Annotated in this window: 40 protein-coding genes and 1 tRNA gene (1 of these 41 cut by a window edge); 21 read left to right on the forward strand and 20 right to left on the reverse strand. The window is 73.1% G+C overall.

Translation table 11 applies throughout. The features are described from left to right. The 5 genes from ACIP9D_RS14780 to argS all read right to left on the reverse strand — a co-directional run. A protein-coding gene (locus ACIP9D_RS14780; protein WP_350871776.1) for an efflux RND transporter permease subunit crosses the window boundary here: on the reverse strand, positions 1–67 show its 5' portion. It extends 3,230 nt beyond the left edge of the window; only the first 67 of its 3,297 coding nucleotides appear in the window; its start codon is at positions 65–67; its stop codon lies off the left edge, out of view. Positions 68–200: 133 nt separating this feature from the next. Further along, a complete protein-coding gene (thrC, locus tag ACIP9D_RS14785; protein ID WP_350871774.1) occupies positions 201–1,250 on the reverse strand; it encodes a threonine synthase in 1,050 nt (349 codons plus the stop codon). Between the two features lie 161 nt (positions 1,251–1,411). Further along, complete coding sequence (locus ACIP9D_RS14790; protein ID WP_350872148.1) at positions 1,412–2,728, reverse strand: homoserine dehydrogenase; 1,317 nt, start codon at positions 2,726–2,728, stop codon at positions 1,412–1,414. 8 nt (positions 2,729–2,736) lie between these two features. After that, positions 2,737–4,122, reverse strand: coding sequence for a diaminopimelate decarboxylase (gene lysA / locus ACIP9D_RS14795; protein WP_350871772.1), 1,386 nt, complete (start codon positions 4,120–4,122; stop codon positions 2,737–2,739). A gap of 4 nt (positions 4,123–4,126) precedes the next feature. Beyond that, on the reverse strand, positions 4,127–5,791 hold the full coding sequence (argS, locus tag ACIP9D_RS14800) for an arginine--tRNA ligase (RefSeq protein WP_350871771.1): 1,665 nt from the start codon (positions 5,789–5,791) through the stop codon (positions 4,127–4,129). Between the two features lie 98 nt (positions 5,792–5,889). Between argS and ACIP9D_RS14805 the strand changes: the two genes are divergently transcribed. The 4 genes from ACIP9D_RS14805 (at position 5,890) to ACIP9D_RS14820 (ending at position 8,509) form a co-directional block, all read left to right on the forward strand. Continuing rightward, positions 5,890–6,687: a DUF3105 domain-containing protein gene (locus ACIP9D_RS14805; protein WP_350871769.1), complete on the forward strand. Its 798-nt coding sequence runs from the start codon at positions 5,890–5,892 to the stop codon at positions 6,685–6,687. 8 nt (positions 6,688–6,695) lie between these two features. Further along, positions 6,696–7,358: a DUF305 domain-containing protein gene (locus ACIP9D_RS14810; protein WP_350871767.1), complete on the forward strand. Its 663-nt coding sequence runs from the start codon at positions 6,696–6,698 to the stop codon at positions 7,356–7,358. A gap of 218 nt (positions 7,359–7,576) precedes the next feature. Continuing rightward, positions 7,577–8,269: a winged helix-turn-helix domain-containing protein gene (locus ACIP9D_RS14815; RefSeq protein ID WP_350872146.1), complete on the forward strand. Its 693-nt coding sequence runs from the start codon at positions 7,577–7,579 to the stop codon at positions 8,267–8,269. Between the two features lie 168 nt (positions 8,270–8,437). Then, positions 8,438–8,509: transfer RNA gene (locus ACIP9D_RS14820), tRNA-Arg, on the forward strand. Between the two features lie 85 nt (positions 8,510–8,594). On the opposite strand, the gene ligD is transcribed toward ACIP9D_RS14820, so the two are convergent. Next, entirely contained in the window at positions 8,595–9,554 is a 960-nt protein-coding gene (ligD, locus tag ACIP9D_RS14825) for a non-homologous end-joining DNA ligase (protein ID WP_350871765.1), read from the reverse strand. A gap of 31 nt (positions 9,555–9,585) precedes the next feature. Then, a complete protein-coding gene (locus tag ACIP9D_RS14830) occupies positions 9,586–11,040 on the reverse strand; it encodes an MFS transporter (RefSeq protein WP_350871763.1) in 1,455 nt (484 codons plus the stop codon). A 79-nt stretch (positions 11,041–11,119) separates the two neighbouring features. Between ACIP9D_RS14830 and ACIP9D_RS14835 the strand changes: the two genes are divergently transcribed. The 3 genes from ACIP9D_RS14835 (at position 11,120) to ACIP9D_RS14845 (ending at position 14,458) form a co-directional block, all read left to right on the forward strand. Further along, the gene (locus ACIP9D_RS14835) at positions 11,120–11,557 is read left to right on the forward strand and encodes a winged helix-turn-helix transcriptional regulator (protein WP_396699381.1); all 438 of its coding nucleotides are present in this window, start codon (positions 11,120–11,122) and stop codon (positions 11,555–11,557) included. 115 nt (positions 11,558–11,672) lie between these two features. Beyond that, positions 11,673–12,254, forward strand: coding sequence for a helix-turn-helix domain-containing protein (locus ACIP9D_RS14840; RefSeq protein ID WP_350871759.1), 582 nt, complete (start codon positions 11,673–11,675; stop codon positions 12,252–12,254). Further along, positions 12,254–14,458 carry an MMPL family transporter gene (locus ACIP9D_RS14845; protein WP_350871758.1) on the forward strand — a complete coding sequence of 735 codons (2,205 nt, stop codon included), beginning with the start codon at positions 12,254–12,256 and terminating at the stop codon, positions 14,456–14,458. Before ACIP9D_RS14840 ends, ACIP9D_RS14845 begins: the two co-directional genes overlap by 1 nt. A gap of 96 nt (positions 14,459–14,554) precedes the next feature. On the opposite strand, the gene ACIP9D_RS14850 is transcribed toward ACIP9D_RS14845, so the two are convergent. Next, positions 14,555–15,811, reverse strand: a complete 1,257-nt coding sequence (locus tag ACIP9D_RS14850) for an erythromycin esterase family protein (protein WP_350871757.1) — start codon at positions 15,809–15,811, stop codon at positions 14,555–14,557. 110 nt (positions 15,812–15,921) lie between these two features. Between ACIP9D_RS14850 and ACIP9D_RS14855 the strand changes: the two genes are divergently transcribed. Further along, positions 15,922–16,113, forward strand: coding sequence for a DUF2795 domain-containing protein (locus tag ACIP9D_RS14855; RefSeq protein WP_350871755.1), 192 nt, complete (start codon positions 15,922–15,924; stop codon positions 16,111–16,113). A gap of 43 nt (positions 16,114–16,156) precedes the next feature. Here ACIP9D_RS14855 and erm read toward each other — a convergent pair whose 3' ends face one another. Further along, a complete protein-coding gene (gene erm / locus ACIP9D_RS14860; protein WP_350871753.1) occupies positions 16,157–16,954 on the reverse strand; it encodes an ErmE/ErmH/ErmO/ErmR family 23S rRNA (adenine(2058)-N(6))-methyltransferase in 798 nt (265 codons plus the stop codon). Between the two features lie 423 nt (positions 16,955–17,377). Next, the gene (locus tag ACIP9D_RS14865; RefSeq protein ID WP_350871751.1) at positions 17,378–18,289 is read right to left on the reverse strand and encodes a Gfo/Idh/MocA family oxidoreductase; all 912 of its coding nucleotides are present in this window, start codon (positions 18,287–18,289) and stop codon (positions 17,378–17,380) included. A gap of 205 nt (positions 18,290–18,494) precedes the next feature. On the opposite strand from ACIP9D_RS14865, the gene ACIP9D_RS14870 reads away from it, so the two are divergent. After that, positions 18,495–18,887: a hypothetical protein gene (locus ACIP9D_RS14870; protein WP_350871749.1), complete on the forward strand. Its 393-nt coding sequence runs from the start codon at positions 18,495–18,497 to the stop codon at positions 18,885–18,887. Next, the gene (locus tag ACIP9D_RS14875; protein ID WP_350871747.1) at positions 18,880–19,296 is read left to right on the forward strand and encodes a hypothetical protein; all 417 of its coding nucleotides are present in this window, start codon (positions 18,880–18,882) and stop codon (positions 19,294–19,296) included. Before ACIP9D_RS14870 ends, ACIP9D_RS14875 begins: the two co-directional genes overlap by 8 nt. Positions 19,297–19,357: 61 nt before the next feature. On the opposite strand, the gene fabG is transcribed toward ACIP9D_RS14875, so the two are convergent. Next, positions 19,358–20,116: a 3-oxoacyl-ACP reductase FabG gene (gene fabG / locus ACIP9D_RS14880; RefSeq protein WP_350871746.1), complete on the reverse strand. Its 759-nt coding sequence runs from the start codon at positions 20,114–20,116 to the stop codon at positions 19,358–19,360. Positions 20,117–20,215: 99 nt separating this feature from the next. Then, positions 20,216–21,868, reverse strand: coding sequence for an alpha-amylase family protein (locus tag ACIP9D_RS14885; protein WP_350871744.1), 1,653 nt, complete (start codon positions 21,866–21,868; stop codon positions 20,216–20,218). 69 nt (positions 21,869–21,937) lie between these two features. Between ACIP9D_RS14885 and ACIP9D_RS14890 the strand changes: the two genes are divergently transcribed. Both ACIP9D_RS14890 and ACIP9D_RS14895 read left to right on the forward strand, forming a co-directional pair. Continuing rightward, positions 21,938–22,546, forward strand: coding sequence for a DUF1349 domain-containing protein (locus ACIP9D_RS14890; RefSeq protein WP_350871742.1), 609 nt, complete (start codon positions 21,938–21,940; stop codon positions 22,544–22,546). A gap of 69 nt (positions 22,547–22,615) precedes the next feature. Next, positions 22,616–23,287: a DedA family protein gene (locus ACIP9D_RS14895; protein ID WP_350871740.1), complete on the forward strand. Its 672-nt coding sequence runs from the start codon at positions 22,616–22,618 to the stop codon at positions 23,285–23,287. Between the two features lie 28 nt (positions 23,288–23,315). Here the strand turns inward: ACIP9D_RS14895 and ACIP9D_RS14900 are convergent, their stop codons facing one another. From ACIP9D_RS14900 to ACIP9D_RS14915, 4 genes are all read right to left on the reverse strand, one after another. Beyond that, a complete protein-coding gene (locus ACIP9D_RS14900; protein ID WP_350871738.1) occupies positions 23,316–24,704 on the reverse strand; it encodes a cellulose binding domain-containing protein in 1,389 nt (462 codons plus the stop codon). Between the two features lie 143 nt (positions 24,705–24,847). Continuing rightward, positions 24,848–26,257, reverse strand: a complete 1,410-nt coding sequence (locus ACIP9D_RS14905) for a carbohydrate-binding protein (RefSeq protein WP_350871736.1) — start codon at positions 26,255–26,257, stop codon at positions 24,848–24,850. 71 nt (positions 26,258–26,328) lie between these two features. Then, positions 26,329–27,153, reverse strand: coding sequence for a membrane protein insertase YidC (locus tag ACIP9D_RS14910; protein WP_350871734.1), 825 nt, complete (start codon positions 27,151–27,153; stop codon positions 26,329–26,331). 96 nt (positions 27,154–27,249) lie between these two features. Further along, positions 27,250–27,546, reverse strand: a complete 297-nt coding sequence (locus ACIP9D_RS14915; RefSeq protein WP_350871732.1) for a DUF6412 domain-containing protein — start codon at positions 27,544–27,546, stop codon at positions 27,250–27,252. Between the two features lie 154 nt (positions 27,547–27,700). Here ACIP9D_RS14915 and ACIP9D_RS14920 point away from each other — a divergent pair, with 154 nt between their 5' ends. From ACIP9D_RS14920 to ACIP9D_RS14930, 3 genes are all read left to right on the forward strand, one after another. Next, positions 27,701–28,837, forward strand: a complete 1,137-nt coding sequence (locus ACIP9D_RS14920; RefSeq protein ID WP_350871730.1) for a glutamate--cysteine ligase — start codon at positions 27,701–27,703, stop codon at positions 28,835–28,837. A 23-nt stretch (positions 28,838–28,860) separates the two neighbouring features. Continuing rightward, positions 28,861–30,240, forward strand: coding sequence for an FAD-dependent oxidoreductase (locus ACIP9D_RS14925; RefSeq protein WP_350871728.1), 1,380 nt, complete (start codon positions 28,861–28,863; stop codon positions 30,238–30,240). 144 nt (positions 30,241–30,384) lie between these two features. Continuing rightward, a complete protein-coding gene (locus tag ACIP9D_RS14930; RefSeq protein WP_350871726.1) occupies positions 30,385–31,806 on the forward strand; it encodes a WGR domain-containing protein in 1,422 nt (473 codons plus the stop codon). A gap of 69 nt (positions 31,807–31,875) precedes the next feature. On the opposite strand, the gene ACIP9D_RS14935 is transcribed toward ACIP9D_RS14930, so the two are convergent. Continuing rightward, complete coding sequence (locus tag ACIP9D_RS14935; RefSeq protein WP_350871724.1) at positions 31,876–33,129, reverse strand: hypothetical protein; 1,254 nt, start codon at positions 33,127–33,129, stop codon at positions 31,876–31,878. Further along, a complete protein-coding gene (locus tag ACIP9D_RS14940) occupies positions 33,129–33,644 on the reverse strand; it encodes a SigE family RNA polymerase sigma factor (protein ID WP_350871723.1) in 516 nt (171 codons plus the stop codon). The genes ACIP9D_RS14935 and ACIP9D_RS14940 overlap by 1 nt, the downstream gene beginning before the upstream one ends. A gap of 88 nt (positions 33,645–33,732) precedes the next feature. Here ACIP9D_RS14940 and ACIP9D_RS14945 point away from each other — a divergent pair, with 88 nt between their 5' ends. Continuing rightward, a complete protein-coding gene (locus tag ACIP9D_RS14945) occupies positions 33,733–34,611 on the forward strand; it encodes an aminoglycoside phosphotransferase family protein (protein WP_350871722.1) in 879 nt (292 codons plus the stop codon). 58 nt (positions 34,612–34,669) lie between these two features. Here ACIP9D_RS14945 and ACIP9D_RS14950 read toward each other — a convergent pair whose 3' ends face one another. Next, positions 34,670–35,479: a DNA-formamidopyrimidine glycosylase family protein gene (locus tag ACIP9D_RS14950; protein WP_350871721.1), complete on the reverse strand. Its 810-nt coding sequence runs from the start codon at positions 35,477–35,479 to the stop codon at positions 34,670–34,672. Positions 35,480–35,567: 88 nt separating this feature from the next. After that, entirely contained in the window at positions 35,568–36,095 is a 528-nt protein-coding gene (locus tag ACIP9D_RS14955) for a hypothetical protein (protein WP_350871719.1), read from the reverse strand. A gap of 177 nt (positions 36,096–36,272) precedes the next feature. Between ACIP9D_RS14955 and ACIP9D_RS14960 the strand changes: the two genes are divergently transcribed. The 5 genes from ACIP9D_RS14960 (at position 36,273) to rocD (ending at position 42,054) form a co-directional block, all read left to right on the forward strand. Further along, positions 36,273–36,506, forward strand: a complete 234-nt coding sequence (locus ACIP9D_RS14960) for a GntR family transcriptional regulator (protein WP_350871718.1) — start codon at positions 36,273–36,275, stop codon at positions 36,504–36,506. A gap of 290 nt (positions 36,507–36,796) precedes the next feature. Next, entirely contained in the window at positions 36,797–38,716 is a 1,920-nt protein-coding gene (locus ACIP9D_RS14965; protein ID WP_350871716.1) for a ricin-type beta-trefoil lectin domain protein, read from the forward strand. Between the two features lie 157 nt (positions 38,717–38,873). Further along, positions 38,874–39,644 carry a DUF308 domain-containing protein gene (locus ACIP9D_RS14970; protein ID WP_350871715.1) on the forward strand — a complete coding sequence of 257 codons (771 nt, stop codon included), beginning with the start codon at positions 38,874–38,876 and terminating at the stop codon, positions 39,642–39,644. Between the two features lie 380 nt (positions 39,645–40,024). Next, positions 40,025–40,840, forward strand: coding sequence for a dimethylargininase (gene ddaH / locus ACIP9D_RS14975; protein WP_350872144.1), 816 nt, complete (start codon positions 40,025–40,027; stop codon positions 40,838–40,840). Positions 40,841–40,851: 11 nt separating this feature from the next. Continuing rightward, positions 40,852–42,054, forward strand: a complete 1,203-nt coding sequence (gene rocD, locus ACIP9D_RS14980; protein WP_400450006.1) for an ornithine--oxo-acid transaminase — start codon at positions 40,852–40,854, stop codon at positions 42,052–42,054. Positions 42,055–42,162: the final 108 nt, after the last annotated feature.

A 42,162-nucleotide genomic window follows, 5' to 3' on the forward strand; every position in this document is an offset into this window, starting at 1 on the left:
TGGTCACCAGCGCGATGAGGGCGACCAGCCCTCGATTGGCGAGGCTGAATCTGGCGAGCAGCGACATCGGCTGGGCTCACTCCTAGAAGAGTCTGCGGGGTAGCAAAAGTGTGCCCGACCCGATCACGACCCCCCACGCCGGGTGCCGAACCCCTCCCCCACCTCCCACCGGCCCCACCCCAGACCCGATTGGGGGCGGATCAGGCGAGGTCTAGGGAGCGGGCGGCGGCCAGCGGGTCGTTCGGGATGGTGAGCGGGGCGGGGGCGGTGGAGATGGCCCACTCCGGATCCTTCAGGCCGTGCCCGGTGACCGTGCAGACGACCGTGGCGCCGGCCGGGATCCGCCCCGCCGCCGCCTGCTGGAGCAGCCCGGCCACGCTGGCCGCGCTGCCCAGCTCGACGAAGATGCCGACCTCCCGGGCCAGCAGCCGGTACGCGGCCAGGATCTCCCGGTCGGTGACCGCCGCGATCAGTCCGCCGGAGGCGTCCCGGGCGTCGATGGCCCTGGTCCAGCTGGCCGGGTTGCCGATCCGGATCGCGGTGGCGATCGTGGACGGCTCGCGGACCACCTCGCCGCTCACCAGCGGCGCCGCACCGGAGGCCTGGAAGCCGTACAGCTTGGGGGCGCGAGTGGTCCGCCCGTCGGCCAGCTCCTCCGAGTAGCCCAGCCAGTAGGCCGAGATGTTGCCGGCGTTGCCGACCGGCATGCAGTGGATGTCCGGCGCGTCGCCGAGCGCCTCGACGATCTCGAAGGCGGCGGTCTTCTGGCCGTGCAGCCGGTCGATGTTGACCGAGTTGACCAGCGCCACCGGGTAGTCCTGGGCGAGCTTGGCGGCGAGCGCGAGACAGTCGTCGAAGTTGCCGGTGACCTGGAGCAGCTTCGCGCCGTGCACCAGCGCCTGGGCCAGCTTGCCCAGCGCGATCTTGCCCTGCGGCACCAGCACCGCGCAGGTCAGCCCGGCGCGGGCCGCGTACGCGGCAGCGGAGGCGCTGGTGTTGCCGGTGGAGGCGCAGATGATCGCCTTGTTGCCCGCCTCGACCGCCTTGGAGACCGCGACCGTCATGCCGCGGTCCTTGAAGGAGCCGGTCGGGTTGGCGCCCTCCACCTTGAGGTGCACGTCGCAGCCGAGCCGGGCGGAGAGCACCGGCGCGGGCAGCAGCGGGGTGTTCCCCTCGTGCAGGGTGACGACGGGCGTGGCGTCGGTGACCGGCAGCCGGTCGCGGTACGCCTCGATCAGACCCCGCCACATGTCGCTCTCCTCGCCTCTACCGCGCCGCTGAGCTGGGACCACGTCCAGCGTGGACCACCCTGCCGGACCAGCCCCGGCTGCGTCGCCGGTTAACCACCTGGCGGGACACCCGCCGAGCCCCCTACCCGGGGCGCGTCGCCGTCATCACCCGGGACAACGACTCAGAGCCCGCCCTCGACCCGGAGCACGCTGGTCACCGACCGGACGATCGCCAGGGCGCGCAGCTCCCGGACGGTCGCGGCGAGCGCGGCGTCCGGCGCCACGTGGGTGACGATCACCAACTCGGCGTCGTCGCCCCGACCGGGCGTGCCGGTCGAGCCCGCCGAGCCCTGCCGCACCGTCGCGATGGACACCTCGTGCCGGGCGAAGACGCCGGCCACCGCGGCCAGCACACCGGGACGGTCGGCCACGTCGAGGCTGACGTGGTAGCGGGTCAGCGCCTCCCCCATCGGCCGTACCGGGAGGTCGGCGTAGGCGCTCTCGCTGGCCGCGCGCACCCCGGCGAGCCGGTTGCGGGCGACCGCCACCACGTCACCGAGCACCGCGCTCGCGGTCGGCGCGCCGCCGGCGCCGCGGCCGTAGAACATCAGCTGCCCGGCCGCCTCCGCCTCGACGAAGACCGCGTTGAACGCGTCGCCGACGCTGGCCAACGGGTGGGTCATCGGGATCATCGCCGGGTGCACCCGGACGTTGACCGTCTCCCGGCCGGCCGGGTCCACCCCGCGCGCCGCGATGCAGAGCAGCTTGATGGTGCAGCCCATCGCCTTGGCGCTGGCCACGTCGGCCGCGGTCACCTCGGTGATGCCCTCCCGGTGCACGTCGGCCGCGCCGACCCGGGTGTGGAACGCCAGCGAGGCAAGGATCGCCGCCTTCGCCGCCGCGTCGAAGCCCTCGACGTCGGCGGTCGGGTCGGCCTCGGCGTAGCCCAGCTCGGTCGCCTCCTCCAGCGCCTCGGCGAAGCCGGCGCCGGTGGCGTCCATGGCGGAGAGGATGAAGTTGGTAGTGCCGTTGACGATGCCGGTCACCCGGTTGATCCGGTCGCCGTGCAGTGACTCGCGCAGCGGGCGCAGCAGCGGGATCGCCCCGGCGACGGAGGCCTCGTAGTAGAGGTCGCCCCCGCCCTCGGCGGCGGCCTCGTGCAGTGCCACGCCGTCCTCGGCGAGCAGCGCCTTGTTGGCGGTGACCACGCTCTTGCCGGCGCGCAGCGCCTCGACCAGCCAGCCGCGGGCCGGCTCGATGCCGCCGACCACCTCGACCACCACGTCCACGTCATCCCGCTTGATCAGGCCGAGCGCGTCGGTGGTGAAGATCGTCGGGTCGACCGGCAGGTCGCCACGGTCCCGGCCGAGTCGGCGCACGGCGATGCCGGCGATCTCCAGCGGAGCGCCGATCCGGGCGGCGAGGTCGGCCGACTGCTCGTGCAGCAACCGGACCACCTCGGCACCGACCGTGCCACAGCCGAGCAGCGCCAGGCGCACAGGTGACGTCATCCAACATCCAATGCGAGCAGGTCCTCTTCGGTCTCCCGTCGGACGATCACGCGCGCCTGGCCGTCGCGCACCGCGACCACCGGGGGCCGCGGTACGTGGTTGTAGTTGCTGGCCATGCTCCGGCAGTAGGCGCCGGTGCCGGGCACCGCGACAAGATCTCCGGGCTGCACGTCGGCGGGCAGGAATTCATCCTTCACCACGATGTCCCCGGACTCACAGTGCTTTCCCACCACGCGGGCGAGCATCGGCTGGGCGGTCGACGCCCGGGAGGCCACCGTCGCCGAGTACGACGCGTCGTAGAGCGCGGTGCGGATGTTGTCGCTCATCCCGCCGTCGACGCTGACGTAGGTGCGGATGCCGTCCACGTCCTTGACCGTGCCGACCTCGTAGAGGGTGAACACGGCCGGGCCGACGATCGCCCGACCGGGCTCGATGGAGAGGCGCGGCACGGCCAACCGCTCCGCGTCGCACTCCGAGTCGACGATCTTGCGCAACCGCTTGGCCAGGTCCTGCGGCGCGGCCGGGTCGTCCTGGGTGGTGTACGCGATGCCGAAGCCGCCGCCGAGGTCGAGCTCGGGCAGCTCGACGCCGCGGGCGTCGCGGATCTGCGCCTGGAGGGCGAGCACCCGGCGGGCGGACACCTCGAAGCCGCTGGCGTCGAAGATCTGCGAGCCGATGTGCGAGTGCAGGCCACGCAGCTCCAGCACGTCCTCGTCGAGGATCTTGAAGGCCGCCGTGGCGGCCGCCCCGCCGGCCAGCGAGAAGCCGAACTTCTGGTCCTCGTGCGCGGTGGCGATGAACTCGTGGGTGTGCGCCTCGACGCCGACCGTGACCCGGACCAGCACCTTCGGCCGGACGCCGCGCTCGCGGGCCAGCGCGGTGAGCCGGTCGATCTCCGTGAACGAGTCGACGATGATCCGCCCCACCCCGGCGTCCACCGCACGGGCCAGCTCGGCGACCGACTTGTTGTTGCCGTGGAAGCCGATCCGCTCCGGCGGCATTCCGGCGGCCAGCGCGGTGGCCAGCTCACCACCGCTGCACACGTCGAGGTGCAGGCCCTCCTCGTTGATCATCCGCACCACCGCGCGGCAGAGGAACGCCTTGCCGGCGTAGTAGATGTCCACGTCCGGGAAGGCGGCCCGGAAGTCCCGGCAGCGCGAGCGCAGGTCGTCCTCGTCCAGGACGTACACCGCGGTGCCGAACTCGGCGGCCAGGTCGTGGACGCTGAGGCCGGCCACGTTCAGGGCCCCGTCCCCGGCCCGCGTCACGTTGCGCGGCCAGAGCTGCGGCACCAGCGCGTTGACGTCGACCGGGGACCGGAGCCAGGCCGGGCCGGTCTTGCCGATGTCGCCGTGCAGCGCGCCGGCCTCATGAGCCCGCATGGGGTTACATCCTCTCCGGGGCGGTGACGCCGAGCAGGTGCAGGCCGTTGGCGACCACCGTGCGCGTGGCGTCGTTCAGCCAGAGCCGGGCCCGGTGCAGGTCGGTGACCTCCTCGTCACCGCGCGGCAGGATCCGGCAGTTGTCGTAGAACCGGTGGTACGCCTGCGCGACGTCCTCCAGGTAGTGGGCGAGCCGGTGCGGGGCGCGCAGCTCGGCGGCGGTCGCCACCACGGCCGGGAACTCGGCCAGCGCCTTGAGCAGCTCGTTCTCCTTCTCGTGGTCGAGCAGCTCGGCGCGGAAGGCGTCCGCCTCGCCCCGGGTCAGCCCGACCTCGGCGGCGTTGCGGGCCACGCTGGCCGTCCGCGCGGCGACGTACTGCACGTAGTAGACCGGGTTGTCGCGGGTGGCCCGGGTCCACAGCTCCACGTCGATGTCGATCGGCGAGTCGCTGGAGTAGCGGGCCAGCGCGTAGCGGGAGGCGTCCACGCCGATCGCGTCGACCAGGTCCTCCAGGGTGACCACCGTGCCGGCCCGCTTGCTCATCCGCACCGGGGCCCCGTCGCGGAGCAGGTTGACCAGCTGGCCGATGAGGATCTCCAGGTTCTGCGCCGGATCGTCACCGAAGCACGCAGCCATCGCCTTCATCCGGCCGATGTAGCCGTGGTGGTCGGCCCCCAGCATGATCACGACCCGGTCGAAGCCCCGCTCCCGCTTGTCCAGGTAGTAGGCGCAGTCGGCGGCGAAGTAGGTCCACTCGCCGTTGGACTTGCGCAGCACCCGGTCCTTGTCGTCACCGAACTCGGTGGTGCGCAGCCACGTCGCGCCCTCGGCCTCGAAGACGTGCCCCTGCTCCCGCAGTCGGGTCAGGGCGAGATCCAGCTCGCCCCGGTCGTGCAGGTCCTTCTCGTTGAAGTAGGTGTCGAACTCCACCCCGAAGTCGCGCAGCGAGGAGCGGATCTCGTCGAACATCAGCGCGACGCCCTCGACCCGGAAGACCTCCTGGGCCGCCGCGTCGTCGAGCGTGAGCACGTCGGGGCGGCGGGCCTGGACCTCGGCGGCGATCTCCGCGATGTACGCCCCGCCGTAGCCGTCCTCCGGCGCCGGCTCACCCTTGGCGGCCGCCAGCAGCGAACGGGCGAACCGGTCGATCTGCGAGCCGGCGTCGTTGAAGTAGTACTCCGTGCCCACCTCGGCGCCGGTGGCCCGCAGCAGCCGGCTCAACGCGTCGCCGACCGCGGCCCACCGGACCCCGCCGATGTGCACCGGACCGGTCGGGTTGGCGGAGACGAACTCGAGGTTGAGCCGCTGCCCGGCGAGCCGCTCGCTGCGCCCGTACGCCGGGCCGGCCTCGACGATCACCCGGGCGAGCTGGCCGGCGGCGGCCGCGTCCAGCCGGATGTTGAGGAAGCCGGGGCCGGCGATCTCCACCGACTTGATCCCGGGCGCGCGGCCGAGCTGCTCGGCGAGCGCGCCCGCCAGATCCCGCGGCGGCAGCCCGACCTTCTTGCTCAGCTGCAACGCCAGCGTCGAGGCGTAGTCGCCGTGCTCAGGGTTGCGCGGTCGCTCGACCGTGGTCTGCCCGGGCAGCGCGGAGCTGTCCAGGCCCCGTTCGGTGAAGACGGCGTGGGCTGCGGCGAGGACGACCTCGGCGAGTTCTGCGGGAGTCACCGAACCATGTTATCGGGGGTAGACTCGGTCCCCGCGGCGGCGACCCATCTGCGCACCGGCCCGCCCGCTCCCCTGACCGACCGACCTGACGAGGCACGATGAGCATCAGCACCCCGGGCGGCCCAGAGCGCCGCCCGACCGTGGTCAGCACCGGCAAGAAGCCGGCAGCGGGCCGGCCCGCGTCCGGCGCGAAGGCCGGGTCCGGCAAGCCCGCGGGCACCCCACGGGCCGGCGGCAAGGGCCCCCGCAAGCCGATCGCCCCGGTCAAGGTCAGCCAGGGCCGGGCGTGGGGGCCGATCGCGCTCTTCGTGGCCGTCGGCGTGCTCGCCGTCGGGATCATCGGCGTCGGCGCCTGGGCCACCTTCCAGGGCTCCAAGCCGTGGGAGGACCGGGCCGACTCGATCAGCGGCATCGTGAACTACCGCGAGAAGGACAAGGAACTGGTCAAGGGCAGCAACCACCAGGCTGGCCCCATCCAGTACGGCATCCTCCCGCCGGTCGCCGGCCCCCACAACGGCGCCTGGCAGAACTGCATGGGCGACGTCTACGACGCCCCGATCGCCAACGAGCACGCGGTGCACAGCCTGGAGCACGGCGCGGTCTGGATCACCTACCGTCCCGACCTGCCGGCCGACCAGGTCAGCGAGCTCGCCGGCAAGGTGCGCGGCAACGAGAAGCTGATGATGAGCCCGTTCGAGGGGCTGGACAAGCCGATCTCCCTGCAGGCGTGGGGCTTCCAGCTCAAGGTCGACAACGCTGACGACAAGCGGATCGACGAGTTCATCAAGACGCTGCGGGTGAACGCCTCGATCGAGGGCCCCACGGCGCTCTGCAACCAGGGCATCACGGCCACCGGCACCACCCCGCGCGACGACATCCAGCCGCCGACCCAGTAAGGATCTCGATGACGGCTCCCGCGACGCTCGACAGCTCGCCCGAGACCCCGGCCGCCGACGGCGGCCGGGGCTCCGGCCGTCGGTTCGGCCTGGTGGCAGTGGCGGTCGCCGTCGTGGTCGGCCTGCTCCTCGGGTACGCCGGCGGCCTGCTGACGCCGCGGCTGACCCGCCCGGGCGACGACTCGGTCGAGGCCGGTTTCGCCCGCGACATGACCGCCCACCACGCCCAGGCGGTGGAGATGGGGCTGATCGCCTTCCAGCGCGCGACCGACCCCGAGGTGCGCACCATGGGCGGCGACATCGCCAGCGGTCAGCAGGGCGAGATCGGCACCATGCAGACCTGGCTCCGCCTGTGGGGGCTTGACCCGACGGGCTCGCAGCCACGAATGGCCTGGATGTCCGACGGTGAGTCGTTGGTGAAGGACGGGCTGATGCCGGGCATGGCCACCCCGGCGGAGATGACCAAGCTGCGGGCCGCCCAGGGGCGGGAGTTCGACCTGCTCTTCCTGAACATGATGGTCAACCACCATCTGGGCGGCATCCACATGATCGACGGCCTGCTCGACGCCAGCGACGAGCCGGACGTGGTCCGGACGGCCCAGACCATGAAGAACACCCAGCAGACCGACCTGACCAACATGCGGAACGCGCTCAAGCGCCTCGGCGGTTGACCGCCCGGGCGGGCACGGCGCCCCGCCCCTGACGGACGACCCGAGAGGTCCGCGTCCTGCCGGTTCCCCGGCGAGCGCGGACCTCTCCGTCGTTTCCGGCCACCACTGCCGGGCCTGAGCAGTTTGGGTGGTTTGGGCGGTGAGACCCATTGAGTGGCTTAGAGAGTTTTCTACCCACATATCGTGACCAGATGCGATTCGGGCTCGTTGCGCAGGACGTGGGGGTTGCACTCAGAGACGCACGGCGTTCGGTCACCAGCTGGTGCCGGCGCCACACCATCGGCGGTGACGGGGCGGTGGCAGCCGTCCGTCGCGGACAGCGGCAGAGCGAGTCGGGAATGCTCAGCCGCGAACAGGAACTCGAACTGATCGACACCCTGCGGGGCGTCCACCCGGACGAGTTCGACCTGGACGAGGAGCTGTGGACGCGGCAGAGCCTGACCGCCCTCATCCAGAGCCGTTTCGACGTACCGCTGGACGCCGGCGCGGTCGGGGCGTACCTGCGGGCCTGGGGGTTGGGTCCGCGGGAGCCCCGCGAGCGCGCCTGCGGGCTCTGCGTCGGCGCGGTCGAGCGCTGGGTACGCAGCGAGTACCCGGCGATCACCCGGGCGGCCCAGGAGCACCTCGCGGAGGTCTACTGGCTCGGCCGGGTACGGCTGCGGGGCACCATGCCGACGGCCGACGTGATCTCCGCGGTCTCGTCCCGCGGCCGCGTCCGCTTCATGATCACCACACCGAACGTCGACCCGCCGCTCCCCCGCGACTTCGTGTTGCGGCTCAGCGGTGAGGAGCAGCGCACGGTGCACCTGATCGTGGACGGCTCCTGGGCCCGCAACGAGTGGCCGCGCCGGCTGCCGCGCCGGATCGTGCTGCACCCGCTGCCCAGCTGTGGCCGCGCCGTGGCCGCCTGACCGCACGCTCGCCGTTCAGGAACAGGGGCGCCGGCCGTCGCTGGCGCCCCGCCGCGGCCGGACCGGCGGGTCACACAGCCGGTCGGCCCGGCGACCAGGACGAACCGCGCCACGGGATACCGGTTCGGCGTTCCGGGGGGAGGTTTGCTAGTCTTCTCCAGTCGCTGAGCCCCCGTAGCTCAGGGGATAGAGCACCGCCCTCCGGAGGCGGGGGCGCAGGTTCGAATCCTGCCGGGGGCACACAGACACATGCCGGGCACGGGGCCGATGACCCCAGGTGCTCGGCATTCGTGTTTCTCGGACCCGCCCTACCACCGGGCGCCGGTCAGTCGGCCTGGCGGCGGGCGCGGGCTCGGCGCTTCCCCTCGTGCATCGCCTGCACCCGGGCGATCGGGATGGCCCGTCCCTCCTCGACCAGGTCGGCCGGGAGCCGCTGCGGTTCCGGCATCAGCTCCAGCCAGGGATCACGGTCGGCGACCAGCTTCGGGGCGCTGTGCACGGTGAAGTCGGCGGGGCGTACGTCGCGCAGGTCGGCCCAGTCGACCGGGAAGGAGACCGGCAGCCCGGGCCGCAGCCGCGGGCTGTACGCCGCGACCACGGTCGCCCCGCCGGCCCGGGTGGAGTCGACGAAGACCTTCCCGCCCCGGTCCTCACGGATGAAGGCGGTGGTGGCGAGGGCCGGGTCCAGCCGCTCGGCGCGGGCGGCGACCGCCCGGGTGGCCGCGGCCATCTCCTCCGCGTCGGCGCCCGGGGCGACCGGCACGAACACGTGCACGCCCTTGGCGCCGCTGGTCTTCACCGCGCCGGCCAGGCCGGAGTCGGCAAGCGCCTGCCGCACCAGCAGCGCGGCGGCCACCGCGGCGGGGAACGAGTCGCCCTCCGGCGGGTCGAGGTCGAGCACCAGGTGGGTGGGGCGGTCCAGGTGGTCGACCCGGGCCAGGGTGGGGTGGTACTCGATGGCCCGCTGGTTGGCGAACCAGAGCAGCGTGCGGCGGTCGTCGCAGAGCGCGTAGGAGACCTCCCGGTGCGACGCCTCGGCCCAGACCGGCACCCGGCGTACCCACTCCGGGGTGTACTTCGGCAGGTTCTTCTGCATGAACGGCGCCTGACCGCGCAGCGCCCGGATCACCGACAGCGGCCGGTCCCGCAACTGCGGGAGGATCCGGTCGCGGACCGCGTCGAGGTAGTCGACCAGATCGCGCTTGGTGGCCCCGGCGTCGTCGAAGAGCGCCTGGTCCAGATTGGTCAGCGACACCCCGTCACGCGTTTGCTCCGCCCCGCTCATCAGCCCACCTTCCCGGCCCGGCGGCCGGTGGTCAACCGGACGCGGCGGACCGGCTCGCGGCGGCCGGCTCGGCCTGCGGCGCGCTGGCGGAGCGGCGCAGGGTCAGCACGGCGACCAGCAGCGCGGCGGTGACCAGACCGGCGGCCACGGCGAAGGCGGTACGGTAGCCGGCGGCCAGCGCCGCCGTCTCGGCCCAGCCCCGGGTGCGCAGGTCACCGGCGCGGCCGGCAGCCAGGGTGGCGAGCGCGGCCAGGCCGAACGCCCCGCCGACCTGCTGGGTGGTGTTCGCCAGTCCGGAGGCGAGCCCGGCGTCGGCGTCACTCGCGCCGGCCATGGCCAGCGTGGTCACCGCGGGCAGCGTCAGGCCACCGGCCACGCCGAAGACCAGCATCGCCGGGAGCACGTCGGCCAGGTATCCGCCGTCGGCCGGCAGCCGGGCGAGCAGCAGGAACCCGACGATCGCGAGCGCGAGCCCGGCGAACAGCACCCGGCGGGCGCCGTACCGGGCGATGAGCCGGCCGGCTACGCCGAGTGAGACCACCGCGATCACCACCGGGGTGGGCAGGAAGGCCCAGCCGGTCGCCGCCGCGTCGAGCCCGAGCACCAGCTGGAGTTCCAGCGCGAGCAGGAACTGGAAGCCGAAGAAGGCGGCGACCGCGAGGAACTGCACGACGTTGGCCGCGACCAGGTCGGGCGTACCCAGCACCCGGGGCGGGAGCAGCGGGACGGGGGTGACCCGTTGGCGCAGCGCGAACGCGCCGAGCAGGGTCGCCGCCACGGCCGCGGCCCCGATCGTGCGCGCGGAGGTCCAGCCGTGCTCGCCGGTGCCGACGATCGCCAGCACCGCCGCCATCAGGCCGGCGGTGGCAAGCGCCGCGCCGAGCGCGTCCAGCCCGGCCCGCAGGCCCGCGCCCCGGTCGGCGGCGATCCGGCGTACGGCGGCGATGGCGATCACCGACCCGATCGGCAGGTTGATCAGGAAGATCGAACGCCAGCCGGCGAGGTCGGTGAGCAGGCCACCGGCCACCGTGCCGACCGAGGCGCCGGCGGCGCCGGTGAAGCTGAAGACCGCGATGGCGCGGGCCCGCTCGGCCGGCTCCGGATAGAGCCGGACGATCATGCCGAGGCTGACCGCCATGGTCAGCGCCCCGCCGACCCCCTGGAGGAAGCGCGCGCCGACCAGCCACGCCGGTCCGGTGGCGACGGCGCAGAGCAGCGAGGCCGCCGTGAAGAGCCCGACCCCGGCGAGGAAGACCTGCCGCCGGCCGAGCAGGTCGCCGAGGCGGCCGGCGAGCAGCAGCAGCCCGCCGAAGGCGACCAGGTACGCGTTGACCACCCAGGCCAGCCCGGTCGCGGTGAAGCCCAGATCGCGCTGGACGGCGGGTAGCGCCACGGCCACGATGGTGCCGTCCAGGATGATCATCAGGCTGCCGGCGCAGAGCACGAGCAACGCCGGCCAGCGGGACGGCCGGGTATCAGCGGACATGGAAACGCCTCCTTGGTGCACGGTTTGTTACCGACTCCATCGTCTGTGACCATGGGGCGAGGCGGAAGGAGGCACTTTGATGTCCCAGGGGAACAGCGATGTGTCCTCGCAGCTCAGCGCGTTGACGGGCTGCGCTGCGGGGGCCGAGACGCCCTTCACTCCCGGGCAGGCCAAGGCCTGCACGGTCCGCGAGGTGCTCGACCGGGTGGGCGGCAAGTGGAGCATCGGCATCCTGGTGGCCGCCTCCCAGGGCCCGGTGCGCTTCACCGAGCTGGAGCGGCACATCGAGGGGATCAGCCGCCGAATGCTCACCCTGACCCTGCGCAACCTGGAGCGCGACGGCCTGCTGCACCGCGAGGTCTATCCGACCGTCCCGCCCAAGGTCGAGTACACCGCCACCCCGATCGCGCTGGAGCTCTACGAGTCCCTCGTCGCCCTGACCAGTTGGGCGGAGCGGCACCGCAACACGATCGCCGCCGCCCGAGCCGAGTACGACGGCGCGCACGGCACGCTCTGACCGGCCCGCGGCGTAAACCTCCCCTTCCTGTGGGGAAGGCCACGCAATTCCTCTGACCGATCGGTCAGGCTCTGACCGATCGGTCAGGCATGCTGGTTCGCAGGGGGTGACCAGCGTGCGACGTGCGGAACCGGAGACCCGCGGCGAGATCCTGGCCGCGGCGACACGGCGGTTCGCGGTGACCGGCTACCGAGGGACCTCGCTGCAGGACATCGCCAACGAGGTCGGCTGCTCGAAGGCCACCGTGCTCTACCACTTCGCCAACAAGGAAGCCCTGCTCACCGAGCTGATGGCCCCGGCGATCGCGGTGCTCCAGGCCCTCGACGACTCACTCACCGGGCTGACCGGCGCCGCGGCGCAGCAGGCCGCGGCCGAGGGCTTCGTCGACCTCGCGGTCCGCTTCCGGCGGGAGATCGCGCTGCTCCGCGGCGAGTTCCCCCAGCTGCTGCAACGACCGGCGTTCGCGCACGTCCAGCGGATCTCCGAGCGACTGCGGGACGCCCTCGCCGGGCACACCGGAAGACCCAGCGCCCAGGTCGCGGCCCTGGTGCTGCTCGCCGGCATCTCCGAGACGTGTGCCGAGTTCGTCGAGATGCCCGACGCCGAACTGCGTCCCGCCCTGCTCGCCTTCGCCCGGCGGGCCCTCGAACCCGTCCCAGACCCATCTTCGACCCAGGACAAGGACAAGGAATCCTGATGGCGACCCTGCTCTACCGGCTCGGCCGGGGCTCGTTCCGCCGGCGGCGACTCGTCGTCGCGGTCTGGCTCGTCGTACTCGTCGGTCTCGGTCTGGCCGCGGCGACCCTGCGCGGCCCGACGGCGAGCAACTTCACCATGCCCGGCACCGAGTCCCAGCGCGCCCTCGACCTGCTGGCCACCCAGTTCCCGGCGGCCAGCGGCGCCACCGGCACCATCGCCCTGAAGGCGCCCGCGGACGGCCAACTGGCCACGCCGCAGGGCCAGGCCGTGGTGAAGGAGATCGTCCAGGAGGCCGGGACGCTGCCCGGCGTGGTCGGCGCGGTCGACCCGACGACCGTGGGGGCGGTCTCCCCGGACGGCCGGTACGCGTTGGTCCAGGTCCAGTTCGCCACCGGCGCCGACGAGGTCGACGACGCCCAGCGCGCCGCGTACGAGCGGGTCGGCGCGGCCGCCGAGGCGCAGGGCTGGCAGGTGGCCCCCGGCGGTGAGGTGCTCGGCGGCGAACCGGAGGTCGGCTCGACCGAGGCGCTCGGTGTGGCGGTCGCGGCGATCGTCCTGATCGTCACCTTCGGCTCCCTGGTCGCCGCCGGAATGACCATGCTGAATGCGTTGATCGGGGTCGGCGTCGGCATGGCCGGGCTCTTCGCGCTCAGCAGCGTCGTCGAGCTGACCAGCACCGCGCCGATCCTCGCGCTGATGCTCGGCCTGGCGGTCGGCATCGACTACTCGCTCTTCATCACCTCACGGCACCGGCAGAACCTGCGGGAGGGGCTGCCACCGGACGAGGCGGTCGGCCGGGCGGTCGGCACCGCCGGCTCCGCCGTCCTCTTCGCCGGCGCCACCGTGGTCATCGCGCTGGCCGGGCTGGCCGTGGTCAACATCCCGTTCCTGACCGTGATGGGTCTGGCCGCGGCGGGCACGGTCACCGTGGCGGTGCTGGTCGCGCTGACCCTCCAGCCGGCGCTGCTCGGCTTCGCCGGCCGCAAGGTGCTCCCCCGCCGGCTGCGCTCGACGCTGCTCGACCCGACGGCCGAGGACGCCCCGACCCCGGCCGACCCGACGCCCGCCGAGGACCGTTCCGCGTTCGGCTTCCGCTGGGCCCGGCTGATCACCCGGTTCCGGGTGCCGGTCATCCTGGTCGGGCTGCTCGGCCTCGGGCTGCTCGCGCTGCCCACGCCGGACATGCGACTGGCCCTGCCGGACGCCGGTTCGGCGGCGGTGGGCTCGCCGGCCCGGGTCTCCAACGACCTGGTCACCGAGGGCTTCGGCGCGGGCTTCACCGGCCGGCTGGCCGTCGTCGTGGCGGGCGACGACCCGCAGGCCACCGCGGCCGCCGTACCGCAGGTCACCGCGCTGATCCAGCGCACCGACAACGTCCTCGCGGTGGCGCCGCCGCAGCTCAGCCCGGACGGGCGGACCGCCCTGCTCGGCGTGGTGCCGAAGACCGGCCCCACCGACGCCGCCACGGAGACGCTGGTCCACGACATCCGGGGCTCGGTCGGCGGGATCCGCAACGCGGACGTGCTGCTGACCGGTGCCACCGCCATCGGCATCGACGTCTCGGAGAAGCTCTCCGACGCGCTCCCGATCTACCTCCTGCTTGTCGTCGGGCTCTCGGTGCTGCTGCTCATGCTGGTGTTCCGCTCGCTGGTGGTCCCGGTCAAGGCGGCGCTGGGCTTCCTGCTCACCGTCGCGGCGACGTTCGGCATCACGGTCGCGGTCTTCCAGCAGGGGCATCTGGCCGACCTGGTCGGCCTGGACACTCCGAGCCCGCTGGTCAGCTTCCTGCCGATCCTGCTGATCGGCATCCTGTTCGGCCTGGCCATGGACTACGAGGTCTTCCTGGTCTCCCGGATGCGGGAGGACTTCGTACACGGCGACACGGCCCAGCAGGCGACCATCAACGGAACGGGGCACGGGGCGCGGGTGGTCACCGCGGCCGCGCTGATCATGATCTCGGTCTTCGGCGGCTTCGTCTTCCTGGACGACCCGGTGATCAAGTCGATGGGCTTCGCGCTCGCCATCGGCGTGGCCATCGACGCCTTCGTGGTCCGGATGACCATCGTGCCGGCGGTGATGTCACTGCTCGGCGCCCGCGCCTGGTGGCTCCCCCGCTGGCTCGACCGGGCCCTGCCCAACGTCGACATCGAGGGCGAGGGCCTGCGCGCCCACCTCACCGACAAGACGCCCACCCCGGTCTGACCGGGGTCGATCATGCAGTTGTGGTGCCTCGCGAACCCGGCAGAACCGGGCGAGCCGGGCACCACAACTGCATGATCGCCGAGGAACAGGGGGCGGTCAGACGCCGGCGGGGTAGGTCTCCATCTCGCCGGGCGTGGTCGTGGCGGGCAGCGGATGCAGGGCGGTCGTCTCGTCACACCAGATGAAGGCGTCGTACCGCTCGGCCAGGCGGGTCGGCACGTAGTTGCCCCAGGACTCGAAGGACGGGTCGTAGACCACTCCGACGGCCCGGTGGTCGGCGGTGTCGGTGACCCAACCCGGCTGGTCCTCCCCGCCGAAGACCAGCACCGCCCGCTCCGGCATCAGCTCGTGCAGCCGCCGCTCGATCGAGCCCGGCCGGGCCGGCGGCACCGTCATCACCTCGGCCGGCGACCCCCAGCGCGGCGCGGCGACCACGTTCCCCCGGTAACAGCCGAAGCCGACCAGGGTGACCGCGTCCGCGCCGTGCCGTTCCCGGGCCAGCTGACCAATGTTGATCATGCCGTCCGCGGTCATGTCGGTGGCCCGCGCGTCGCCGACGTGGGTGTTGTGCGCCCACACCACGCCGCGCGCCTGCGGGCCGTACCGGTCGAGCAGCCGGTCCAGGGTGTCCTGCATGTGGATGTCCCGGATGTTCCAGGACTCCGGGCCGCCGGCCACCATCGCCCGGTAGTACCGCTCCGCGCCGGCCACCACCTCCGCGTTCTGCCAGGCCGAGAAGCGGTCCGGCCCGTCGGTCAGGGCCTGCTCCCGGGTCCGGGCCAGCAGCCGGACCACCTCCTCCTCGCAGCGCGCGGAAACGAACCGGCTGGCCGCGCCGTACTCCTCGACCCGCTTGCCGTACGGCTCGAAGCAGCGGTACGCGTCCTGCGCGGCCTCCAGCGACTTCGGGTCCTCCTCGCCCAGGTAGTCGAAGATCGCCTGCATCGACTCCCAGAGGCTGTACACGTCCAGCCCGTGGAACCCGGCCCGCTCCCCCTCCGGCCGCTCCACGTTCCAGGCCCGCAGCCAGGTGCAGAACCGGGCCACCTCGGCGTTCGCCCACATCCAGGTCGGCCAGCGCTCGAAGCGCTGCAACGCCAGCTGCGGCTCGGTCGCGCCGCCCGGCGCGCCGGTCACCGAGCGGTTCACCCGGTCGCAGTCGGGCCAGTCCCCCTCCACCGCGACGAACGAGAACCCGCACTCGGCGATGAGCCGTCGGGTGAGCTGTTCGCGCAGCCGGTAGTAGTCGTAGCTGCCGTGGGTGGACTCACCGATCATCACCACCCGGGCGTCCCGGACGCGCTCCAACAGGGGATCGAAGTCGCTCGGCGCGCCGAGCCGCTGAACCAGCATGTCAGCGGCTACCCGGCCGGTCGGCGGGCAAACAGCCGGCGCGTCGGCCGCGACACGCCGGCTGCCCGCTCCACCGGTGTGCCGCCAGGCTGAGCGGGTAGCCGCCGGACATGACCGTTTCCGGGGTGCAGTGGCAGGAGTACCTGGCCGGGCTCGACTACCCGGTCTCCCGCGAGGACCTGGTCCGGTGGGCCCAGGAGAACGGGGCGAGCACCGAGATGTTGCAGATGTTGCGGGCGTTGCCGGCGGAACAGTTCGACGCCCCCGCCGAGCTGCACGAGGCGCTCGGCACCCTCGCCTGACGCCGGCGCGGGCGGGTCGAGCGACCCCCCCGCGCCGGTGTGCTCAACGGGCGTGCAGCAACCGGAACAGCACCAGCCACTGCTCCGGCCAGACGTGCCCGACCGGGGTGGCCGGGTCCAGCCGGGTGGCCCGCAGCGCCGCCGCCACCCGGGCCGGCGGATACCGCCGCCGCAGCGAGGCCGCGAGCGACCCGCCGACCCCGCCGAAGCCCAGCTCCACCATCCGGCGGTACGCGGGCAGCGCGGCCGGGGAGAGCAGCGGTTCGTCCCGGCGGTCGATGCGCAGGATGCCCGCGTCCACCCGGGGCACCGGGCGGAACGCGGTGCGGGGCACCCGCCCGGCCAGTTGCCAGGAGAACTCCGGCCAGGTCGACACGGTCAGCCGCGTCCACCGGCCGTAGTCGCCGCTGCGGCGGCGGGCGTACTCCAGTTGGGTGAGCAGGGTCGCTGCGCGCAGCCCGGGAGCGGCCAGGCACCACCGGACCACCGCCGAGGTCAGCGACCAGGGGATGTTGCCGACCACCGCGAACGGTTCCGCCGGCGGTTCGGCGGTGAGGAAGTCGGCCTGTCGGTGCCGGACGTGCGGCAGCGCCGCGCAGACCACGGCCAGTTCGGCGGCGGCGGCCGGGTCGACCTCGTAGGCCACCAGCCGGCCGCAGTGTACGGCGAGCGGCCGGGTCAGCTGACCGCGACCGGCGCCGACCTCCAGCAGGAGGCCGGCCGGATCCGACCGGGCCGACCGGACGACCCGGTCGATGGCGGCCGGGTCGGTGAGGAAGTTCTGGGAGAGTACGCGACGGGACCGGTCGCGTTCGGTTGCTCGGGTACGGCGGGGCGCCACGTGTCGTCGTCCTGTCTGTCGCCGCTCGGCGACGGGGCGGACAGGCAGCCCAAAGCGGGGCCTGTCCGAGTGGATCGGGACTCGGACGGCCCTGGAAATGGCGCGGGAGTGCGCCTGCGGTCAGTCGCGGGTCGCGTCCCGGCCGGCCAGGGCCGGACGCCGGACTCGCGGACGGGACACCAGCAGGGGGCCCCGGGCGGCCGGCGTGCCAGCCACCTCGATCAGGGCATGCGTGAACATGCCCGCCACGCTAACCCCCACAGCCCAACCCCACGACCCATTTCCCCCCAGCCAACCCCGGCCGGCCAACCCCGCCGGCATTCCCCCGTTGATCATGAAGTTGTTGTCAGGACACGCCGACGCGGAGGGCAATAACTTCATGATCAACCGGTGAAGGGCCCCCGGGAGCGCAGGGGGCCGGGGTCAGGCCGGGAGGGGGATGGTGACGGTGCGGGATTCGGTGCGGGCGGTCTCGGCGGCGGCCAGTACGGCGACCACCTCGCGGCCGAAGCGCACGTCGCAGCGGTGGTCCCGGGTACCCGCCTCGATCTCCTCCAGCAGCTGGTCGATCGCCACCGTGAAGGCGGTCGCCGGGCTGGTCTGCGGCTCGGGCGCGGTCTCGATGCCGTTCTCGCCGAAATAGACGATCTCCCGGGCCATCGCCTCGGTCGGGGCGTCCAGGGTCAGCGAGGCGCTGCTGGTGGCGCCCCCGTCGTGGGTGAGCAGCAGGTGCACGATGCCGCTTGGGCCGTTCATCGCCGCCACCCGGGTGACCCGGCCCATCACCGGCAGCAGCAGCGAGAGCGCGTGCGGGCCGATGTCCCAGAGCGCGCCGTGCTCCCGTCGCCACTGCGACTCGCCGTACGGGTTCCCCGGCTGGTAGATCGAGGCGAACATCGTCGCCCGGGCGTGCTGCCAGCCGCCCGCGGCGGCGGTGGCGGCGAGGAACGCGGTGACGTTCGGCTGGTAGCGCTGGGTGAAGAAGACCACCGACGCGACCCCGGAGGCCTGCGCGGCGGCCACCACCCGGTCGGCGTCCGCGACGCTCAACGCGAGCGGCTTGTCCAGCAGCAGGTGCCGGCCGGCGGTGGCGGCCCGGACGGCGATGTCCGCCTGGATGTCGGGGGGCAGGGCGACAGCGACCACGTCGCAGGCGTCGATCAGCGCGTCGGCGTCGTCGAAGGCCGGCACGTTGTACCGGTCGGCCAGGGCGCCGGCCCGCTCGGGATTCCGCCCCCACACCCCGACCAGCTCGGCACGCGGGTGCGCGTCGAGCGCCGCCCCGTGCGTCTCCGTCGCCCAGTGACCGGTGCCGAACAAACCGAACCGCAGCACGACCATCCCCCGCCGTTGTCGTCCACCGCGGCGACGCCGCAGCCCGTGATCCACGCTAGCCTCCCGGCCTCGACGGTGCAGGCGGCGGGGCCGGACGTCACCGTCGACCGCGCCGGTGCCCGCGTGGCGGGGCGGGGCCGCGGGTCGGTTACTACGACGGTTAGTAGGCTGTGCCGGTGACCGAGCCAAGGACCGGGTGGCCCCGATGACCGCCACCGCGGCGGGTTCGCCGGTTGACGGCGTCCTCGCCACCGTGTCGATCGTGCTGTCGCTCGTACTCGCGCTGTGGGCCCTGGTGTGCGCGGCGCGCAACCGGCCGCCGGACCGCGCGCAGTTGATCGGGCTGGCCCTGCTGGAGCTGGCGCTGCTCGCGCTGGCCGTGGTGGCGCTGGTCGCCCTCGGCGGCGGCGAGCGGCCGGGCGAGCCGGGCGCCTTCTTCGGCTACCTGGTGACGCTGGTCTGCCTGCCGCCGCTGGCCTGGGTGCTGGCCCGGATGGAGCCGACCCGCTGGGGCTCGGGGATCGTCTGCGCGGTCTGCCTGGTGACCCCGGTCGTGGTGGTCCGGCTTCAGCAGACCTGGGAGGTGCTCGGTGGTTGAGACCTCCGCGACCCGGCGCGGGACCAACAAGGGGCCGGGCCGGCTGCTGATCGCCGTCTACATCCTCTTCGCCATCGCCGCGACCTCGCGGGCCGGGCTGCAACTCGCCACGAAGTTCGACGAGGCGCCGGTGGCCTACCTGCTCTCCGCGCTGGCCGCGGTGATCTACATCGTCGCCGCGGTGGGGCTGGCCCGCGCCGGGCACACCGGCCGGCGGATCGCGCTGGCCTGCTGCTCGGTGGAGCTGGTCGGCGTGCTCGCCGTGGGCGTGCTCAGCCTGGTGGACGCCGAGCTCTTCCCCGACGAGACGGTCTGGTCGGAGTTCGGCAGCGGGTACGGCTACATCCCGCTGGTCCTGCCGATCCTGGGGCTCTACTGGCTCTGGCGCACCCGCCGCTCCCCCGCCTGACGCGTCCGGGAGACCGCGATGGCCGCCCCGTGCGGAGCGGCCATCGGGCCGGCGCGGCCGGTCAGTCCTTGGGGCCGCCGGCGACGTAGATGACCTGGCCGGAGACGAAGGACGCGCCCTCGCTGACCAGGAACGAGATGGTGTGCGCGACGTCCTCCGGGCGGCCGGTGCGGCGGACCGGGATCTCCGCGGCGGCGTGCTGCTGGAGCGCCTCGAACTCGACCTTCATCCGGGCGGCGGTCGCCGCGGTCATGTCGGTGACGATGAAGCCGGGCGCGACCGCGTTCACGGTGACCCCGAACGGGCCCAGCTCGATGGCGAGGGTCTTGGTCAGCCCCTGCAGGCCGGCCTTGGCGGTGGAGTAGTTGGCCTGGCCGCGGTTGCCCAGCGCCGAGGTGCTGGAGAGGTTGACGATCCGACCCCACTTCCGCTCGACCATGTGCTTCTGGGTGGCCTGGCTGAACAGGAAGGCGCCGCGCAGGTGCACGCCCAGCACGGTGTCCCAGTCGGCGTCGGTCATCTTGAACAGCAGGTTGTCGCGGAGCACGCCGGCGTTGTTGACCAGCACGGTCGGCGCGCCCAGCTCGGCGGCGACCCGCTCGACCGCCGCCTCCACCTGATCCCGCTGGGCGACGTCGGCGCCGACGCCGAGCGCCCGACCGCCGGCGGCGGCGATCGCGTCGACGGTCTCCTTCGTCGCCGACTCCTCGATGTCGACCACGGCGACCGCCAGGCCGTCAGCGGCGAGCCGGCGAGCGGTGGCCGCGCCGATTCCGCGCGCGGCTCCGGTGACGATGGCGACGCGGGGCTCCTCCGACATGATTACCTCCCGGTAACTTGGGGTCGATCGAAGGAGCTTAACCCAGCGGTACGCGCCGGATCAGTGCCCGCCGGACGGCCCGACAGCCACCGCGCATCCTCAGAAGGACCGGCTGCGGCAGAGCCGGATCCACCGGTAGCCGTGGCCGGCGAGCTTGAGGCGGTCCAGCTTGCCGACCTCGTCGTAGCCCCGGTCGGTGAGCACGTCGATCGGCAGGTCCGCCTCCGGCTCCAGCGTGCTCAGGTCGACCTCCACGTCCTCGGTGCCGAGATTGTGCAGGAAGACCATGGTCCCGCTCGGGCCGTCGGCGCGGTGCGCGAGCACGCCCGGCGGCGTCGGCACATCGATGTGGGTGGTCGAGCCGGACCCGATCTCCGGGGCCTCGCGCAGCGTCCGGATCATCCGCTCGAACCAGCTGAGCAGGGAGCGCGGGTCCTTGCGTTGGGCGGTGACGTTCACCTTGTCGTACGCGTAGTCGCCCTTGTCGATCACCGGGCGGACCAGCTTCTCCGGCTCGGCGCTGGAGAACCCGCCGTTGGGCTGGTACGACCACTGCATCGGGGTACGGATCGCGTCGCGCCCCGGCAGCGACAGGTCCTCGCCCATGCCGATCTCCTCGCCGTAGCGCAGCACCGGCGTGCCGCGCAGCGAGAACTGCAGGGCGTACGCCAGCTCGATGTGCCGCCGGTCGTTGCCGAGCATCGGGGCGAGCCGGCGCCGGATGCCCCGGCCGTAGAGCTGCATCTCCTCGTCCGGGCCGAACTTCGCCAACACGTCGTTGCGCTGGTCGGCGGTGAGCCGGGACAGGTCGATCTCGTCGTGGTTGCGCAGGAAGGTGGCCCACTGGCCGCCGACGGGCAGCGTCGGGGTGTCCCGCAGCGCGTCGATGATCGCCTCCGGGTCCTCCCGGGCGAGGGCGAGCATCAGCCGGCCGTTGAGCATGAAGTCGAAGAGCATGTGAATCCGGTTGCCCGACCCGTTCCCGTCACCGAAGTAGACCGGCAGCTGATCCGGCTCGACGTTCGCCTCGGCCAGCAGGACCGCGTCGCCGCGCCGCCACTGCACGTGTTGGCGCAGGTCGGTGAGGAAGTCGAAGTCCTTCGGGGAGTTCGGGTTGCCCGGCTCGGTCTGCTCGATGATGAACGGCACCGCGTCCATCCGGAAGCCGGATACGCCGAGCTGGAGCCAGAACGAGGTGATCTTCTTGATCTCCTCGCGCACCTTCGGGTTCTCGATGTTGAGGTCCGGCTGGAACTTGTAGAACCGGTGGTAGTACCACGCCTTGGCGGTCCGGTCGTAGCTCCACGTCTCGTGCTGCTCGCCCGGGAAGACCATGCCCTGGTGACGGTCGTCCGGCTCCTGGTCGGCCCAGACGTACCAGTCCCGGTACGGCGAGTCCGGCGAGGAGCGGGCCGACTGGAACCACGGGTGCTGGTCGGAGGTGTGGTTGACCACCAGGTCGATGATCACCCGGATGCCCCGGTTCTGTGCCTGGTGCAGCAGCTCGGCGAAGTCACCGAGCGTCCCGAAGCGCGGGTCGACGTTGTAGAAGTCGGTCGCGTCGTAGCCGTCGTCCTTGTTGGGCGACGGGTGGATCGGGTTGAGCCAGAGGCAGGTGACCCCGAGCCGGGCCAGGTAGTCCAGCCGTCCGATCAGGCCCCGGATGTCACCGACCCCGTCACCGTCGGAGTCCACGTACGTGTCGATGTCGAGGCAGTAGACGACGGCCTCGGAGTACCACCTGTCAGCCATGCCCGGTTACCTTCTCCGATCCGCCGGCCCGGCAAACGCGAACGGCGCGACGCCGGTACGGTGCCGGTCATGCGCGACACGACCGACACCGAGCCGATCGACTGGTCCACCGGGAGCTGGCTGCACCGGCCGGTCCGGGCGGAGGGCACGCCGGAGGGGCACCTGGTGGTCGAGCCGGCGGCCGGCAGCGACTTCTGGCGACACACCAGCTACGGCTTCGTGCACGACGACGGGCCGGCCCTGCTCGCCGCGTTCAGCGCCGGCACGGCCGTCGAGGTGAGCTTCCGGCTGGCCTTCACCGAGCAGTTCGACCAGGCCGGCGTGCTGGTCCGCAGCGACGAGCGAAACTGGATCAAGGCCGGCGTGGAGGTCAGCGACGGCCAGCCGCAGCTCGGCGCGGTGGTCACCCGGGAGGTCTCGGACTGGTCGGTCGCCCCGGTGCCGGAGTGGGCCGGGCGGGAGGTCACCGTCCGGGCCAGCCGTTCCGGCGACGCGCTGACCGTGCGGGCCCGGGTGGCCGGTGAGCCGTGGCGGCTGGTCCGGCTCGCCCCGCTGGCGCCCGACGCCGAGGTGCTCGCCGGCCCGTTCTGCTGCTCGCCCACCCGGGGCGGGCTGGCGGTCCACTTCACCGGTTGGCGGGTGGGACCGGCCGACGCCGCCCTGCACCCGTCGGAGTGAGCCGGCAGGTGTGCCCGGCCAGTGGCGGGGTACAGATATCCGATCCCCTCCCCCGTGGAAAGGATCGCCATGCCGCTCGCCGAGAACGTCGACCCGAGCCGACTCGGCGGGCTGACCGGCTGGGTGGCCGGGGTGATCGACTCCGCCGGCGCCCTGGGCGTCGCCCTGCTGGTCGCCCTGGAGAGCATCGTCCCGCCGATCCCGAGTGAGATCGTCCTGGCGATGGCCGGTTACCTGGCCGGCGAGGGGCGGTTCAACGTCTTCGTGGTGGCGCTCGCGGCGACCGCCGGCTCACTGATCGGCGCGCTGGTCCTCTACTGGTTGGGCGCGGTGGTCGGTGAGGACCGGCTGAAGCGCTGGCTGGACCGGCTGCCCCTGGTCGACCTGGACGACCTGGAGCGCGCCGACCGCTGGTTCGAGCGGTACGGCCGCTGGGCGGTCTTCTTCGGCCGGATGATGCCGGTGGTGCGCAGCCTGGTCTCGATCCCCGCCGGGACGAACCGCATGCCGCTGCCCGAGTTCGTCGTGCTGACCACGCTGGGCAGCGGGATCTGGAACGCGATCTTCGTCGGCGGCGGCTATGCCCTGGGCTCCCGGTGGCAGCAGTTGGAGCGGTACAGCAGCTGGTTCGACTACGGCATCGTCGCTCTCTTCGCGATCCTGATCGGGTGGTGGGTGGTGAAGAAGATCCGCCGCCGCGGCCGGCGGCGCGACCGGCAGTCGGTGACCGCCGGTCGCTGACCGCGTACGGCCCGGCCGTGGCGAGCGCTCAGGGCAGGGTGTCGAGGTGCGGGGCGACGGTGCGGGCGAAGCCGTTGCCGTTGCTGACGTCCCAGTTGACCGACCAGGTCATCGCGCCGCGGATACCGGGGTAGGTGCGCGGCGGGCGGAAGCTGCCGCAGTTGGTGCCCCGGGCCAGACAGTCCAGGGCGGCGTTGACCACGCTCGGTGCCACGATGCCGCCGCCGGCCGCGCCGGGCCCGGCGGGCAGGCCGAGCCCCACCTGGTCGGGGCGCAGCCCGGCCTCCAACTGGATGCAGGCCAGCGCGACGATGAAGTTCACCGTGCCCTGGGTGTACGCGGCGTTGTTGTCACAGCCGAGCATCGCGCCCGAGTTGTAGAACTGGGTGTTGACCACGGTCAGGATGTCCTTGATGTCGAGCGCGAGCTTGAAGTAGCTGCCGGCCGGTGACTGCATGTCGATGGTCTGTGGCGCCATCGCGATGATCAGGCCGGCGCCGACCTTCGCCCGCAGGGAGCGCAGCGCCTGCGCCATGTAGGTCGGGTTGAGCCCGTTCTCCAGGTCGATGTCGACCCCGTCGAAGCCGTACCGCTGGATCAGCGCGTGGACGGTGTCGCTGAACGCGGCGGCGGAGGCGGGGTCGTTGACCGCCACCCGGCCGGTCTCGCCACCCACCGAGATGATCACCTTCTTGCCCCTGCTCTGCAGGGTCCGGACGTCCGCGGCGAAGTCGGCGTCGGTGTAGCCGCCCAGCGCGGCGGAGAGCCCGGGGTCGACGGCGAAGGTGACCGCGCCCGGAGTCGACGTGGCCTCGGCGAAGGCGACTGCCACCAGGTCGTACTCGGCCGGCACGTCGCGCAGCCGCAGCTCGACGGCCGGGTTGTCGAAGTTGTGCCAGTACCCGGTGAGCAGGTGCTTCGGCAGGCTGCCGGTGGGCGGCGGGGTGGTCGGCGGTGGGGTGGTCGGCGGCGGCGTGGTCGGGGGTGGGGTGGTCGGGGGTGGGGTGGTCGGCGGGGTGGTGCCGCCGCACGCGGCGCCGTTGAGCTGGCAGTTGGCCGGGCTGCCGGGGCCGCTGCCCAGGAAGCCGAAGGAGACCGAGGCACCCGGCGCGATGCTGCCGTTCCAGGACCGGTTGGTGAAGGTGTGCCGCTGGCCGGCGGTGGTGAGCAGCGCGTCCCAGTAGCTGCCGACGGTGGTGCCGGCCGGCAGGTCGAAGGTGACGTTCCAACCGTTGACGGTCGACCCGCCACCGTTGGTGATGGTGTACTTCCCCTCCCAGCCGGAGCCCCAGTCGGAGGTCTTGACGAAGGTCGCGGTGGCCCCGGCGGCGAACGCGGGCAGCGCCACCCAGGCCGCGCCGACCGTGGCGGCCAGCAGGGTGACCAGGGACAGGACAAGGGATCTGGAACGCTTCATACGACCCTCCGCATCCGGGTGGACATCCACGGACATCAACGTTGGCGCCTATTATTAAGACTGTTAACTGTTTCTGTCCAGAGGTGGCTGCCCGCCGGGGCCGGCCGGGCCCCCGCACGGCGGTCACGGGGGCCCGACCGGGGTCAGCGGCGGAAGGTGAACCAGTTGACGTTGACGAAGTCGTTCGGCTGGCCGCTGGTGAAGGTCAGGTAGACGGTCTGCCGACCAGTGGCCGCGGCGACGTTGCCGGGCACCGAGCGCCAGCTCTGCCAGCCGCCGGTGTTGCCGATCGCGAAGCTGCCGATCGTCGCGCCGGTCGGGCTGCCCAACCGCACCTCGACCAGGCCGCTCACACCCCCACCCGCGCCGGACGCGACCCTTGCCACGAAGTCGCGGGGCGGGGTGGAGCCGAACTCGACGTTGTCGAAGCGGACCCAGTCGCCGTTGCGCAACGCGCCGATGTTCTGCCCGCCCTCGCTGCACGCCTCGACGATCACGCCGTTCTGGCCGTTGAACGACTCGGCCTGGATGGTCGAGTAGGCGTCGCGCGCGCCGGACGGCGGCGGGTCGGTCGGCGGCGGGGTGCTGCCGCCACCACGGCTGTAGACCGCGACGTAGTCGACAAGCATCGGTCGGCCCGGAACGGTCGAGGCGGTCGGCGTGGTCGAGCCGGCCACTCCGTTCGGGAAGCCTCCGCCCATCGCCACGTTGAGCAGGAGGAAGTAGCCGGCGTGCGAGGTCATCTGGCTCCAGTACGTCGCGCCGACCTGGGACTGGGTGACGGTGTGGTAGACCTGCCCGTCGACGTACCAGCGCAGCTGCTGCGGGCTGGACGCGGCGTCCCACTCGAAGCGGTAGGTGTGGAACGCCGACTGGCAGGTGCTGCCGGGGCAGGCGCGGGAGGCGCCGAGCCCGTTGAACTCGTTGCACGGCCCGCCGGGCGCGACACCGCAGTGCAGCACCCCCCAGACCGAGTTGATCCCGTTGACGTTCTCCATCACGTCGAACTCGCCGATGCCCGGCCAGTTCTGGTAGTTGCCCCGGTAGGGCGCGCCGAGCGCCCAGAACGCCGGCCAGTAGCCGGCCGCCTGCGCGCCGGTCACGTTCGGCATCTGGATCCGGCCCTCGATGGCCAGCACTCCGCCGGACGGCGGCTTGAAGTTGCTCCGGACCGTCTCGATCCGGGACGAGGTCCAGCGGCCGGAGGAGTCGCGCAACGGCGTGATGCGCAGGTTGCCGCCACCGTCGTGGCTGACGTTGGCGGTGCTGTTGGTGTAGGTCTGGATCTCCCCGGTGCCCCAGTTCGGCGGGCCACCGGGGTAGCTGGTGCCGGTGTCGATGATCCAGTTGGCCGAGGACGGCAACGTGCCGGCCGCGCCGGTGAAGTCGTCGCTCCAGACGAGGTTCCAGCCGGACGGCGGCGGGGGCACCGCGGCGTGCGCGGTCATGGTGATCCCGGCCAGGGCGGTGGTGGCGGTGGCGAGCAGGGCGAACGCCAGCCGCAGCCGGCGTCGTGCGGACAGGGCGGCGGTCGCCGCCGGGGCATTTCTCATGGATGTGCCTCTCTGCGGGGACGGGCGAGAGAGCGCTCTCTCACGAGTTGTACGTCCCCTGGGGACAGTTGTCAACGTCGATCGATGTCCGCGTCGGCCAGCATGGCCCGCGGCCGGCGCAGCACCGCCTGCTCCAGCGCCGACCAGGCCGTCGTGGTGACCAGGTAGAGCACCGCGGCCAGCGGCAGGACCAGTGCCACCAGCACCGTGGCGTAGGGCAGCAACGGCAGCAACCGGGTCAGCGCCGCGCCCACGCCCTCGGCCGCCGCCCCGGCACCGCCGGCCGCCGCCCCGCGCTCACCCTCGCCGGTCCGGGCGACCGGGCCGGCGGCGATCCCGGTCGGCGGTATCGCGCCGATGCCGGCCGAGGCCCGGCGCATCCGCCGGGACGTCCACCAGGCCAGCGCCAGCAGGGCCGCCAGCAGTACGGCGAAGAGCGGCCCGGCGGCCCCGGCCAACCCGTCGCCGAGGTGGTGACCGAGCGGCACCCCGGCCAGCCGCTCGTCGAGCAGCCCGGTGCCGCCCTCGGCGGTGCTGAACAGTCGGTACATCACCAGCAGGAAGGGCGCCTGGAGCAGCACCGGCAGGCAACCGGTGATCGGGTTGGCGCCGGCCGAGCGGTAGAGCGTGAAGAGTTCGCTCTGCAACCGGGCCGGGTCGTCCGCGTACCGCCGCTGCAGGGCGCGGACCTGCGGGGCGAGCGCCGCACGGCGGCGTTCCCCGCGGACCTGCACGACGGTGAGCGGAGAGATCAACAGGCGGACGGCGATGGTGAAGAGCACGATCGCGGCGGCCGTGGCCGCGCCACCGGCGAGCGGTTCGAGCAGCGTGGTGACGGCGGAGAGCGCGGAGCCGGCGGCGCCGACCGCAGCGTGCAGTGGTGCGAAGGCGAGCATGGGTGTCCCTCGGTTGCGATTCCGGGTGGTCCCGTCCGGGCGCACGGGCCCGGGGGGACGGATGACGGCGGAATCGGCCGCGCGGGCGTGACGGTGCTACGCGGCCGAGGGGCGGGCGCCGGGCGCCCGGGGACGCGCTCGACCGGGGGCGTCCGGGTCGACCTGACGGGGCACCCGGCGGTGCCGGGCACGGGCCCGCAGTGCGGCGGCCCGGCGGATGGTGCGCGGCGCCGCGCCGAGGACGAGGGCGCGCGCCGCGAGCAGGGTCGCGAGCAGCACCGCCGCGCCGAGCGCGGCACCGGCGAGCAGGGCCGCCGGCCGGTCCGCGAGGAGGGTCAGCTGGGTGAGGGCGTACGCCCAGAGCCCCAGCGCGATCCCCCACGGTCCTGACACGGCGCCCAGCCTAGGACCCGCTGTCACGCCCTCCCGTGAGCGCGACACGCGGCCGACGCGCCGGCAGCGCGTTTCCGGCGATCGCCACGGTGGGTAACCATCCGACGGACCGGCGCGGACGGACCGCGGCCGGCAGGAACGGACGGTGATGGCGATGACCGGCCAGCTGGCGGAGGCGCCGAGCGGGACGGCCGACGGGACCGACCTGCTCACGGTGGGCGTCGAGGAGGAGTTCCTGCTCGTCGACCCGCACACCGGCGCCGCGGTGCCCGCCGTCGACCTCGTCATGGAGCAGGTGCCGGCGGAGCTGCGCGGGCAGGTGGAGCGCGAGTTCCAGACCAGCCAGATCGAGATCGGCAGCCCGCCCGGGTTGGAGCTCTCCTCGATCCGGCACTCACTCGGCGTACTGCGGGGCGCGCTCGCCGACGCCGCCGAGCGGGCCGGCGTACGGCTGCTCGCCATCGGCACCGGCCCGGTGGACGGTCCGGTGCCGCCGGTGGTCGACAAGCCCCGCTTCGATCGGATGATCGAGCGGTTCCGGCTGCTGGTGCCCGGTCCGGGCAACAACGGCATGCACGTGCACGTCGGCATCCCCGACCCGGAGACCGGCGTGCAGGTGCTCAACCACGTCCGGCCGTGGCTGCCCATCCTGCACGCGGTGACCACGAACTCCCCGTTCGCGCGAGGCGAGGACACCGGCTACGCGAGTTGGCGCTCGGTGGAGTGGGAGCGCTGGCCGTCGGTGGCGCCGACGCCGTATCTGGAGTCGCACGAGCACTACGAGCGGCTGATCCGGCAGCTGATCGCCAGCGGGGTGATGCTCGACGAGGGGATGCTCTACTGGTACGCCCGGCTCTCCGCGAAGTACCCGACGGTCGAGCTGCGGATCGGCGACGTCTGCCCGTCGGTGGACGACGCGGTGCTGGTCGCCGCGCTGGTCCGGGCCCTGGTGGCGACCGCGATCGACGACATCTCCAACGGCCGTCCGGCGATCCGGACCGACCATCACCTGCTGGTCGCCGCGCACTGGCGGGCGGCCCACGACGGGCTGGAGGGTGACGGGGTCGATCTGACCACCGGCGAGGTCCGGCCGGCCTGGGAGCTGCTGGACCGGCTCGTCGAGCAGGTCCGGCCGGCGATCGAGCAGCACGGCGACTGGGCCGAGGTGACCGACCTGCTCGGTGCGCTGCGCCGGCACGGCAGCGGCGCGGCCCGCCAGCGCGCGGTGTTCGCCCGCAGCGGGCGGCTCACCGACGTGGTGCAGGACGTGGCGCGCCAGACCCGCGGCTGATCGCAGCGTGACAGGATGAACTCGTGGCGCAACGGTTGATCGTCATCGGCGGGGACGCCGCCGGCATGGCGGCGGCGTCCCAGGCACGCCGCCGCCGTGACCGCTCCGACCTGGAGATCATCGCGTTCGAGCGGGGGCACTTCACCTCCTACTCGGCGTGTGGCATCCCGTACTGGATCAGCGGGCTGGTGCCCGAGCCGGAGGCCCTGATCGCGCGCGATCCGCCGACCTTCCGCTCCGAGTTCGCCATCGACGTGCGGATGCGGCACGAGGTGACCGCGATCGACCTGGAACGCCGCGAGGTGCTGGCCCGCGACCTGGAGGGCGGTGGCGAGGTCCGGGAGCGCTTCGACGAGGTGGTCTACGCCGCCGGCGCGCTGCCGGTCAAGCCGCCCTGGGCGAAGACCAGCGCCGGGGGCGTCTTCGGGATGCAGACCCTGGACGACGGCTCGGCGCTGCGCGACTGGCTGGAGAGCGACCCGAGACCGCGGCGGGCGGTCGTGGTCGGTGGCGGCTACATCGGCGTGGAGCTGGCCGAGGCGTTGATCCTGCGGGGCCTCTCGGTGACCCTGGTCGAGCAGGCCGATCAGCCGATGTCCACGGTGGATGGCGACATGGCCGAGCTGGTCGCGGACGCGATGACCGGGCTGGGCATCCACATCCGCACCGGGCTCCCGGTGGAGGAGATCGAGGAGCGCGACGGCCGGGTCAGCGCGGTGGTCACCGCCGAGGGGCCGATCCCGGCCGACGTCGTGGTGCTCGGCCTGGGCGTACGCCCGAACACCCGGCTCGCCGAGGCCGCCGGCGTGCCGCTCGGGCCGACCGGCGCGATCCGGGTGGACCGGCGGATGCGGGTGCCGGGGCTGCCCGGGGTCTGGGCCGCCGGCGACTGCGTGGAGAGCCTGCACCGGGTCAGCGGGATGCCGGTGCACGTGCCGCTCGGCACGCACGCCAACAAGCAGGGCCGGGTCGCCGGGATCAACATCGGCGGCGGCTACGCCACCTTCGCCGGGGTGATCGGCACGGCGGTGACCAAGGTCTGCGACCTGGAGGTCGGCCGGACCGGCCTGCGGGAGCGGGACGCGAGCGCGGCCGGCTTCGACTTCGTCTCGGTGGTCGCCAAGTCGACCAGCCGGGCCGGCTACTATCCGGGCGCCCGGCCGATGACGGTCAAGCTGATCGCCGAGAAGCCGAGCGGACGGTTGCTCGGCGCGCAGATCGTCGGCTGGTCCGAGGCGGCCAAGCGGATCGACACCCTGGCGGTGGCGCTCTGGAACGGCATGACGGTGGACGAGATGACCTCGCTCGACCTCGGCTACGCCCCGCCGTACGCCCCGGTGTGGGATCCGGTGCTGATCGCCGCCCGCAAGGCCGTCGACGCGTTGCACGCCTCCGGCCGCTGAGTCCTCGCGCCGTCGCCCTCGGGCGCGGTGGCGTCGGCAGGAGGACGGCCTCGGCACCCCGATTCTGTCGGGGGCGGTGGTTAGCGTTCTCGCGTTGTCACGCCGGCGATCCCCCGGTCGCCCACCCCACCCGGAGGCACCCCCATGTCCCAGGAGACGACCTACCTCGAACTGTCCGAAGTGGACGGTGGCGCGCACAAGTTCTACGAGGTGGTGGTCGAGGACACCGCCCTGACCGTCCGCTACGGCCGGATCGGCGACCAGGGCCAGGTCAAGACCGCCAGCTACGCGGACAACGCCCGCGCCCGCGCGGCGGCGGCGAAGAAGATCGGTGAGAAGATCCGCAAGGGGTACGCCCCGGCGGTGCCCGGCGTCCGGCAGAAGCGGTCGGTCTCCCGGCGGCAGATCGTCAGCACCCGCTCGACCGCGCGGACCGCGCCGGTGCTCTGGCGCTACGACTCGGGAGCGCCCGCGTTCGGCATCTTCGTCGACGATCAGAACTGCATGGTCGGCAACGAGCACGGCGTGATCACCACGCTCGGCCACGACGCCCGGGTGCTCGGGCAGGTCCGCCTCCCCGACGGGGTGAAGTGCATCGTCGCCGACGACGCCTGGATCTACGCCGGCTGCGACGACGGCAACGTCTACGACCTCTCCGGCAAGGTGCCCCGGGTGGCGTACGCCATCGCGCCCGAGATCGACATCTACTGGCTGGACATCCACGACGGTGTGCTCGGCGTGTCCGACGCCGACGGCGGGATCGCCGCGATCGACCACGAGGACGAGTTCCTCTGGCGCCGGCCGGGCCGTGGCCGGGCCGCCTGGATGGTGCGCTGCGACGACGACGCGATCTACCACGGCCACTCGCAGGGCGTCACCGGCTACGACTGGCGCACCGGCAAGGAGCTGTGGCACACCCGCACCGGTTCGGTGCTCTTCGGCTGGCAGGAGCGCGACGCGGTGTTCGCCGGCACCGGCTCCCGTGAGGTGGTCCGGTTGGCGAAGGACGGCCGCGCCGAGCGGAGCTACCGGTGCGACGCCCCGGTCTTCTCCTGCGCCACCGCCGCGGGCGGCCGCTACGTCTTCGCGGGCGACAGCCAGTCCTCGATCTACTGCTTCGACGCGGCGGGCACCCGGCTGTGGAAGCTCGGCACCGGCTGCGGCTCGGCCTACTCGATGCAATACCACCAGGAGCGCCTCTACGTGGTCACCACCGGCGGCTACCTCGCCTGCATCGACGCCAGCGAGCCGGCGATCCGGGCCGCCGAGGCGGGCACCGTGCCGGACGTGGTCGACGTCAAGGCCCCGGCCCGGCTGCCGGAGCCGGCGGCCTGGTCCACCGTCGAGGTGACCAGCGACGTCGACGGCGGCGTGGTGGTGCAGTGCGTCCAGGACCGGGGCCGGCTGCGCGTGCAGGTCGTCTCCACCGGCTACCGGCGCGACTGGTCGGTGCAGTTCCCGAAGGGCATCCGTGAGCCCGGGGTCCGCTATCTGGTCAGCGAGGTCCGGGAGTCCGGCCGGGGCGGCTTCTACCGGGCGTACGGCGACATCCGCCGGCTGCGCTGACGCCGCCCGTCCCGCCCCGCACGCCCGTCGCGCCGATCCGGGTCGTCCGGACCGGCGCGACGGGGGCGGTCAGCGGCAGCTCCAGCGGATCGCCCGCATCACCAGACTCTTCTGGCCCGGCTCGACGTCGAGCTGGCCGCCGATCACCGCCGCGTCGTCGCTGACGCTCACCGCGACGGCCGCGTACCGGCCGGTGCGTCCGTCCAGGTCGGGCAGGCGCAGCGTGCCGGCGTCGGTGAGCAGCCCGGCGTCCATCCGGTCCACCGGGCCGACCACCCAGCCCCGCCCGTTGCCGGCGCTCGGGCTGACGCCGCTCGGCAGCGGCTCGTAGCGGCCGGTGGCCAGGTGGTAGCGGGCCGGGTAGATCCGCCGAACCTTCCCCTCGTCCCGGAAGGCGACCCCGGTGATCCAGCCGCCGCGCAGCGAGTGCGCCACGAACTCGCTCGCCGGGCCGCCCTCGACGGACGGCGTCGGCAGCAGTTCCGGACCCCCGCCGCCGGCGCGCCAGACGGCGGTACGGGTCACCCCGCTCGGACCGTCATGGATCTTCCCGACCACCGTGCCGGCGGAGTCGACGCCGATGGCCGTCCCCTCCCACCTCGGGCCCGGCAGCGGGAGCTCCACGGCCGCGGTGTCGGGGTCGGACCAGAGCACCGGGCGCTGCCGGTCGCCGATTTGCCGCGCGCCGACGATCCGGCCGTCGGCGCTGACGGCGGTCGCTTCACCGGACGCCAGGCCGGGCAGCCGGGCGGGGCGGCCGTTCCGGATGACGTACGGCTGCGGCCGGTCGTCGAGGTAGACCGACCCGACCGCGACACCGGCGGCGTTCACGTCCACCATCCGCTGGTCGGAGCCGGGCAACCGATACTCACGCGCCCGGTCGCCGTCCCAGAGGATCACCGGGTTGCCGCGGCCGTCCCCCGGATACGACCGGCCGGCCAGGAACCGACCGGTCGGGTCACCGCCGGTCACCAGGCTCTTGGCGTGCCCGCCGGGTACCGGCAGTGGCTGAGCCGTGCAGGCGGTCGGGCCACCCGGCGCGGTGGTGGCGGGCGGCGCGATGGTGGCGGGCGCGCTCCCCGACGTGGACGGCGACGCGGGCTGCGACGCCGGCCCGGCCGATGGGCCGCCGCCGACCACCAGCGGCACGGAGACCGCCGCCAGCACGGCCAGCCCTGCGGCCGACACGCTCATCGTCCGGCGGCTGCGCCGTCGCCGGCGCGCCTCGTGCACGGCGGCGGTCAGATCGACCCGGACCGGCCGGACCGGTTCCGGATCGAGCCGCCGCAGCAGATCGACGATCCGGTCCTCGTCCGCCGTCATCACGCTGCCCCCTTCGTCGTCTCCACCAGGTCCGCGCCGTCGAGCAGGCGGCGCATCGCGGCCAGGCCGTGGGAGGTCTGGCTCTTCACCGTCCCGGCGGAGCAGCCCATGGTCCGGGCCACCTCGTCCACCGGCAGGTCGTGCAGGAACCGCAGCACCAGCACCGCCCGCTGGCGCGGCGGCACCCGCGCCAGCGCCGCCCACAGCACCGTGCGGTCCTCGACGCCGCCGTCCTCGGCGTGTCGCGCGTCGGGCGGGGCGGCGAAGAGCCTGATCCGCCACCATCCCTTGCGCCGGCTGTCGAGGAAGAGCCGCACCACGACCGCCCGCACGTACGCGTCGATGTGGTCGGCTCGCGACGCCCGGGACCAGCGCTGGAAGAGCCGGGTGGCCGTCTCCTGCACCAGGTCGTCGGCCTCGTCGCCGTCGCCGCAGAGCGAGTACGCCAGCCGCTGCAGCATCGGTAGCCGCGCCCTGAAGTACTCGACGAACTCCTGTTCCGATGCGTCCGGCATCCGGTTACCTCCGTCGGTTCCCCCCTACAGACGACGATCGGCGGGAAAGGGTTGTACGCCCGCGCCGGTCCGGATCGAGGATGTCCGGATGACCGGTGAGTTGCGGATCCCGGACGGGCTGGGCTGGGTGCGGGGCACGGCGGCGGGGCGGGAGTGGTTGGCCGAGCTGCCCGCGCGGCTGGCGGACTGTGTCGAGCGCTGGTCGCTGCGGATCGGGCCGCCGTTTCCGTACGCCTTCGCCTCGCTGGCGCTGCCGGCCGAGCTGCCCGACGGTACGCCGGCGGTGCTCAAACTCCAGTACCCGGACGTGGAGAGCGAGGACGAGCCGGCCGCGTTGGCCCGCTGGGCGGGAATGGGCGCGGCCCGGTTGCTCGGGCACGACCCCGGGCGGCGGGCGCTGCTGGTCGAGCGGTGCGTGCCGGGCTCACCGCTGCACGACGTGCCGGCCGCCGAGGCGGTCACCGTCCTCGCCGGGCTGCTGCCCCGGCTCTGGGTGCCGGCGGGCGCGGAGTTCCGGTCGCTGGCGCAGGAGGCGGCCGGCTGGGCGGAGCGGCTGCCGGGAAAGTGGGAGCGGGCCGGCCGGCCGTACGAGCGCCGGCTGCTCGACGCGGCGCTCGGCCGGCTCGCCGAACTGGTCGACGATCAGGGCGAGCAGGTGCTGGTCAACCAGGACCTGCACGCCGGCAACGTGCTGCGGGCCACCCGGGAGCCGTGGCTGGTAATCGACCCGAAGCCGCTGGCCGGCGAGCGGGAGTTCGGGCTGGCCCCGATCATCCGCGGGGCCGAGCTGGGCCACTCCCCCGCCGCGGTGCGCTACCGACTGGACCGGCTCAGCGCGGAGCTGGGCCTGGACCGGGAGCGGGCGCGGGGCTGGACCGTCGCCCAGACGCTGGCCTGGGGCATCGCCGACGGACAGGTCTTCGCGGGCCACCTGGAGGTGGTCCGCTGGCTGCTCGGCGAGGAGTGAGCGGGCGAGGCCCGGCGCGCGCGCGGACGCCAAAAGGCGTGCACGGCCCGGGCGACGGTCAGCCGGGCTGGCAGGTGGCGCACCAGTAGAGGTTGCGCCCGGCCAGCTCGCCCCGGCGTACCTCGTCGCCGCAGAGGTGGCAGGGCGCGCCGGGACGGCGGTAGACGTACACCTCGCCGCCGTGCCGGTCGACCCGCGGCGCCCGGCCCATCGCCTCCGGCAGGTGCTCGTCGCGCACGGTGTCGATCCGTCCGCGCCGCACCGCCTGGGTCATCAGGGTCACCAGGTCGGCCCAGAGCCGATCCCAGCCGGCCCGGTCGAGCCCCCGGCCGGGCAGCCTCGGTGACAGCCCGGCCCGGAACAGCGCCTCGGTCACGAAGATCAGCCCGGTGCCGGCCACCACCGACTGGTCCAGCAGCAACGCGGCCAGCGGCGTCGAGCTGCGCGAGATCCGGGCGTACGCCCGCTCGGGATCGGCGTCGGCGCGCAGCGGATCGGGGCCGAGCCGGGCCCGCAGCGCCGTCACCTCCGGCGGGGTGAGCAGCTCGCAGGCCGTCGGGCCACGCAGGTCGAGCCAGTGCCGGTCGCTGGTCAACCGCAGCCGCACCTGCCCGATCGGCTCGGGCGGCTCGCCGGCGCCGTCGGTGACCTTCCCGTAGAGCCCGAGGTGCACGTGCAGGGTCAGCTCGTTCGCGTGGTGGTGCAGCAGGTGCTTGCCGTACGCCTCGGTGCCCTCGAGCACGGTGCCGCTCAGCCGGGCGGCGCCCTCGGCGAACCGGCCCTGCGGGCTGCTGGCGTGCACCTTGTCGCCGGCGAACAGCTCGGCGTGCCGGGCCGCCAGGCGATGAATGGTGTGTCCCTCTGGCACGGGTGCCAAGGGTAGTCAGCCGCCTTGACGTCTGCCATCTGACCTGCTCGGACGGCGTAGTCGACCGCGGTGGGCCACCAGGGTCGGGCTACGTCCGACGGCCCTCGTTGCGAGACGCCTTGGGCGCGCCGAGCAGGTGGCGCAGCCGGTACCGCAACACCCGGGCCTGGCCCACGGAGAGCAGCAGGCTGGCCGCGGCGACGCCCGGCACGCTCGTCAGGGCGACCATCGGCTCGGCCGCCGGATGCAGGGCCTGGACGAGGGCCACGTCGACGATGAACGCCTCCGGCGGATTGGTGTCCAGGTGCCGGGCCGGCGACCGGTGCTGGCCCCGGCGCTGGCAGTCGGTCCGGTCGCACCAACGCGGGTGGCCCTGGTCGCCCGGGTCTGCAAGGGCGCCGGTCGGGAACACGTGCAGGTAGCCGCAGGGCCGGTCCACGTCGGGCGCCATACCGACCGGGTGGGAGGTCATCCCGGCTCTGTCGATCGCGGCGGTGGCACGGATCGCGTGGGCGGCACAGGTGTACGCGGCGGCGTCGAGGGAGTCCGCTGTGTACAGCTCGATGCGTACCGTCGCGGATTCTCCACAGGTGGGCAGGGTGGGTAGGGTTCGCACGGGTCGCCTCCCAGCTAGGCGATCAAGGCCCTCGGCTGGCGGCGCAATCGCTTGGCCGGGGGCCGTCTTTGTCTGGCTCTGACAAACGTACAGTCAATGTACGTCTAGACAATAGACGTCTAGGAGCTGGACAACCCCGAACACGTACAGATCATGTGCGTGTCTACGCTGCCGCCCATGACGAGCCCGCTGTCCAACGTGCCGCTCTACCGGCAGTTGGCGGACCTGCTCGCCAAGGAGATCGAAGAGGGCAAGCTACGCGCCGGGCAGCCGCTTCCGAGCGAGCTGCACCTGCAGCAGACCTACGGGGTAGCCCGAGGCACGGTGCGGATGGCCATGCGCGAGCTGCGCGACAGGGGCCTGGTCGTCACCGTCCACGCGCGCGGCACCTTCGTAGCCGAGCGACAGTAGCCCGCCCTGCCGCCGCCAGAGATCAGCCGGCGAGGGCATCAGAGCAGGTAGCAGCCGAGTCGCACGTCGCCCCGGTGGTCCCTGCCCGACGGCTGGCGCGCCCCCTCCGCCAGGACCAGCAGGCGTGACCGGGGCCGCAACGATCACGAACGCAATCATTGACTTCTATTACTAAGGAATATTAACTGTATTCACGGATGCCGACAGGTCGGGGCAATCCGGAACATCAGCGCGCGCTTCGCTCGGGCCCTCCGTCCCCACCGCCCGCCACCCCCGCGAGAGGAAGACGCATGCCCACCACCGCCGTACCCCCATCACCGGGCCATCGCCGACGGGCCCGCCGCCGGTCGATCGGCGCCGGCCTGCTCGCGCTCGGCACCGCCACGGCCGCCGCCGCGTTCGCCCTGCCACCCCCGGCCGTCGCGGCCAACGAGCCGGTGAACGTCTGGCTGACCACCACCTCGGACTCCGGCGGCCGGCAGGTCACCCGGGGCCTCCAGCAGCAGACGCCGACCGCGTTCGCCGCCACCAGCGGCGGCGCGACGCACACCATCACGGTCAACGAGAACACCCGCTACCAGCAGTTCGAGGGCGGCGGCGCGTCGATCACCGACACCACTGCCTACCTGTTCCGCGGCGGCCCGATCAGCGCCGCGACCCGCGACGACGTGATGCGCAAGCTCTTCTCCCCCACCGACGGCATCGGGCTCTCCTTCGTCCGCAACCCGATCGGCGCGTCGGACCTCTCCCGTCCGGGGCACGTCTCCCTCGACGACACCTGCTGCGACCTCAACGACTTCTACGCCAACGGCTACGACACCAACGTCCGGCTGCTCACCGCGCAGGCCCGGTCGCTCAACCCGGCGCTGCGGGTGATGGGGGTGCCGTGGAGCGCGCCGGGCTGGATGAAGGACAACGGCCGGATGGACCAGATGGGCTGGCTCAAGTGGGAGTACTACCCGCTGTACGCCCAGTACCTGGTCAAGTACGTGCAGACGTACCAGGCCGCCGGCATCGCGGTGAACTACCTCTCGGTGCAGAACGAGCCGAACTGCTGCCAGGCCGCCAACCCGACGGCGATGAACTACCCCGGGATGAGCTGGAACGGCCCCGGCCTGGTCGAGTTCACCAAGAACCACCTCTACCCCGCGCTGCGCGCGGCCGGGCTGAGCACCAAGGTGCTGGTGCACGACTGGAACTACGGTGACTACCCGAACTTCGGGGCGGTGCTGCTGGCCGACGCCGGCATCCGCAACGACCCGCTCTTCGGCGGCATCGCCTGGCACGGCTACTTCGGCGACCCGGCCGTGGGCACCCAGGTGCGCAACCAGTACCCGTCGGTGCGGCAGTTCAGCACCGAACACTCGGGCGGCACCTGGATCGGCAACCAGCACAACGAGGACCTCGCCGACATCGTCAACTACGCCCGGAACTACAGCGGCAGCCTGGTCAAGTGGAGTCTCGCGCTCAACCAGAGCATGGGCCCGCACAACGGCGGCTGCGACGTCTGCACCGGCCTGGTCACCGTGCAGGAGGGCGGCCCCCGGGCCGGCCAGGTCGACTACACGATCGAGTACTACACCACCGGGCACCTGACCAAGTTCGTGCGGCCGGGGGCCTACCGGATCGACTCGACCGCCAACGGCACGGTGCCGAACGTGGCGTACGTGAACCCGGACGGATCCAAGGCGCTGATCGCGCACAACGGCGGCACCGGCACCCAGTCGGTCAAGGTGGTCTGGGGTGGGCAGTCCTTCACCTACTCGCTGCCGGCCCGGACCACGGCCACCTTCACCTGGTCGGGGAGCCAGTCGGGCGGCGGGGGGCGCACCGGCCCGGTCGTCGGGCTCGCCGGCAAGTGCCTCGACGTCGCCGCGGCCAGCAGCGCCGACGGCACCCCGGTCCAGCTGTACGACTGCAACGGCACCGCCGCGCAGCAGTGGACCTTCGGCGCCGACGGCACCGTCCGGGCCCTCGGCAAGTGCCTCGACGTCCGGGACAACGCCACCGCCAACGGCACCCGGGTGCAGATCTGGACCTGCACCGGCTCGGCGAACCAACGCTGGACCGCGACCGCCGCCCGCGACCTGGTCAGCGCCAGCGCCGGCAGCTGCCTGGACGTGCTGGGCAACAGCTCGGCCAACGGCACGGCGACGCAGATCTGGAGCTGCACCGGAGCCGCGAACCAGAAGTGGACCGTGCCCGCCTGACCGACCAGCTCGCGGTGGGGCCGTCGGTTCGCCGGCGGCCCCACCGTCGCGTACGCCCTGCGGTGTCGAAAAACGCCCACCTGGGTACTTCCTGAGGACGTACCGCGTGGGTGCCACCCGTTCCACGGCCACCCCGCATTCCATCAGGAGGTGTGTTGTGGTCAGAATTCCTTCGCTGTCGCGCAGATCGGAGCCGGCGCCGACGCGGGACGAGAACCTCGACGGTCGCGACGCCACGGCCGTCACCGCGCCGGACGGCTCGACGCCGGCGGGCGCGCCGGAGACGACGGACCGGGCGAGACCGGTGGTGACCGACCGGGACGCCGACCAGACGACGTACCGCAGCAGCGACGCGTCGGCCGGTGACGCGGAGCGGCGGGCGACGGAGCGCGCCGCGGTCGCCCGGGCCGCCACCGCCCGGCCGACCGACGCCCGCAGAGACCAGGGCGACACCCGGACCGTCGACCGGTCCGCCGTCGTCGACCCCGACCGGACCGTACGACCGGACGCCGAGCGGACCGTACGGCCCGACGCCGACCGGGACCGGCCGGTCAGCCCCGCCGCCGAGCCCGCCGAGCCGGAGCCGCCGGTGGAGCGCGGCCCGAAGCCGCGGGCCAGCCTGCTCGCCACCCTCGGCCTGGTGATCGGCGTCGCCGGTGCCCTCTTCGTGCTGACCGGCACCCTCGCCGGCTACGGCATCGGCCTGGGAGCGGTCGGCGCGGTGCTCTCCGTGCTCGGCCTCTCCGCCACCCGCCGGCGGCACATCGCCGGCAAGACCGACGCGCTCTTCGGCATCGTCTTCGGCCTGGGCGCGGTGGTCCTCGGCGTGCTGGCGATGACCGGTCAGTTCGACTGGCCGACCACCGACGGCGACTGGGTCCAGCGGTTCCGGGAGTGGCTTGACTCACAGTTTGTCGACCGGTTCTAGCGGGCACTGTCCGGCTCGCCGGCGGTGCGCCGGCGACCAGCGCCGGTGATGCACCGGCGCAGCCCGACCAGCCTGGTGGTTCACCAGCCGGGCAGCACCCTTTCAGGGGCGGCGGTTCGCCGCCCCTGAAGTGTTTTCCGGGACCGGTCCGGCGAACCGCCGAACCCGACCCGCCCCGGGCCGCGGACCGCTCCCACCGCGCCCGTCGGGCCCGAACGCAACGATCCGACGGCGCTGATCGCCCAGACGCAACGAACAGTCGCCCTGTGCAACTCTCAGTGGTGGATCCTGCCGCCAGCGCCGCATAACGTTGAACAACGGCGCCAGCCCGTGGGCCACGGTGGCCGGGCGCGCCCGACCCTGGGAGCAGGACAATGACGATGGACGCCATCCGCCAGCGCTACCTGATGTGCCGGCCGACGTACTTCGCCGTGGACTACGCGATCAACCCGTGGATGGACCCGACCGCGCCGTTCGACACCGAGCTGGCGATCCGCCAGTGGGAGCAGCTGCGGCAGGTCTACCGCGATCTGGGCCACACCGTCGAGGAGATCACTCCGGTGCCCGGCCTGCCCGACATGGTGTTCGCCGCCAACGGCGGCACGGTGATCGACGGCAAGGCGATGGCGGTGCAGTTCCGCGACCCGCAGCGCGCCGACGAGGCCCCGGCCTACCGGGCCTGGTTCGACTCCGCCGGCTTCGAGCTGCACGACCCGAAGCACGTCAACGAGGGCGAGGGCGACGTCCTGCTCGCCGGTGACTACCTGCTGGCCGGCACCGGCTTCCGCACCGCGCACGCCTCGCACGCCCAGTTGCAGGAGGTCTTCGGCTACCCGGTGATCACCATGCAGCTGGTCGACCCGCGCTTCTACCACCTGGACACCGCGCTGACCGTCCTCGACGAGCGCACGGTGGCGTACCTGCCCGAGGCGTTCTCGCCCGGCAGCCAGGCGGTGCTGCGCCGGCTCTTCCCCGACGCGGTGCACGCCACCATGGCCGACGCCGAGGTGCTGGGGCTGAACGCGGTCAGCGACGGGCGGCACGTGGTGCTGCCGGCGCAGGCCACCGACCTGGCCGCCGCGCTGCGCGGCCGGGGCTACGAGACCATCGGTGTCGACCTGTCGGAGCTGCGTAAGGCCGGCGGCGGACCGAAGTGCTGCACCTTGCGGCTCCGACAGGGAAAGGCGAGCAAGTGATCGTCGACGACATGCTGCAGACTCCGGCCGCGGTGCGGAACGCGGAGCGCTGGACCGCGCACAACTACCACCCGCTGCCGGTGGTGATCTCCTCGGCCGAGGGCGCCTGGCTCACCGACGTGGACGGCCGGCGCTACCTCGACTTCCTGGCCGGCTACTCGGCGCTGAACTTCGGCCACCTGCACCCGCAGCTGATCGCCGCGGCCCACGCCCAGCTCGACCGGCTCACCCTCACCAGCCGGGCGTTCATCCATGACCAGTTCGCCGACTTCTGCCGGGAGCTGGCCGAACTGTGCGGCAAGGACATGGTGCTGCCGATGAACACCGGCGCCGAGGCGGTGGAGACCGGGATCAAGGTGGCCCGCAAGTGGGGCTACCAGGTCAAGGGCGTGCCGGCCGGTCAGGCCAACATCGTCGTCGCCGAGGGCAACTTCCACGGCCGGACGACCACCATCGTGAGCTTCTCCACCGACGAGGACGCCCGCGCCGACTTCGGGCCGTACACCCCCGGGTTCACCGTGGTCCCGTACGGCGACCTGGCCGCGCTCACCGCCGCGATCGACGAGAACACCGTCGCCGTGCTGCTCGAGCCGATCCAGGGCGAGCAGGGCGTCGTCGTGCCGCCGGAGGGCTACCTGCCGGGCGTACGGCAGGTCTGCACCGACCGCAACGTGCTCTTCATCGCCGACGAGATCCAGTCCGGGCTGGGTCGCACCGGTGCGACCTTCGCCTGCGACCACGAGGGCGTCACCCCCGACATGTACCTGCTGGGCAAGGCGCTCGGCGGGGGCATCGTGCCGGTCTCGGCGGTGGCCGCCAACGCCGACGTGCTCGGCGTGCTCAAGCCCGGCCAGCACGGCTCGACCTTCGGCGGCAACCCGCTGGCCTGCGCGGTGGGGACCGAGGTGGTCCGGCTGCTGGCCACCGGCGAGTTCCAGCGCCGCTCGGCGGAGCTCGGCGCCCGGCTGCACGCCGGCCTGACCGACCTGATCGGCAAGGGCCTGGTCGCGGTCCGCGGGCGCGGCCTCTGGGCCGGCCTGGACATCGACCCGGCGCTGATGACCGGCCGGGAGGCGTGCGAGCGGCTCGCCGAGCGCGGCGTGCTGGCCAAGGACACCCACGGCTCCACCATCCGCCTCGCCCCGCCGCTGGTGGTCACCGAGGAGGAGATCGACCACGCGGTCGCCCAGCTGGCCGCCGTCCTGGCCAGCTGACCCACCCTGCACACCGGCGGGGGGGGGGGGCGCCCCGGCCCCCCCCCCCCCCCCCCCCACACACCCCCCCCCCCCCCCCCCCCCCCCCCCCCCCCCCCCCCCCCCGTA

The sequence above is a fragment of the Micromonospora sp. NPDC093243 genome, assembly GCF_044753725.1.
Classification (GTDB): Bacteria; Actinomycetota; Actinomycetes; order Mycobacteriales; family Micromonosporaceae; genus Micromonospora.

Excerpts from the sequence above, each read along its gene's own strand:
- ACIP9D_RS14845 (WP_350871758.1), top strand. The coding sequence starts at position 12,254 with ATGGCGACCCTGCTCTACCGGCTCGGCCGGGGCTCGTTCCGCCGGCGG.
- ligD (WP_350871765.1), bottom strand. The coding sequence starts at position 9,554 with ATGAGCGGGGCGGAGCAAACGCGTGACGGGGTGTCGCTGACCAATCTG.
- ACIP9D_RS14855 (WP_350871755.1), top strand. The coding sequence starts at position 15,922 with ATGACCGTTTCCGGGGTGCAGTGGCAGGAGTACCTGGCCGGGCTCGAC.
- ACIP9D_RS14905 (WP_350871736.1), bottom strand. The coding sequence starts at position 26,257 with ATGAGAAATGCCCCGGCGGCGACCGCCGCCCTGTCCGCACGACGCCGG.
- ACIP9D_RS14930 (WP_350871726.1), top strand. The coding sequence starts at position 30,385 with ATGTCCCAGGAGACGACCTACCTCGAACTGTCCGAAGTGGACGGTGGC.
- ACIP9D_RS14810 (WP_350871767.1), top strand. The coding sequence starts at position 6,696 with ATGACGGCTCCCGCGACGCTCGACAGCTCGCCCGAGACCCCGGCCGCC.
- ACIP9D_RS14940 (WP_350871723.1), bottom strand. The coding sequence starts at position 33,644 with ATGCCGGACGCATCGGAACAGGAGTTCGTCGAGTACTTCAGGGCGCGG.
- ACIP9D_RS14960 (WP_350871718.1), top strand. The coding sequence starts at position 36,273 with ATGACGAGCCCGCTGTCCAACGTGCCGCTCTACCGGCAGTTGGCGGAC.
- lysA (WP_350871772.1), bottom strand. The coding sequence starts at position 4,122 with ATGCGGGCTCATGAGGCCGGCGCGCTGCACGGCGACATCGGCAAGACC.
- ACIP9D_RS14900 (WP_350871738.1), bottom strand. The coding sequence starts at position 24,704 with ATGAAGCGTTCCAGATCCCTTGTCCTGTCCCTGGTCACCCTGCTGGCC.
- ACIP9D_RS14830 (WP_350871763.1), bottom strand. The coding sequence starts at position 11,040 with ATGTCCGCTGATACCCGGCCGTCCCGCTGGCCGGCGTTGCTCGTGCTC.
- ACIP9D_RS14885 (WP_350871744.1), bottom strand. The coding sequence starts at position 21,868 with ATGGCTGACAGGTGGTACTCCGAGGCCGTCGTCTACTGCCTCGACATC.
- ACIP9D_RS14890 (WP_350871742.1), top strand. The coding sequence starts at position 21,938 with ATGCGCGACACGACCGACACCGAGCCGATCGACTGGTCCACCGGGAGC.
- ACIP9D_RS14835 (WP_396699381.1), top strand. The coding sequence starts at position 11,120 with ATGTCCCAGGGGAACAGCGATGTGTCCTCGCAGCTCAGCGCGTTGACG.
- ACIP9D_RS14805 (WP_350871769.1), top strand. The coding sequence starts at position 5,890 with ATGAGCATCAGCACCCCGGGCGGCCCAGAGCGCCGCCCGACCGTGGTC.
- fabG (WP_350871746.1), bottom strand. The coding sequence starts at position 20,116 with ATGTCGGAGGAGCCCCGCGTCGCCATCGTCACCGGAGCCGCGCGCGGA.
- ACIP9D_RS14850 (WP_350871757.1), bottom strand. The coding sequence starts at position 15,811 with ATGCTGGTTCAGCGGCTCGGCGCGCCGAGCGACTTCGATCCCCTGTTG.
- ACIP9D_RS14935 (WP_350871724.1), bottom strand. The coding sequence starts at position 33,129 with ATGACGGCGGACGAGGACCGGATCGTCGATCTGCTGCGGCGGCTCGAT.
- ddaH (WP_350872144.1), top strand. The coding sequence starts at position 40,025 with ATGGACGCCATCCGCCAGCGCTACCTGATGTGCCGGCCGACGTACTTC.
- thrC (WP_350871774.1), bottom strand. The coding sequence starts at position 1,250 with ATGTGGCGGGGTCTGATCGAGGCGTACCGCGACCGGCTGCCGGTCACC.
- rocD (WP_400450006.1), top strand. The coding sequence starts at position 40,852 with ATGCTGCAGACTCCGGCCGCGGTGCGGAACGCGGAGCGCTGGACCGCG.
- ACIP9D_RS14895 (WP_350871740.1), top strand. The coding sequence starts at position 22,616 with ATGCCGCTCGCCGAGAACGTCGACCCGAGCCGACTCGGCGGGCTGACC.
- ACIP9D_RS14870 (WP_350871749.1), top strand. The coding sequence starts at position 18,495 with ATGACCGCCACCGCGGCGGGTTCGCCGGTTGACGGCGTCCTCGCCACC.
- ACIP9D_RS14945 (WP_350871722.1), top strand. The coding sequence starts at position 33,733 with ATGACCGGTGAGTTGCGGATCCCGGACGGGCTGGGCTGGGTGCGGGGC.
- ACIP9D_RS14910 (WP_350871734.1), bottom strand. The coding sequence starts at position 27,153 with ATGCTCGCCTTCGCACCACTGCACGCTGCGGTCGGCGCCGCCGGCTCC.
- ACIP9D_RS14920 (WP_350871730.1), top strand. The coding sequence starts at position 27,701 with ATGACCGGCCAGCTGGCGGAGGCGCCGAGCGGGACGGCCGACGGGACC.
- ACIP9D_RS14965 (WP_350871716.1), top strand. The coding sequence starts at position 36,797 with ATGCCCACCACCGCCGTACCCCCATCACCGGGCCATCGCCGACGGGCC.